68 protein-coding genes (2 of these 68 cut by a window edge) are annotated in these 53,184 nt (G+C 65.5%); 20 read left to right on the top strand and 48 right to left on the bottom strand.

Annotation, left to right across the window (positions count from 1 at the left end):
- On the top strand, positions 1-1,277 hold the 3' portion of the coding sequence (locus tag FFS49_RS09085) for an MFS transporter (RefSeq protein WP_105815875.1). The gene continues 10 nt to the left of window position 1, outside the view; the window shows 1,277 of its 1,287 coding nt (coding positions 11-1,287); its start codon lies off the left edge, out of view; the stop codon is at positions 1,275-1,277.
- A gap of 77 nt (positions 1,278-1,354) precedes the next feature.
- Here the strand turns inward: FFS49_RS09085 and FFS49_RS09080 are convergent, their stop codons facing one another.
- Entirely contained in the window at positions 1,355-2,407 is a 1,053-nt protein-coding gene (locus tag FFS49_RS09080; protein WP_105815876.1) for an NADP(H)-dependent aldo-keto reductase, read from the bottom strand.
- A 147-nt stretch (positions 2,408-2,554) separates the two neighbouring features.
- Positions 2,555-2,992 carry a PaaI family thioesterase gene (locus tag FFS49_RS09075; protein ID WP_039358790.1) on the bottom strand — a complete coding sequence of 146 codons (438 nt, stop codon included), beginning with the start codon at positions 2,990-2,992 and terminating at the stop codon, positions 2,555-2,557.
- A 178-nt stretch (positions 2,993-3,170) separates the two neighbouring features.
- Here FFS49_RS09075 and FFS49_RS09070 point away from each other — a divergent pair, with 178 nt between their 5' ends.
- Positions 3,171-3,659: a helix-turn-helix domain-containing protein gene (locus tag FFS49_RS09070; RefSeq protein ID WP_105815877.1), complete on the top strand. Its 489-nt coding sequence runs from the start codon at positions 3,171-3,173 to the stop codon at positions 3,657-3,659.
- Between the two features lie 340 nt (positions 3,660-3,999).
- A complete protein-coding gene (locus FFS49_RS09065; protein WP_105815878.1) occupies positions 4,000-4,623 on the top strand; it encodes a phospholipase D family protein in 624 nt (207 codons plus the stop codon).
- A 106-nt stretch (positions 4,624-4,729) separates the two neighbouring features.
- Here the strand turns inward: FFS49_RS09065 and FFS49_RS42555 are convergent, their stop codons facing one another.
- Complete coding sequence (locus FFS49_RS42555; protein WP_083417743.1) at positions 4,730-4,948, bottom strand: hypothetical protein; 219 nt, start codon at positions 4,946-4,948, stop codon at positions 4,730-4,732.
- Between the two features lie 273 nt (positions 4,949-5,221).
- Here FFS49_RS42555 and FFS49_RS09055 point away from each other — a divergent pair, with 273 nt between their 5' ends.
- Entirely contained in the window at positions 5,222-6,193 is a 972-nt protein-coding gene (locus FFS49_RS09055; protein WP_105815879.1) for a sensor domain-containing diguanylate cyclase, read from the top strand.
- Positions 6,194-6,259: 66 nt separating this feature from the next.
- On the opposite strand, the gene FFS49_RS09050 is transcribed toward FFS49_RS09055, so the two are convergent.
- From FFS49_RS09050 to FFS49_RS09030, 5 genes are all read right to left on the bottom strand, one after another.
- Positions 6,260-6,733: a VOC family protein gene (locus FFS49_RS09050; RefSeq protein WP_027787493.1), complete on the bottom strand. Its 474-nt coding sequence runs from the start codon at positions 6,731-6,733 to the stop codon at positions 6,260-6,262.
- A gap of 156 nt (positions 6,734-6,889) precedes the next feature.
- A complete protein-coding gene (locus tag FFS49_RS09045) occupies positions 6,890-7,432 on the bottom strand; it encodes an aspartyl-tRNA synthetase (protein WP_105815921.1) in 543 nt (180 codons plus the stop codon).
- A 178-nt stretch (positions 7,433-7,610) separates the two neighbouring features.
- Entirely contained in the window at positions 7,611-7,853 is a 243-nt protein-coding gene (locus FFS49_RS09040) for a hypothetical protein (protein ID WP_105815922.1), read from the bottom strand.
- 208 nt (positions 7,854-8,061) lie between these two features.
- Positions 8,062-8,370 carry a phosphatidylserine/phosphatidylglycerophosphate/cardiolipin synthase gene (locus tag FFS49_RS09035; RefSeq protein ID WP_039359025.1) on the bottom strand — a complete coding sequence of 103 codons (309 nt, stop codon included), beginning with the start codon at positions 8,368-8,370 and terminating at the stop codon, positions 8,062-8,064.
- A gap of 46 nt (positions 8,371-8,416) precedes the next feature.
- On the bottom strand, positions 8,417-8,800 hold the full coding sequence (locus FFS49_RS09030; protein ID WP_105815880.1) for a VOC family protein: 384 nt from the start codon (positions 8,798-8,800) through the stop codon (positions 8,417-8,419).
- 86 nt (positions 8,801-8,886) lie between these two features.
- On the opposite strand from FFS49_RS09030, the gene FFS49_RS09025 reads away from it, so the two are divergent.
- Positions 8,887-9,630: a DUF695 domain-containing protein gene (locus FFS49_RS09025; RefSeq protein ID WP_105815881.1), complete on the top strand. Its 744-nt coding sequence runs from the start codon at positions 8,887-8,889 to the stop codon at positions 9,628-9,630.
- 510 nt (positions 9,631-10,140) lie between these two features.
- On the opposite strand, the gene FFS49_RS09020 is transcribed toward FFS49_RS09025, so the two are convergent.
- Positions 10,141-10,380, bottom strand: coding sequence for a hypothetical protein (locus FFS49_RS09020; RefSeq protein WP_175918267.1), 240 nt, complete (start codon positions 10,378-10,380; stop codon positions 10,141-10,143).
- Between the two features lie 625 nt (positions 10,381-11,005).
- Here FFS49_RS09020 and FFS49_RS42550 point away from each other — a divergent pair.
- On the top strand, positions 11,006-11,806 hold the full coding sequence (locus FFS49_RS42550) for a VUT family protein (protein WP_224755839.1): 801 nt from the start codon (positions 11,006-11,008) through the stop codon (positions 11,804-11,806).
- Positions 11,807-12,296: 490 nt separating this feature from the next.
- Positions 12,297-12,548: a hypothetical protein gene (locus FFS49_RS09010; RefSeq protein ID WP_137910330.1), complete on the top strand. Its 252-nt coding sequence runs from the start codon at positions 12,297-12,299 to the stop codon at positions 12,546-12,548.
- On the opposite strand, the gene FFS49_RS09005 is transcribed toward FFS49_RS09010, so the two are convergent.
- The 39 genes from FFS49_RS09005 to FFS49_RS08830 all read right to left on the bottom strand — a co-directional run bounded on the left by FFS49_RS09005 (position 12,545) and on the right by FFS49_RS08830 (position 46,047).
- Positions 12,545-12,820 (bottom strand): hypothetical protein, encoded by a 276-nt coding sequence (locus FFS49_RS09005; RefSeq protein WP_137910331.1) that lies wholly within the window; start codon positions 12,818-12,820, stop codon positions 12,545-12,547. The two genes, FFS49_RS09010 and FFS49_RS09005, sit on opposite strands and share 4 nt — an antisense overlap.
- A gap of 10 nt (positions 12,821-12,830) precedes the next feature.
- Positions 12,831-12,992 carry a hypothetical protein gene (locus tag FFS49_RS41935; RefSeq protein ID WP_171026746.1) on the bottom strand — a complete coding sequence of 54 codons (162 nt, stop codon included), beginning with the start codon at positions 12,990-12,992 and terminating at the stop codon, positions 12,831-12,833.
- A complete protein-coding gene (locus FFS49_RS09000; protein WP_137910332.1) occupies positions 12,989-13,546 on the bottom strand; it encodes a hypothetical protein in 558 nt (185 codons plus the stop codon). Before FFS49_RS09000 ends, FFS49_RS41935 begins: the two co-directional genes overlap by 4 nt.
- Complete coding sequence (locus FFS49_RS08995; RefSeq protein ID WP_137910333.1) at positions 13,543-13,917, bottom strand: hypothetical protein; 375 nt, start codon at positions 13,915-13,917, stop codon at positions 13,543-13,545. The genes FFS49_RS09000 and FFS49_RS08995 overlap by 4 nt, the downstream gene beginning before the upstream one ends.
- A gap of 30 nt (positions 13,918-13,947) precedes the next feature.
- The gene (locus tag FFS49_RS08990; protein WP_137910334.1) at positions 13,948-14,535 is read right to left on the bottom strand and encodes a hypothetical protein; all 588 of its coding nucleotides are present in this window, start codon (positions 14,533-14,535) and stop codon (positions 13,948-13,950) included.
- On the bottom strand, positions 14,535-15,017 hold the full coding sequence (locus FFS49_RS08985; RefSeq protein ID WP_137910335.1) for a glycosyl hydrolase 108 family protein: 483 nt from the start codon (positions 15,015-15,017) through the stop codon (positions 14,535-14,537). The genes FFS49_RS08990 and FFS49_RS08985 overlap by 1 nt, the downstream gene beginning before the upstream one ends.
- Positions 15,017-15,211 (bottom strand): hypothetical protein, encoded by a 195-nt coding sequence (locus tag FFS49_RS08980; protein WP_137910336.1) that lies wholly within the window; start codon positions 15,209-15,211, stop codon positions 15,017-15,019. Before FFS49_RS08980 ends, FFS49_RS08985 begins: the two co-directional genes overlap by 1 nt.
- A 14-nt stretch (positions 15,212-15,225) precedes the next feature.
- On the bottom strand, positions 15,226-18,066 hold the full coding sequence (locus FFS49_RS08975) for a hypothetical protein (protein ID WP_137910337.1): 2,841 nt from the start codon (positions 18,064-18,066) through the stop codon (positions 15,226-15,228).
- Between the two features lies 1 nt (position 18,067).
- Positions 18,068-23,863 (bottom strand): hypothetical protein, encoded by a 5,796-nt coding sequence (locus FFS49_RS08970; RefSeq protein ID WP_137910338.1) that lies wholly within the window; start codon positions 23,861-23,863, stop codon positions 18,068-18,070.
- Positions 23,860-26,079, bottom strand: coding sequence for a transglycosylase SLT domain-containing protein (locus FFS49_RS08965; RefSeq protein ID WP_137910339.1), 2,220 nt, complete (start codon positions 26,077-26,079; stop codon positions 23,860-23,862). Before FFS49_RS08965 ends, FFS49_RS08970 begins: the two co-directional genes overlap by 4 nt.
- Positions 26,080-26,094: 15 nt before the next feature.
- Positions 26,095-26,643: a hypothetical protein gene (locus FFS49_RS08960; protein WP_137910340.1), complete on the bottom strand. Its 549-nt coding sequence runs from the start codon at positions 26,641-26,643 to the stop codon at positions 26,095-26,097.
- A 2-nt stretch (positions 26,644-26,645) separates the two neighbouring features.
- Positions 26,646-27,062, bottom strand: coding sequence for a hypothetical protein (locus tag FFS49_RS08955; RefSeq protein WP_137910341.1), 417 nt, complete (start codon positions 27,060-27,062; stop codon positions 26,646-26,648).
- A gap of 23 nt (positions 27,063-27,085) precedes the next feature.
- Positions 27,086-27,544, bottom strand: coding sequence for a hypothetical protein (locus tag FFS49_RS08950; RefSeq protein WP_137910342.1), 459 nt, complete (start codon positions 27,542-27,544; stop codon positions 27,086-27,088).
- A complete protein-coding gene (locus tag FFS49_RS08945) occupies positions 27,544-30,576 on the bottom strand; it encodes a hypothetical protein (protein ID WP_137910343.1) in 3,033 nt (1,010 codons plus the stop codon). The genes FFS49_RS08950 and FFS49_RS08945 overlap by 1 nt, the downstream gene beginning before the upstream one ends.
- Position 30,577: 1 nt before the next feature.
- Entirely contained in the window at positions 30,578-31,294 is a 717-nt protein-coding gene (locus FFS49_RS08940; protein WP_137910344.1) for a hypothetical protein, read from the bottom strand.
- Positions 31,295-31,297: 3 nt separating this feature from the next.
- Entirely contained in the window at positions 31,298-31,627 is a 330-nt protein-coding gene (gene gp10, locus FFS49_RS08935; protein WP_137910345.1) for a capsid staple protein, read from the bottom strand.
- A 30-nt stretch (positions 31,628-31,657) separates the two neighbouring features.
- Positions 31,658-31,912 (bottom strand): hypothetical protein, encoded by a 255-nt coding sequence (locus FFS49_RS08930; protein ID WP_137910346.1) that lies wholly within the window; start codon positions 31,910-31,912, stop codon positions 31,658-31,660.
- A gap of 68 nt (positions 31,913-31,980) precedes the next feature.
- Complete coding sequence (locus FFS49_RS08925; protein ID WP_137910347.1) at positions 31,981-32,415, bottom strand: Bbp16 family capsid cement protein; 435 nt, start codon at positions 32,413-32,415, stop codon at positions 31,981-31,983.
- A gap of 66 nt (positions 32,416-32,481) precedes the next feature.
- On the bottom strand, positions 32,482-33,522 hold the full coding sequence (locus tag FFS49_RS08920; RefSeq protein WP_137910348.1) for a major capsid protein: 1,041 nt from the start codon (positions 33,520-33,522) through the stop codon (positions 32,482-32,484).
- A gap of 99 nt (positions 33,523-33,621) precedes the next feature.
- A complete protein-coding gene (locus FFS49_RS08915) occupies positions 33,622-34,401 on the bottom strand; it encodes a hypothetical protein (RefSeq protein ID WP_137910349.1) in 780 nt (259 codons plus the stop codon).
- Positions 34,394-34,741, bottom strand: coding sequence for a hypothetical protein (locus FFS49_RS08910; RefSeq protein WP_137910350.1), 348 nt, complete (start codon positions 34,739-34,741; stop codon positions 34,394-34,396). Before FFS49_RS08910 ends, FFS49_RS08915 begins: the two co-directional genes overlap by 8 nt.
- A complete protein-coding gene (locus FFS49_RS08905; protein WP_137910351.1) occupies positions 34,710-35,399 on the bottom strand; it encodes a hypothetical protein in 690 nt (229 codons plus the stop codon). Before FFS49_RS08905 ends, FFS49_RS08910 begins: the two co-directional genes overlap by 32 nt.
- Before the next feature lie 2 nt (positions 35,400-35,401).
- A complete protein-coding gene (locus FFS49_RS08900) occupies positions 35,402-35,656 on the bottom strand; it encodes a hypothetical protein (protein WP_137910352.1) in 255 nt (84 codons plus the stop codon).
- A gap of 17 nt (positions 35,657-35,673) precedes the next feature.
- On the bottom strand, positions 35,674-35,847 hold the full coding sequence (locus FFS49_RS41930) for a hypothetical protein (RefSeq protein WP_171026745.1): 174 nt from the start codon (positions 35,845-35,847) through the stop codon (positions 35,674-35,676).
- Between the two features lie 217 nt (positions 35,848-36,064).
- Positions 36,065-37,774: a portal protein gene (locus tag FFS49_RS08895; RefSeq protein WP_137910353.1), complete on the bottom strand. Its 1,710-nt coding sequence runs from the start codon at positions 37,772-37,774 to the stop codon at positions 36,065-36,067.
- Positions 37,775-37,800: 26 nt separating this feature from the next.
- Entirely contained in the window at positions 37,801-38,289 is a 489-nt protein-coding gene (locus tag FFS49_RS08890; protein ID WP_137910354.1) for a hypothetical protein, read from the bottom strand.
- A gap of 91 nt (positions 38,290-38,380) precedes the next feature.
- On the bottom strand, positions 38,381-38,785 hold the full coding sequence (locus FFS49_RS08885; RefSeq protein ID WP_137910355.1) for a Gp49 family protein: 405 nt from the start codon (positions 38,783-38,785) through the stop codon (positions 38,381-38,383).
- Between the two features lie 224 nt (positions 38,786-39,009).
- Complete coding sequence (locus FFS49_RS08880; RefSeq protein WP_137910356.1) at positions 39,010-40,557, bottom strand: terminase; 1,548 nt, start codon at positions 40,555-40,557, stop codon at positions 39,010-39,012.
- A complete protein-coding gene (locus tag FFS49_RS08875) occupies positions 40,535-41,272 on the bottom strand; it encodes a terminase small subunit (protein ID WP_137910357.1) in 738 nt (245 codons plus the stop codon). The genes FFS49_RS08880 and FFS49_RS08875 overlap by 23 nt, the downstream gene beginning before the upstream one ends.
- Before the next feature lie 178 nt (positions 41,273-41,450).
- Positions 41,451-41,936: a hypothetical protein gene (locus FFS49_RS08870; protein ID WP_137910358.1), complete on the bottom strand. Its 486-nt coding sequence runs from the start codon at positions 41,934-41,936 to the stop codon at positions 41,451-41,453.
- 16 nt (positions 41,937-41,952) lie between these two features.
- Positions 41,953-42,258 carry a hypothetical protein gene (locus tag FFS49_RS08865; RefSeq protein ID WP_137910359.1) on the bottom strand — a complete coding sequence of 102 codons (306 nt, stop codon included), beginning with the start codon at positions 42,256-42,258 and terminating at the stop codon, positions 41,953-41,955.
- Positions 42,258-42,773, bottom strand: a complete 516-nt coding sequence (locus tag FFS49_RS42545) for a hypothetical protein (RefSeq protein WP_239170784.1) — start codon at positions 42,771-42,773, stop codon at positions 42,258-42,260. Before FFS49_RS42545 ends, FFS49_RS08865 begins: the two co-directional genes overlap by 1 nt.
- On the bottom strand, positions 42,770-43,852 hold the full coding sequence (locus FFS49_RS08855) for a helix-turn-helix domain-containing protein (RefSeq protein WP_171026744.1): 1,083 nt from the start codon (positions 43,850-43,852) through the stop codon (positions 42,770-42,772). The genes FFS49_RS42545 and FFS49_RS08855 overlap by 4 nt, the downstream gene beginning before the upstream one ends.
- A 37-nt stretch (positions 43,853-43,889) precedes the next feature.
- A complete protein-coding gene (locus FFS49_RS08850; protein ID WP_069264121.1) occupies positions 43,890-44,156 on the bottom strand; it encodes a hypothetical protein in 267 nt (88 codons plus the stop codon).
- 99 nt (positions 44,157-44,255) lie between these two features.
- On the bottom strand, positions 44,256-44,570 hold the full coding sequence (locus FFS49_RS08845; protein ID WP_137910361.1) for a DUF4406 domain-containing protein: 315 nt from the start codon (positions 44,568-44,570) through the stop codon (positions 44,256-44,258).
- 11 nt (positions 44,571-44,581) lie between these two features.
- A complete protein-coding gene (locus FFS49_RS08840; RefSeq protein WP_137910362.1) occupies positions 44,582-44,857 on the bottom strand; it encodes a hypothetical protein in 276 nt (91 codons plus the stop codon).
- The gene (locus FFS49_RS08835) at positions 44,854-45,123 is read right to left on the bottom strand and encodes a helix-turn-helix domain-containing protein (protein ID WP_137910363.1); all 270 of its coding nucleotides are present in this window, start codon (positions 45,121-45,123) and stop codon (positions 44,854-44,856) included. Before FFS49_RS08835 ends, FFS49_RS08840 begins: the two co-directional genes overlap by 4 nt.
- Before the next feature lie 76 nt (positions 45,124-45,199).
- Positions 45,200-45,340, bottom strand: a complete 141-nt coding sequence (locus FFS49_RS41925; RefSeq protein ID WP_171026743.1) for a hypothetical protein — start codon at positions 45,338-45,340, stop codon at positions 45,200-45,202.
- A 311-nt stretch (positions 45,341-45,651) separates the two neighbouring features.
- Entirely contained in the window at positions 45,652-46,047 is a 396-nt protein-coding gene (locus FFS49_RS08830; protein ID WP_137910364.1) for an XRE family transcriptional regulator, read from the bottom strand.
- A gap of 486 nt (positions 46,048-46,533) precedes the next feature.
- Between FFS49_RS08830 and FFS49_RS08820 the strand changes: the two genes are divergently transcribed.
- From FFS49_RS08820 to FFS49_RS08765, 13 genes are all read left to right on the top strand, one after another.
- Complete coding sequence (locus FFS49_RS08820; RefSeq protein WP_171031079.1) at positions 46,534-47,052, top strand: hypothetical protein; 519 nt, start codon at positions 46,534-46,536, stop codon at positions 47,050-47,052.
- A 224-nt stretch (positions 47,053-47,276) separates the two neighbouring features.
- On the top strand, positions 47,277-47,687 hold the full coding sequence (locus FFS49_RS08815) for a hypothetical protein (RefSeq protein WP_137910367.1): 411 nt from the start codon (positions 47,277-47,279) through the stop codon (positions 47,685-47,687).
- A gap of 145 nt (positions 47,688-47,832) precedes the next feature.
- A complete protein-coding gene (locus FFS49_RS08810; protein ID WP_137910368.1) occupies positions 47,833-48,192 on the top strand; it encodes a hypothetical protein in 360 nt (119 codons plus the stop codon).
- Positions 48,192-48,458 carry a hypothetical protein gene (locus FFS49_RS08805; protein ID WP_137910369.1) on the top strand — a complete coding sequence of 89 codons (267 nt, stop codon included), beginning with the start codon at positions 48,192-48,194 and terminating at the stop codon, positions 48,456-48,458. Before FFS49_RS08810 ends, FFS49_RS08805 begins: the two co-directional genes overlap by 1 nt.
- A gap of 100 nt (positions 48,459-48,558) precedes the next feature.
- Positions 48,559-48,696: a hypothetical protein gene (locus tag FFS49_RS41920; RefSeq protein ID WP_155626106.1), complete on the top strand. Its 138-nt coding sequence runs from the start codon at positions 48,559-48,561 to the stop codon at positions 48,694-48,696.
- Positions 48,697-48,698: 2 nt separating this feature from the next.
- Entirely contained in the window at positions 48,699-48,920 is a 222-nt protein-coding gene (locus tag FFS49_RS08800; RefSeq protein WP_137910370.1) for a hypothetical protein, read from the top strand.
- A gap of 7 nt (positions 48,921-48,927) precedes the next feature.
- Complete coding sequence (locus FFS49_RS08795) at positions 48,928-49,566, top strand: ribonuclease H-like domain-containing protein (protein ID WP_137910371.1); 639 nt, start codon at positions 48,928-48,930, stop codon at positions 49,564-49,566.
- A gap of 37 nt (positions 49,567-49,603) precedes the next feature.
- Complete coding sequence (locus FFS49_RS08790; protein ID WP_059568110.1) at positions 49,604-49,948, top strand: hypothetical protein; 345 nt, start codon at positions 49,604-49,606, stop codon at positions 49,946-49,948.
- Between the two features lie 33 nt (positions 49,949-49,981).
- Positions 49,982-50,839, top strand: coding sequence for a DUF2303 family protein (locus FFS49_RS08785; RefSeq protein ID WP_069264104.1), 858 nt, complete (start codon positions 49,982-49,984; stop codon positions 50,837-50,839).
- A 129-nt stretch (positions 50,840-50,968) separates the two neighbouring features.
- Complete coding sequence (locus tag FFS49_RS08780) at positions 50,969-51,595, top strand: hypothetical protein (protein ID WP_059568108.1); 627 nt, start codon at positions 50,969-50,971, stop codon at positions 51,593-51,595.
- A gap of 15 nt (positions 51,596-51,610) precedes the next feature.
- Positions 51,611-51,964, top strand: coding sequence for a hypothetical protein (locus FFS49_RS08775; protein ID WP_137910372.1), 354 nt, complete (start codon positions 51,611-51,613; stop codon positions 51,962-51,964).
- Positions 51,961-52,959 carry a hypothetical protein gene (locus FFS49_RS08770; RefSeq protein WP_137910373.1) on the top strand — a complete coding sequence of 333 codons (999 nt, stop codon included), beginning with the start codon at positions 51,961-51,963 and terminating at the stop codon, positions 52,957-52,959. Before FFS49_RS08775 ends, FFS49_RS08770 begins: the two co-directional genes overlap by 4 nt.
- Positions 52,956-53,184: the 5' portion of a hypothetical protein gene (locus FFS49_RS08765; RefSeq protein ID WP_124492312.1), read on the top strand. Its footprint extends 122 nt past the window's final position; 229 of the gene's 351 nt are visible here — the first part of the coding sequence; the start codon lies at positions 52,956-52,958; its stop codon lies off the right edge, out of view. Before FFS49_RS08770 ends, FFS49_RS08765 begins: the two co-directional genes overlap by 4 nt.

Genomic DNA, 53,184 nt, shown 5'->3' with positions numbered 1-53,184 from the left:
CCACCCTGACCTCGCAGGAAGCCGCCCGCCCCAGCGCCGCGAAGATCCGGCGCATCATCTTCGCGGCGTCGATCGGCAACGCACTCGAATGGTTCGACCTGATCGTCTACGGCTTCTTCGCGGTCACGATCGCCAAGCTGTTCTTCCCCGCCACCAGCGAAGCGACGTCGCTGATGCTTACGCTCGGCACGTTCGGGCTGTCCTACCTGATCCGGCCGATCGGCGGCTTCGTGCTCGGCGCGTACGCGGATCGCGCGGGCCGCAAGGCGTCGCTGCTGCTGTCGATCGCGATGATGATGGCCGGCACGCTGCTGATTGCGCTGATGCCGACCTACGCGTCGATCGGCATACTCGCGCCGCTCGGGATCATGCTGTCGCGGCTGATGCAGGGCTTTTCCGCGGGCGGCGAATTCGCGAGCTCGACCGCGTTTCTCGTCGAGCACGCACCGCAGCGGCGCGGTTTCATGTCCAGCTGGCAGTTCGCAAGCCAGGGCCTCGCGACGCTGCTCGCATCGGGCTTCGGCGCGTTGCTGACATCCACGCTGACGACCGCGCAACTCGAAAGCTGGGGCTGGCGGGTGCCTTTCCTGTTCGGGCTCGCGATCGGCCCGATCGGGCTGTACATCCGCCGCTACGTCGACGAAGGCGTCGAGTTCAAGACGCAGGCGCGCTCGGAAGCGCCCGTGCGCGAGCTGTTCGCGCAACAAAAGGTGCGGGTGCTGCTGTCGATCGGCGCGCTCGTCATCTCGACCGCGATCAACTACATGATCCTGTACATGCCGACTTACGCGATCAAGCAACTCGGGCTGCCCGCATCGACGGGCTTCGCGGCCACGCTCGCGACCGGTTTCGTGCTCACGCTCGTCACGCCGATCGTCGGCCATCTGTCGGATCGCACCGGGCGGATCCGAATGATGGCGGTCGCGGCGGTCATGATGCTCGTCACCGTGTACCCGACGTTCGCGTGGCTCACGCGTCACGCGTCGTTCGCGACGATGCTCGCCGCGCTGGTCTGGATCGGTGCGCTGAAGGCGATGTACTGCGGCGCGCTGCCGGCGCTGATGGCCGAGCTGTTCCCGTCGCAGACCCGCGCTACGGGGCTCGCGGTCAGCTACAACACGGGGGTCACGGTGTTCGGCGGCTTCGCGCCGTTCGTCATCACCTGGCTGATCAGCGCAACCGGCAACCGGCTGTCGCCGGCGCTCTATCTGATGGGCTGCGCGCTGCTGAGCCTCGCTGCGCTGTTCGTCGCGCGCACCCGGCTCAAGATGCGATAACGGAAGAAACGGCGGCGCAGGGCTGTGCCGCCGGTGCGGCCCGTCGCGGCATCGCTGCCGCGCGGGCCGGGCGCCATTTACGGCGCAGGGTTCGGCTGCAGTTCGTGCAGCGCGTCGATCTCGGCGAGGACCTCGTCGGACAGCTTCACGTCGACGCTGCCGATGTTCTCCTTCAACTGCTCGAGTGACGTCGCCCCGATCAGGTTGCTGCGCGTGAACGGCCGGCTGTTGACGAACGCAAGCGCGAGTTGCGCAGGCGACAGCCCGTGACGCCGCGCGAGCGCGACATAGCGCGACGTCGCCTCGACTGCCTGCGGCTTGCTGTAGCGCTGGAAGCGTTCGAACAACGTGATGCGTGCGCCGGCCGGACGCGCGCCGTTCTCGTACTTGCCGGACAGCCAGCCGAACGCGAGCGGCGAATACGCGAGCAGGCCGACGCCGTCGCGGTGCGTGAATTCCGACAGCCCGTTCTCGAACGTGCGGTTCAGCAGGCTGTACGGATTCTGGATGCTCGCGATGCGCGGCAGCCCGAGCTTCTCGGCCGCGCGCAGGAACTGCGCGACGCCCCAAGGCGTTTCATTCGACACGCCGATCGCGCGCACCTTGCCGGCCTTCACGAATTCCGCGAGCACGCCGAGCGTTTCCTCGATCGGCACCGTGTAGGCGTCGTCGACCCACGGATAGGCGGGACGGCCGAACGTCGTCGTGCTGCGATCGGGCCAGTGCAGCTGGTAGAGATCGACGTAGTCGGTCTGCAGGCGCTTGAGGCTGCCGTCGAGCGCTTCGGTCAGGTTCTTGCGGTCGAACTGGTTGCCTTCGCCGCGGATATGGCGCGGATTGTGCGGCTGCCGCGCCGGCCCGGCGATTTTCGTCGCGAGCACGATGCGCTCGCGCTGCGCGCGATGCTGCGCGAGCCAGGTGCCGATGTACGCCTCGGTGCGCCCCTGCGTATCGGGTTTCGGTGGCACCGGATACATCTCCGCGGCATCGATCAGCGTGACGCCCTGCCCGATCGCGTAGTCGATCTGCTCGTGCGCATCGCGCTCCGAATTCTGCTCGCCCCACGTCATCGTGCCCAGGCCGATCAGGCTGACCTCGATGCCCGAATCGCCAAGTGTGCGGTATTCCATGCTGTTCCTGTCGCGTCGGTGGAAAGCAGGAACGCTATCACATTGAAGCGACCGCTTCAGACAGGCCCCGCCTACGCTTACAGCCGGCCTTCGGCGCCGGGAAGGAGGTTCACGCGGCGGCCCGGGCGATGGCGTTGCCGCCCGCGGTTACTGCGGCCGCTGGATGAAGCAGGTTGCCGACGCATGCGCGACGATCTTGTCGTCCGCGGTCTTCAGCGTGCCCTCCGCGACGCCCAGCGAGCGCGACAGGTGAATCACGCGCCCTTCTGCGACCAGGTCGACATCGCGCGGCACGGGCCGCAGCATCTTCACATGCAGATCGACCGTGCCGTAGCCGACGCCCGCATCCAGCATCGAATGCACCGCACACCCGGTGACCGAGTCGAGCACCGTCGCGGCGAACCCGCCGTGCACGCCGCCGAGCGGATTCAAATGCCGGCCGTCCGCCCGCGCCGAAAATTTCACATAACCGAGCTCGACGTCGAGCGGACGCATCGGGATCGTCTCGGAAATCGATGCGAGCGGCGCATCGCCCGATACCGCCGCGCGCAGCAGATCGAGACCAGACAGGGAAAGCGGGTTCATCGGGTTGTCTCCGGGTTGAAAGCGCGTCGCCGCGCTAGTAAGTTCTAAATTGGAACTGATTATTGACAACGACCGCTGCCGTTGTCAACGTGGTCGGGCCCGTTGCAACCGAAGACGGGTTCTATAATCGAACCCACTGTTTCGCTGAACCGCAGCAAAGGATGCAAGAGACTCGACGATGAAATGGGATGACATCGGCACGCTGAACTGTTCGGTCGCGCGTACGCTCGCCGTGCTCGGCGACCGCTGGACCATGCTGATCCTCCGCAACGCGTTCCTCGGCTGCCGCCGCTTCGACGCGTTCCAGACCCAGCTGGGCCTCACGCGCCATGTGCTGGCCGAGCGGCTCGCGCGACTCGTTGACGAAGGCGTGCTGTTCAAGCGCGCGTATCAGGAGCGGCCGCCGCGGTTCGAATACCGGCTGACCGACAAGGGGCTCGATCTCTACCCGACCCTGCTCGCGCTGACGGCGTGGGGCGACCGCTGGAAAGACGACGGCCAGGGGCCGCCGGTGCTGCTGCGTCACCGCACTTGCGGCCAGTTGATGCATGCGGTCACCGTATGCTCCGCGTGCGGCGAACCGCTCGACGCACACGACGTGCAGCCGGAGCGTGGCCCCGGCTGGATCGCAGCCGAGGCAGCCGGGGCGCCCGCGGACGAGCATTGATGCAGCGTCGTGCAGCCGTGAATGAACGCGTAACGTCCACGGATCGTTAGTCGCACTCACGCTGCTGTTGCGTGCCGCGTCTAGCCCGCCCGGCTGCACTCGCGCAGGGCTCGTACTCTCCCACTCCGCCAGCAACGCACGCCCAATCGCGCGCTGCCATCGCCCGCATCCTCTGATCAACGCGATCACGCACGCGAATCCCGCACAACGCAACTTTGCGTCACCGCCTCTGCCATCGCGGTCATCGCGATGACGCATCCCGTCTCATCCATGCGTGACCGGGCCGCCACGTCTGCGTTACACTCACGGCCCGCTGTCTCGAAATTGTTCGCTGTCCAAGATGTTGTTGCGCAATCGCCTCGCCGCTGCCTGTCTCGCCGCCTCCCTGCTCGCCACTCCGTTCACCGCCTTCGGCAAGACGCAAAGTGAATCACTGCTCCAGCAGGCGATCGACCTCGTGTCGCGTTGGCTGCCGGCCCCCACCCACGAAGCACCCGCGAGACAGGTCGTCGAATCGGCGTTTTCGCCCGACGGCGGTGCCGAAGCGCTCGTGCTGAAAGCGATCGGCGCCGCGCGCAGCTCGATCCGCGTCGCCGCGTATTCGTTCACGTCGCCGCCTGTCACGCGCGCACTGCTCGCCGCCAAGCGACGCGGCGTGAATGTCGCGGTGGTCGTCGACGACAAGGGCAATCGCGCAAAGAGCAGCAAGCAGGCGTTGAACCTGCTCGTCAACGCCGGCATTCCGACGCGGACGATCGACGCCTATGCGATCCATCACGACAAGTACCTCGTGATCGACGCCGAGCACGTCGAAACGGGCTCGTTCAACTACAGCGCATCGGCGGCCAGCCGCAATTCCGAGAACGTCGTCGTGGTATGGAACAACCCGCAACTCGCGTCGCGTTATCTCACGCACTGGCAAAGCCGCTTCGACCAGGGTACGCCGTACCGCTCCAGCTACTGAGGCAGGCCGCGGGGCGCTCGCCCCGGGTTCGATCCGCCGTGCTGCTGATGATCGACGAGCGCGGCGCGAAGCTCAATTCAGCCGAATGGCCAGCGCGCCGCCACACTCAATGGATGTCGGGCGTCCGTCCGTTCGCCGCACCGGCGTGCGTCGTCGGTGCACAGCGATTCGTCTGTCCGCTCGTGCCGCTCGCCGAAGACGTCGGCGAGCCGCCGGGCAGCGCGCTGCTCACGCAAACGACGCCGAATGCCAGCGTGTTCTGAACCATCGGATAAAGAAGATACAGCGCAAACGCGAGATAGCCCGCGTACAGAAATCGAACCATGGTGCGATGGGTAGCGATGGGAAGCGATGAACGAATGGACTCGCCCTGTTTACGGCACTGCGCCGCGCACCTTGAGCTACCGCGCCTCCGATTTCGCGTTGGTGCGAAAGCCGGGTCCATGACGCCCGCTTCTCCCCCCATCTGCATCGATTCGTGCCGGGGCGAAACCACCGGCAGGCGGATGTGCAACGTGGCGATGTGCCGAACAATGCGCGATACTGTCCGACATACGCCCCCTAACCGGCCTCGCAGCCGGGAGAAAAGACCAGGCCCATGCAAATCGCACCGAAACCAGCCGACGAGGCGGCCCGGCTCGATACGCTTCATTCGCTCTCGATCCTCGACACGCCGCCCGAAGAGCGCTTCGATCGCCTGACGCGTCTCGCACGCAGGCTGTTCGACGTACCGATCGCCCTCGTCAGCCTCGTCGACGACGATCGCCAGTGGTTCAAGAGCCATGCCGGGCTCGACGTCGCGCAAACGTCGCGCGACGTGTCGTTCTGCGCCCATGCGCTGCTCGAGGGCAATACGATGGTGATTCAGGATGCGTTGAACGACAACCGCTTCCACGACAATCCGCTCGTCACCGGCGTGCCCGGCATCCGGTTCTACGCCGGTCGACCGCTCACGGCACCGAACGGCGCACCCATCGGCACGCTGTGCCTGATCGATACACGGCCGCGCTCGCTCGAACCCGACGAACTCGCGCTGCTCGGCGATCTCGCCCACATGACCGAGCGCGAGATCGCCGCGCTGCATTTCGCGACCACCGACGAACTCACGCAACTGACCAACCGGCGCGGCTTCGAGATTCTCGCCCGCCACGTGCTGAGCCTGTGCGATCGCCTCGACCGTCACGCGGTGCTGCTGTTTTTCGACCTGAACGATTTCAAGTCGATCAACGACCGCTTCGGCCACGCGGAAGGCGACCGCGCGCTCAAGGCATTCGCCGATACGCTGACGGGCGCACTGCGCGACAGCGACGTGATCGCCCGGCTTGGCGGCGACGAATTCGTCGTGCTGCTGAGCGCCACCGATCCGGCCGACGTCGCCGAGCCGGTCGAACGCGTGACACGTGCGCTCGCGCTGCGCAACGCGACCGACGCACGCGGCTATGACATCCGGTTCAGCGTCGGGCATGTCGACTACGATCCCGCACACCATCACGACGTGGCCGACCTGCTCGCCTCGGCCGATCAACGGATGTACGAGGACAAGCAGCGCGGCAAGACGGCAGGCACGTAAGCGCGGACGGACCGGGCGCAAGCGCCTGCCGCCGCCCTGCCGCTCAACTGCGGTTGCGTGGTTGCGTCAGCTTCCGCACGGCGGCGCGCTGGCCATGGCCTCCGCGATCTGCTCGGGCGTCAGGTCGCGCTGATGCGTCGCGAGCGACCAGCGATGGCCGAACGGATCCTCGACCTGTCCGTAGCGATCGCCCCAGAACATGTCGGCAGCCGGAATCGTGACCGTCGCGCCGGCCGCGACCGCCTTCGCAATCGCCGCGTCGGTGTCCGGCACGTACAGGTGCAGGCAGACCGGCGTGCCTTTCAGTGCCTTCGGCCCGAGCGCGCCATGCTCGGGCATTTCATCCACCAGCATCAGTGTCGAATCGCCAATCACGAGGCACGCGTGCGCGAGCCGGCCGTCGGGCATCGCCAGGCGAAACTGTTCGCTTGCATTGAACGCGCGCTTGTAGAAGTCGATGGCCGCTGCTGCGCCGGCGCAGATCAGGTGCGGCGTCAGTGTGCGCATTCCTTCCGGGATCGGTTTGACGGACGTGGACATGGGTGTCGCTCCTTCGGTCGGTTGTCGTATCGGAATCGGGACGGACGCGCGATGCGCACGCCCCCGATGCTACGACGGTCGAACCTGGCGGAAATCGACACCGCACCCGACATTTTTTTCTCGGATATCGGCACACGCGGGCTCCCGCGTCGGACGTCATCGACCTGGTCGGTCGGCCTCGTTGTCCGGTACGCCGAACTGCCGGCGGCATGCCTCCAGCAATCCGGCCACTGCATCGAGCGGCAGATCGGCAAACCGGGCGATCGGCAGCATCACGCCACCGGGTACCTTGTTGCGCGATGAAAGCGCCGAGAACTGGTAGCCGATATAGCGATTTCCGGCCACGCTGATGATCCGGAATTCGGTGACGTCGCGCCACGGCGTGACGGGTTGCTCGCGCAAAGCCCCGATCAGCCTGAAGCCCGTCTCGTCGACATGCAGCGCCATCCTGCGCCGCGACGACACGAAGAAGGCAGCCCCCGCCAGCGCCAGCAACACGGCCAGTGCCGCCACCGGCCATAGCGCCGGAGCAGCCGCATAACCGCACAGGGTCGCCACGGCCAGCATCGCGCACACGATCGCCCTTCGTCTCAGGCTCCGGCCGTCGACCGCCAGCGTCACCGGCAACTGACCGACGACAGTTCCCGCGTCGGGATCCACACGCCAGCCGGAATCGGAGGTTTCGCTTTCGTCGTTCATCGCGCAATCGCTCACATCGACGACAACCGGCTCATTGAGGTCGGACACCCGATCGATGCGCCGAGACAGGCGGCATGTCGACAGGAAATGATCGGAATCGACGAAGGTAAGCAACGACGCACGACAACGCGCCTTCGTCCGCGCGGAACGGGCCACGCTCCGTCGGCATCGATCATGTTCAGTTGCACACCTTGACGGTGCCGTTCGTCGTGCATTGACCAATGGCCCAGTGACTCTGCCCTGCCAGATGAGGTGCCTGGCCGACGCCACGGATCGGCTCGGACGTCGACGATGCCGGAACGGCCGCGGCAGCCGACGCGGTGTCGGGCGATGGCAGCGGAGGCAGCTCGGGCGCGGTCTGGCAAGCCGACAGCGCGAGACAAAGAGCGGATGCCAACAGGGCGATGAGCGGTCTGGACATGATCTCGTACGCGTTTGCGATATTCGCTTCCGGTAAAACGGGCTCGCTCAATATCACGTGCCCCGTCAGACCGTTCGGCGCAACCGCCGTTGCAGCATGACGGTCATCCAATGCTACTCCTCGCGATCGACGTCGCGCGAGCGGCCATTCGGCCAGCTGCCGCCATTCATGCGGCGGCACGCGCTCTCGCTGGCGCATGCCGGGCCGGTCAGATTTGCGGCAGGTCGCGCAAAGTGCGCGACTCGTTCGTTGCATCGATGTCGAGCTCGATACCTTCCGATGCATCGCGATACAACACGCGTTTCAGCCTGGGCCCGATCGCGGTGGCGTCCGATGCCGAGAAGATTGCGCGGACATCGTTTCCGGACGCGAGTGCACGCGCCACGTCCGCCACCGGCGCTTCGCTTGGCGTCGCCGCCCACGACCGGTCAGCCGGATTCACGGCCGCCCAGCGCACGTGCGTCACGCGCGCGCTGAGCGGATCGATTCGCACGCCATTCACCGCAAACGTCGACATCGGCATCTCCTTCGAATTTTTTGCGGTCAGCCGTACCGATGCGCGGTCACGGACTGCCCCAGATCTCGCAGACGTTTCCCGCCGGATCCGCCACGGAAATCGCGATCGTGCCGTCACCGTAGCCCCATTCGTTCAGGATACTGACGCGACTCGATTCGAGTCGCGCGACGGCTTCCGAGACATGCGCCACTTCGATGGCCAGCGCAATGCCATGGCCGGTCGGACGAAACTCAGGGTACGGAAACTTGCCACCGCTCCCCGTATGGATGGTCAGCGTCGCTCCATCCACGACAACGCGATACCACGGATTCCCCGCAGCCGACACGCCTTCGGCAAGCACGGGCAGCGCGAGCACCAACCGATAGAAATCCACCACCGCCCGGAAGCGGTCGTCTTCGACCGGCGCCAGGATGCCCAGACTCGCGATCATGTGCGCTTCTCCGGCCCACGCGATTTTCGATGATACATTGGGACGCTTTACAACCGTCAACAGACAATCGTGCACGGGAGAAACACATGACTGACGCCTGGGGAACCTTCCCTGCCAGAATGGGCGACCATCAGGCTTTCATCAGCTTCAATCACAGCTTTGCGGAAATCGCCGAAGGCGATCCGCGCACATCGCTGCTCAGCGTGCGCGTCCCCTTTGCGCATCCGACGCAGGAAGGCCTGCCGACCGGCGACGAATTCGCCGGTCTCGCGCAGATCGAGGATCTGCTCGACGCCACGATCACCGCGAAAGGGGGCGTGCAGGTTGGCCGCATCACCGTCGAAGGCCATCGCGATTTCCTTTTCTACGTGCCGTTCGACGCAGAGGCAGCAACGGAGATCGTCGACGCGCTGGCCGATCAGACGACGTACGCACTGCAGTACGCGCACCAGGACGATCCGGACAAGGAAGCGTACTGGCAGACGCTCTACCCGACCGATGACGACTGGCTGATCATGCGCGACATGCGCGTGCTGGATGAATTGCGGAAGAAAGGCGACGCCAGCGACATAAGCCGGCGCGTGATGCACTGGGCGTACTTCCCCGACCCGAGCGACGCGCATCAGTTCGCGGACTGGGCAGAATCGAAAGGCTATCCGGTCGAATCGGTTGCGCCCACCGAGGACGGCAAGTCGGCCGTACGGTTTTCACATGAAGGCACCACGGCGCTCGCCGACATCACGCGCCATACGATCGCGATCAACCACGAAGTGCGTGCACTCGGAGGGGATTACGACGGATGGGAAACCAGCGTCGAACAGGCTGGCTGAGCGGAGCGGCCTGCCCGCCGTGCGGCATGTGATGCAACGCATCCGGCGCAAAAAATATCCCGGCGGCATGCTTGCGCGCCGCCGGGACCAAGGCATCACCGGCCGAAACCGGCGATGGGCCTGAGGGTTCGCTCAGGCACGAGGAAAGCGATTCGTGCGGATCAGGCGAACGGATGCCGGGGCGCGCAATCGATGCGATCACGCCGCCCGCCGGACGCCTGTCCGGTTCCGTCGACGCAGCCTTCCCGCGTCGGACGGGCAAAAAGCCCCCGCTCCTGCGCGAGCGAGCGGGGAAATGGTTGACCGGGCCGGGGAAGAACGGTCAACCGGCCAAATTGTGAGCGTGGGCTGCGCAACGATCTGTGCGGCAACTCACCATTTGGTGACAATGCCGCAGCAATTGGTTCGCCCGCATGCCGCTCGGATCGCGTCACTGCCCGAGCGCAACGCCCCCAACCGGTGCGAGCTTCATCACGATGATCGGCGACAGCACCACGGCCCCGTTCGTCATCACGCCCTCGGCTGCGAGCGCACAGGCGTCGCGAGCACGTGCACTGCGTTGCCCGCCGTCGTGATGCGGTCGGTGGCCCGGATCTTGTACGGACGCGTAAACGACGACCACGTCTTGCCCTGAGCAAAGCCATCAGCGAGATAGCGCGATCCGGCCAGTTCCCCCTTCATCCCCAGATCCCGGTTTCCGAGCTTCGTGAAGCCGTCCGCCAGCGCGCGATCCCAATCCTCGTCGGTCATGTCATTGCAGTGGCGCCGCGGTGAGAAGTCGCCCGAGATCCTGCTCACGCAGCGCGCCGGGGTTTCCGGCTTCGGTGGCCCCACTCAGCTTGCCCTCTTGATCGGGACGTCTCGCCGCAAAAATATTCCGCACGTTGGCGCATGCCCCCCAACGACGCTGCGCTCGAACGATACCGTGTCGGCCCGTCACTGGACGACGAAATCAAGGCGTCGTACTCCGCACGTTATCGTCGCGTACCCTGCATGCGCCGTCGCCACCCAGTGGCTCGTGACGTTCGCCAGCGCGCGTCTTCTTCACGTCTGACGCGATCATGTCGGCGCCGGCCGCCGGCCGCCGGCCGCCGGGCATCGTCGCAACTCGTTGCCAGTGCAACGGGATGCAGGCAAAAAAAATCCCGACTCCGTCATTGGTCGTCGGGATCGAACGGCCCTGCAAAGCATGAGGGCACGAGGAAGCTGACACATTACACCAATGTAAGATTGTTGAGCACCGTCGGTTGACGCCAAATCCCTGTCCCGTTCCGCCATTCATGCGCAAAGCGCGGCCAAAAACGAAAAAAGCCTGCTCACGCGAAACGCGAGCAGGCAAGAAAACGGATCAGCATTCGAGGCACGAGGGCTGTCCATGGAAGATAACGGCACGGGGCGCAAGAACCTTAGCCGGGACAGGAAACTTCGCAACATCACGTCGACGGGATACGGCCATCCAGTCTCGCGTCGGATATCCATTGATGAAAACCGGCGACACAGTGACGATATCCTGTCGCTCGCCACCCTGGCCGTCCGCCAACCGTGCGAAGCTCCATCCGGCTTGCTCGTAGCGAAGCACCCGTCCGTCGAGTCAGCCACGTATGGCAAACTTCGGCTCCGAATCGACGCAGCGCGCACTCTTCATTGCAGGGGAATCATGTACGTCTTGATCTATATCGCAGCAGTCGCTGTCGCGAACCTGATGGTCGCTCATTTCGGACCGGCTGCTACACCGATCATCGCGTTCTTTCTGATCGGACTCGATCTCGCGATTCGAGACCGGCTCCACCTGGACTGGCGCGGCCGCGCGCTTTGGTCGAGGATGCTTGCGTTGATCGCGGCCGCGGGCGTAGTCAGTTACGCGCTCAATCCCGCTGCCAAGGAAATCGCCCTCGCGTCTCTCGTAGCGTTCGGTTCGGCAGCCATGGCAAGTGCAATCGTGTTTCAACTCGCACGTCGCTTTCCGATACTGGCGCGCGCCAACGGTGCGAACGTCGCGGGCGCGGCTGTCGACTCCATCGTCTTTCCGCTTATTGCGTTTGGGGCAGTGTTTCCGACGATCGCCGCATTGCAGTTCGTCGCAAAGGTGGCGGGTGGCGCTTTGTGGTCGTGGGTGGTTTTTCGAAACACCCGAACGGTTCAGGCGGGGATTGCGAGCAATGTGGTCGATCGTTAAGCGCGGGTTGTGCGTATAGCGGCATTGTTCGTTGCCGAGGTCGTCGTCGTTTCTGTTCGTCCAGGCGTTTCTCGATTCGACCAAGCTCACGATCACGGAACAAAGACCAGAGTGTCGTGTTGTTGGTCGGTTACGCGGACGGCACAACGATCGAATGAAGATCGTAAAGCGACGAGGCCTGTAATTCCCGATTTTGGAATTCCAAAACAAAAACGGCACTGTCTTTTGGGACAGTGCCGTTTTTAACAACTTGATACCGCTTGGAATTCTTTGGGGTGGCTGATGGGACTCGAACCCACGACGACAGGAATCACAATCCTTACGTATTACATATAAAAATCAAAGACTTGCGCAAGAATATTGGAATATACCACAATCCCTCGGTCTTATCTGGCATGGGCCGATATCTTCATCTTCCAGAAATTTCCCGGGCTTGACGGGCTCCGCCCGGACCCCCGATACTGTACGCATATACAGTATCTGTCGTGCCATGCCCAAGCCACTCCCCTCCATCCAGTCGCCCACCGCGCGCCAGCTGCGCGAAATCTGGCGCCGGTATCCCGAAGGGCACGAAGTGCGCACGCTCATCATCGAGATCGTGCGCATGCGGCGGGTGTTGGACGAGGCAGAGCACTACCGCGAGATCGTTCAGCAGGTCTGGAAGGAGGACACGGGAGGGGCGCACCTCGTCGCGCTGTACAAGCTGCGGCGGCTCCTCCAGGACGAGGTGCGGCGGATCTAGCGGGACGACGACTGGGCCAGCTCGAGCAGCCAGATCGACGCCGGCCACACCGCGCCGACGATCGTCTTACCGACGCACATCCACACCGGCTCGCCTTCCTTGAAGAAGTCGACGACCTTCTTCGCCGCGCCGACGGCGAGCACCGCGGCGATCGCGTGCACGGGCGCGACGTGCGCAGCCATCAGGCCCGCGCCGATCGCGCCGCCGTAGACCACATGGTTCGCCCAGTCCTGCGGGATCTGGAGCTTGTCGATGGGGTTGGTCCAGGTCATCGCTCGGTCCTCACAAGGGGATCACGGGCACCGTATCGCCCGGCTGGTAGACCGTATACTTCGTGCCGTCACAGACGACCGCAAGCGCGTCGGCCGGCAGCGGCGACGCCGGCGCAAGAATGTCGCCGCCGCCGGCCGGATCCGGGACGGTAATGGCAGGGATCGTGATCACGGGTTCAGTACCTCCACGGTGTAACCCTCGAGCGTGGCCGTGTCGCCCGACACCCCGAGGGTTGCGAAGAACTGCAGGGTTTGCGCCTGGGAGAAGTCGACCGTCGACGTCGCCGGTGCGTTGCCAAGTGCGCCGAGGCCGTTGTTGATCGAGCTGTTCAGGAACAACTGCGACGTCTGGCTGTTCCGGTTGCGCACGATGATCTGGGTCTGCATACTCGCCTGCGAGGCGATGCTCGCCGACTGAAACAGCGTCGAGCCGATCTGCACGCCGACCGTCTTCGCGTCCGCGTTGTTCGTGGCCGACCAGATCGGCGTGATTCGCAACGCGCCGTTCGCCGACAGGGCGCCGGCCGGGATGCTGACCGAGGCGAGGACCGTCTTCGTCGTTGTGCCCGTCACCGACGACGGTGCCGCTGTCTGAGCCAGCACCGTGACGACGCCGCGCCCGTTCGACTTGGCGACCGTCGGGTTCGGGTAGCTGCCGGACAGGTCGCCGCCGGCGGTGCCCGAAGGCGTCGCCGGTCCGCCGGCCGTATTCTTCGTCGCCGTCATACGCCAAGGCCCGGCACAACGAGAACTGTGCCGGTCCCCGACAGCAACACGGCGGCCACCGTGTCGTAGACCGCCTCCTGCGAGCTGGCGTCTTTCGGTTCGTTCGGCGGTCGCACCGTCATTGCCGAGTTCGGAGCGAGCGGCACGCCGGGCTGCGGCTGGCCGCCAGTCGGAAACACCGCGGTCGCGTTGCCTCCCTGGCCGAACGAGATCCACGCCCACGACGACGACAGGTTCGCAACCAGCGATCCCTCGAGGCGCTCGCCCGCCAAGATCGTGACCTGCTGGCTCGCGGTCGTCGCGGCGATCGCTTGCCCCTTGCCGGTCGGCCGGAACGGCCACGACGGCGAGGTGTTCTGTGAGTCTTCCATGTGTGCACCCCTCCCTTCTCATGCGGCTAGTCAGCCGCGGTTATCAGTTTGGATTCCCGGATTGGCTTGCATCTTCCCGCGGAAGTAGCTCGCGATGCCGAGCACCGGCGCCATCGTGGCCATGACTGCAGCCTCGGCACCGAGCATTCCCGGAATGTCCGTGAGCACCTTCGGATCGGCATGGAACGCCATCACGCCGACATACGCGCCGCCGACCGTGAGGCCGCTGAGCAGCCCGAGCAGGCCAAAGCAGAAACCGACAAACGGACGCCACGAATACGTCGGCCAGTGGTCCGAGCGCGCCTCGACCTGCATCGTCTGATTGACGTTCAGCGTGTTGGCACTGTCCGCGGCCAGCGCGGCTTTCGTCACGTCCGCGTCGATCTGCGCGAGCTCGACCTGCTTGTCCATCACTGCCTTCTGGAATTGCATCGCGAGGTTCGGATCGGCCTGAATCGCCGCGAGCGCGGTGTCTCCGGTCGGCTGCCCGGTCACGACCTTGGCGACGTCGACGACCTTCGTCGCGACGTCTTCGGCCTTCGGGCCGCCGAGCCATCCGGCGATCGTCGGTGCGAGGTTGCCGGCCAGCTCGGCCAGCGCGAGAGCGATGGGGATCATCAGGCAGCTCCTTTCATGAGGTTGTTCGCGATCCGGTTGACCCAGCCTTTGCCGAAGCTGATCCAGGTCTTGAGCGAGGTGAAATAGCGGATGCGCAGCGCGTTCCAGCGCATCACGAAGCGCAGAGGATCGGTAGCCTGCACCGTGGCGATCGTCTGCGGGCCGAGCACGCCGTCGACGTGCGCGCCGGCGGCGCCCTGCATCCAGATCACGCAGTGGCCGCCGTTATAGTTCGCGTCGAAGATCTGGAAGGCGACGCGCGGGTCGAACAGGTCGAGCTTGAGCGGATCCCAGTAGAAGCGCTTGGCGATCGCCTTCGCAGTGTCGCGCGGCATGTCGCGCATCGAGCCGGTGTAGCCTGCCGCGCGCGCGACGCGCGCCGTGACGCCCCACATCGTTTCGCCGCCCGGATCTTTCGGATTGTTCGAGTAGCCGCCTTCGTTGCCGGCCAGCGCATCGAACGCGTCGTCAAAGCTGCTCATTACGCACCCCATTTTTTGAAACCACCGCCTGCCCCGTACGCGGCCAATACGAGCATCAGCTGTATCGCCCAGCGCCATAACACCGCGAGCACCCCCTTCCCTACGTTCTGTTGAAACCGCGACACGATGCTGCGCTCGAGCGCATCAGCGATCGCCTGCACATCCGCCTCGGTGAGGATTCGTTTTTCTTCCATGCAATAGCCCTCGGTTACGGAATGAAATCGAAAACGAAACTGCCGACAGGCGGTGCGTCGGACAGGTCGTTGTTGGTCTGGATGTTGATCTGCCGGAACGTTGAGAGCGTGGTCAGCGCGGTCAGCGTGTCGCCGCTCTGCGCGCCGTAGGCGCCCGAGCAGTCGATCACACGGACGCCGGCCACCTTCATGTTGATGGTCTGCGACGCGGGCGCCGGGTTGACCGGCGTGGTCTCGGCCGAGGGCCGCGAGATAATCGCGGTCGCCGCGGACTGCGCGCCGCCATACGCCACCTTGACGTCGACCGTGATACGCAGGAGCTTCGCCTGAAGCATCGACAGGTAGCCCGGCAGCCCCGTGAAGTCCCGAAGGAACAGGAACGGGATCTCGAGGCGAGTCGGCTTGCGGTACTTGCTGTCGATCGTCACGTCGTCCGCGTAGATCATCCCGCAGATATCGAGCGCGCCGCCGTCGCCGTTCTGGCTGCGGTTGTTGTAGATCGGCTGCGTTCCCTTGATGCGCGGATTGCGCAGGCCGACGTGACGCACGATGTTCGCCGTGAAGACCTCGCCGACGGTCGGCACGCCCGAGCCGCTCAACGGCGTGCCGGACGGCGACCACTCGCCGGCGATCACCGTGCGGCCAGTCGCCGGGTTGTAGTAAATGTCGGACACGCGAATGACCGTGTTGGTCGTGGTGCTCGAGAGCAGCGAGCCGACGTCGAGCCCGCGGATGATCGAGTCGTTCAGACCGGAGTTCGACAGCGGCACCTCGACCGTCATGTTCGCGGGATTGACTGCGGAGATCGTGATCGACAGCTGGCCGCCGCCGGCGAGGAACGGCAGGATCCGTTCGACCTTGTAGACGCTGGTCGTGTCCGGCTGCGTCGCCCAGGCGTTCGTCAGCGCTGCCGTGCGCGTCGCGCCGACGTAGCTGCCTACCGAGGTCGCGATCTGACGATACTGGCCTGCGCCCGTGCCTTTCAGGATCCGTACCGCGTAGCCGAGCAGCGCGTTATCGGTTGCCGAAGCGGTCGACGCGAGGATGATCTGGTTCGTCGCGGCGCCGGCCTGCGACGGGGCCGTATTGAGATCCTCGTTCGGGTCCGTCGTATCGATGATCGGATTTTCGATATCGATCGAGTCCACCGCCGTCGAGATCCCGATGTTGATGTACTGCGACGTGCGCGGCGAGGCGCTGATATCGCCGACCAGCCACTTGTCGTCGCGCGACACGAAGCGCCGCGGGCCGAGCGTCGTGATGGGACGACGGAACGTGTTGCCGTAACTCTCGATCAGGTTGCAGCCCGGCGCGTTATCCATCTGGCCGATCTCGCACCCTTCGAACACGACGTGGTCGATCAGCTTGTCGACCTCGGAGTACTCGATGTAGCTGTCCTGCACCCGCACGTGCTGACAGGCGGTCGGATAGAAGTAGCCAGGGACGCGGCAGTTGCGAATCGCGACGCGCAGGCAGCCGGACGTGTACAACGAGCCGGACAGCGACGACACCGTACCGACCACCGCCCCGCTGCTCGGCGCGAAGATGATGTTCTCGAGCTCGGCCGACTCGCACAGGTTGAAGCCCGGGCGGGCGAGCGGTAGCAGCCGCGCGGCGCCGATCGCTGCCTGCGGAGCATTGTTCTGGACGTCGAGCCAGTCCTGCCGGTACTTGTTCAGGAGCGGACGCTCAAACGTCACCACGCCCGTATTAACGTTGACGCTCGAGATGCGCACATACTCGAAGTACCGAATCGACGCCGGATAGCCTCCCGACCCTTGGTTGTAGCCGTGGATCAGCGCCCACGTGTTCGGCGCGAAGTTCGTGGCATCGCCGGCCGACAGCAGCATTACGCTGCTCGAGAAGCGCGAGACGGTCGCGATCAGGTAGCCCGGATTGAACGTGCCGCCGATGCCGCCGGACGCGTTGTCGAGCATCAGGTCCTGGTTGATCACGAGCGGGATGTTCTGCGTCGAGATCGGGTTCGTGCTCTTGTTGAAGAGGATCGTCCCGGCCCCCTTCAGCGCAAAATTGGGAACGCCCTGCATCCAGTCCGGCCGATTGAACGTGACCATGCCAGCGGGCAGCGTGAGCTCGAACTTCCGGTTCGGATACGAGCGCGCCGCCGCGTTGAACGACATCAGCGCCGCCGTATTGTCGGCAGCCGGATCGGCCACGAGGCCGAAGTCGGACCAGTCGACCGCGATCGACCGCATCTTGTCTTGGAACGTGCGCGCGACAGCGCCCGCGCCGAGTGCGAGGAACGTGCCGGTGCCGGCGCCTGGCGCGACGCCCGCCACGATCTGCTCGGCGGTCACCTGCGCGCTATTCAGGACATCCTGAGGTTCGCGATACGCCTGCTGCCCTGTCACCACATTGCCGGATGCGTCGAAGATCAGCGGCTTCGTCGCGCGCGCGGCCGCCGCCGGTAGCACTGGGCTGATCGCCGTCTGATCGTCCACGACCGGGAAAGCGATGCTCCGCGTTTGCTGCTCGGCGAGCTGCTGCTGCGTCATCGTCTGGTAGTCCATCGCGGACTCGAGCACGTCCGGATAGAACCCGCTCTGGTTGACGATGTCGGTCTGCTGCACGATCGGGAGCACCCGCAGGCGCGTGATCGACCAGCCAACGGGGAGCGGAGCGCCTGACAGCGGATATGTCACCGTCCCGCCGTTTCGGTTGCCGATCCCAGATACCGCATACTGCGACGGCGAAAGCGTGGTCTGGTTGCCGCTCGGATCGGTCAGGATGACCGTGAGCTGATTGGCGTTCGGGATCAGGAATTTGTGCGGCCAGTTGGTCGCGACGCCGTTGCCGTACCCGATCGCCTTGTTGGCGGTGCTCGAAATAGTCATGTCACTCCTTCACTTTGCCGTAGACGATCCCGTGCAGCCAGTCCGCAACGTCCTGCGGATTCTGGTCGCCATGCATCACGTCCCACAGAAACTGCACACTGCCCGACACCTGGCCGGTCGGCAGGCCGAACACGTACCCGGCGTTCTGCATCGCATGCTTGACCCACTTGTCGGACACCTCGTGATCGGATAGGCCGGTCGCGGCCGCGATGTCCTTCCCCGACTTGAGCATGCTGTTGACCATCTGCGCGGCCGGCGTGGCCTCGTAGTCGCGACCGCTCATCGCGGCGCTAGCGATATCGCGAAACACGGGAATCCCGGATAGCAGGCCGAGACCGATTTCCTCGGCGGCCCACGCCGGCCACGACTGATCCTCGTGCTGTTGCTGGCCCGGCGCCGGCTTGAGCGCCGCGTGAATCAGCTGGGGAATGACGAAGTAGAACCAGCTGCGCGCCGCCACCATCGCGAAGTCGCGCGCCGCCTGGCCGTAGTCGCCCTCGCGTGCGGTACCGTAGGCCTGCACCGCACGGCGGCCGATGTCGCGCTGCCGGTTATAGAAGTGGTTCCAGAAGCTGTAGAACATCGTGAACAGCTTCTGGAATTCGGGCCCGCGCTGGATCGCCGCGAGGTCCTTCGAGCCGCCGCCGCCGTGCGCGTTGCGGACCGCCTTGTCGGCCGCATAGACCGCGTCCTGCTCGGACATGCCCTCGTGCAACGACTTGTTGTAGGCGCCGACCCACGTCGGCATCGCCGAACCCATGTCGAGCATCGAGATCCCGTAGTACGCGAACCGACGCGCGCCGTCGTATGCCTTCTGTGCCGGGTTGCGATTGCTGTGCTGCTCCATCTCGCGCAGCGCGTCGCGCACGTCGCGGTCGACCTCGTTCATGCGGTTGCGCATCTCGCCGGACCGCTCGAACACGAAGTCGCGGGTCGCGGCCCACTTCGCCGGCGTGTCGAATGCGTGGATCCCCGAAAGCATCCAGCGAGCGCCGATCTCGCCGACGGAGTTCGACGCCGCCGTCGCACCGTGGATCATCATCGTCGTGAAGCGGAAGCCGAGCCCGACCATCGTCGCGCTCGTACGCGCCCAGTGCGCAGCGCGATCCCACCACGCCAGCCCGCGCTGGTCGTACACCTTGTCGTTCGCGATCGCCTGCAGCCAGGGCCGGAACTGCTTGTAGATTTCGCGGCCCATCACCTTCTCGATCGACTCGCGCACGCGCTCGTCGCCGAGGAAGCGATCGGCGTCGATGATCGCCTCGCGATACGCCAGGTCGTGGATCACGCCGGTCAAGTGCCGCGGCAGCACGTCGAGGTTCAGATACAGTGGCCGCGCGTAGTCCTGAATTCGCTCGATCGTGTGGCCCTTGTCGGTCGTCGCGCGCGTGTAGTTGTTCTCGAACAGCTTGTCGCCCGAGCGCTGCCGGTTGAGCTCGACGTCGTACGCACGCAGCGGGTCGTAGATCGCCGGGTAGTAGCCACCGCGGTACCGGCCGAATGGCGTGCTGACCTCGGTCGGACGGACCTTGTCCGGCGCCACGCCCGACAGCCGCTTCTCCATCCCCTCGATGTGCGGCCAGAGCGATTCGATCAGGTCCCACGCGCCCTGCACGAAGTCCCAATCCGCTTTCGTCATGTGCCGATTCAGCACCGTCCAGATCGCACCGCGCGACCAGCCCTCGCCGCGCATCAGCTTCTCGAAGTTGCTTTCGTTGCCGACGTTGAGGGCCATCGCGATGATGTCCTTCTTCAGCATCCGCGAGGCCTCGCCGGTGCGCGAGTCCTTCAGCTCCGGCAGCTCGTAGCGGTTCAGCCAGTCGCGCGTCGCCTCGACGGGCAGCTTGTCGTGCAGCTCGCGCAGTTGCTTCACGACGTAGCTGCGCAGATCGTTCTCCCGCACGCCGGCGTCGGCCAGCCGGCGGAACACCACGCGGTTGAACACGCCGTTCGAATCGTGCTGGTCGAGCCAGTCGAAAACCTGCTCCATCTTCAGCATCGAGGCGTCGAGCGACCGCAGGCTCGACTTCGCGTTGAGCCACTTCGCATTGATCCGGTCGAGGCCGCGGCCGCCCTCGCCTGGGTTGCGCTCGAGCGGCGTGCGCTTCTCGGGCAGCTGGCCGGCCGCTGCCACCGCCTCGTTGACGACCGAATCGAAGTCGCGCTCGTCGGCGCCGTCGAGCAGCGTCTGCTTCAGCTTGCCCTGGTGCGCAATCTGGTCGACCGTGTCCTTCAGTCCGCGGAACTGCTCGACCGTCAGCTCAGAGAAGTGCTTGCGGAACGCCTCGTTCAGCAGCTCGGCCGGTACCGAGATCTCGGCGCCCTTGTCGTACTGCCGCTGCGCCCAATCGCGCAGGGACGCGCGCCGCTGCACCTCGCGCTGCGACGCGTCACCGAAGTCGAACCGGTCGAGCAGCGCGTGGATCTGGTCGAGGTATTCCTGATTCAGGCCCTTGATCGTGCGCTTGTTCGCGTACCGGTTGAGCTCCTTCGAGCCGGACTGGATCTCTTCGGCCGCCTCACGCGCGGCGAGGAACAGATGATGGTTGAGGATCTGCTGACGCTTCGCCGCGTACGCGCCGGCGTGGTCGCCGTCGAGAAGCGCCTGCTCGACGCGTCGCGCGGCGATCGCCTCGGCGCGCGAGTACTTCCCGGTCAGCTGCACGTCGCGCACCGTCTTGCCGGCGACCTGCTCCTTCGCCCACTGACGCACGTCGTCGAGCGAGAACGCCTCCTGGTGGATGCGCCGGCCGAGCGCGCGCAGCTCGATCTGCAGCGCCTTTTGCGCCTCCTGGTTGTGGATCGCCTGGATCGCCTCGTCGCGGATCGAACCGTCGGACAGGATGTCGGGGCGTTCCTCCGACATGCGGAAGTCGGTGCGGCGGTCGATGATGTACTGGCGCGCGGTGCGCTTCTCGCCGGGCGTCTGGCGGATGTCACGCTCCTGCTGCTCGAGCGCGATCAGCGCCTTCACCAGCTCGTCGCCCGAACCGAAGCCGAACACGTCGGCCGCGTTGTCCGGATGGACGCCGCCGCGCTTCACGGTCGTGCCCTTCGGCAGCTTCTCGGCCGTGCCGGCGCCGTACGCTGCATCGATGTCCTTCGCCGACAGCTTGTCGAGCTTCACGCCCTCGGCCTCATCGCCGGCCAGCTTGCCGGTGCGCAGCGCCTCGAGCGCCTGGAACTCGGGTCGCGCGTCGACGTCGCGCGTCACCTCCTCCTTCACCTTCGCGCGATAAGCGTCATAGTCGCTGCCGCGCTTCTTCCGCACGTGCTCCATGACCTTCGGCAGCAGCGCGCTCTCGGCGGCCGCGTTCGCGCCGTTCACGGTCTTCGCGTATTCCGCGAACTCCTTCTCGGTCATGCCGGCCGCCGTCGGATCGCGGAACGTCGCGCGCAGGTGCGCCGCGCGCCGCGCGCTGTCGATCTCGGCGTCGGTCGCGATCAGGCGGTCGAACACGCCGCGGATGTCGTCGTTGATCGGCGTGTTCAGGCTCGCGATGGAACGGTAGATCGTCGTCAGCCATGCCTTGAACTTCGCGAACGCTGACGCGAGCGCGCCGCTCGGGGCCTTCCCCTCCATGAAGTAGGCTTCCGCGGCGCGCGCGAACTGCTCGTGGTGCTCGACCTCGATCTTCGAGCCGTCGTCGACACCCATCCATTTCGTGACCGCCGCGAAGTCGTCGCGCAGCTGCTGCGGTGCGTCCGGCCGCTCCGCGTCGGCGCGCAGCTCCTCGAGCCAGAGATGGCCCGACTCGTGGAGCAGCGTCGACATGTCGTGGCCCTTGAACAGCTCGATCAGCGCCTTCCCGTTGCCGATCGTGATCGCGCCTCGGGCGTTCTCCTCGTCCTGTGACAGACGGCCTGCGGACGTGCCGGTATCTTCGCCAGAGCGGATCTCGACGCCGGACTGTCGATACAGATCCATCGGATCGACACCGAGGCGCGCCGCGCGCGCGGCGTAACGGGCAGCGTACAGCGTGCCGTACTGCTGAGCCGCGCCCATCGCATACCCGGCTTCTTGCGCTTGCTGTGAGATGTCATCGAAGATCTGCCGCGTGGGGTCCTCGAGGCCGGCCACGGTCTGCGCGTCGCGCTCGAGGTCGCCCTTTGCCGACTGCGCGAACGTGCGCGCCTCGTTCATCGACATGCCGTCCTGCCGCACCCGGATGTCGGGCAGCAGCTCGCGCGAGACGTCGGTACCGGCCATATGCGCGATGTAGTCCGCCGTCGGCAGCACGACGTCGCCGCCGAGCGGCAGCGCCTCCTCGAGCTGCTTGCGCATGTCGCCCATCCAGCCGAACAGCGGATCGGCGCCGGCCGTCGGATCGATGCCCTTCGACTGATAGAGCTGCATGATCCGCTCGGCGGGCACGAACAGGTTCTCGACCGGCGAGCCGTCCGTCTGCGACTGCAGGAACGAGGCGAACGCGTCCGGCGCGCGCGCGCGCGTCGCGCTGTCGGCCGCGCCGTCCTGCAGCTGCTGAAACATCGCGACGTCGGCCTGCGCCTGGCGCACGCGCATCATGTCGCCGACGAAGTGCACGCCGGCACCGACACCGTGCATGCCGCCGAACAGCAGCGCGCCCGACTCGGCCGCGTCGGCGAGGCGCGTGATCGCCTGCTGACGCGTCGCATCGTCGTTGAAGACCGTGTTGAACTGCCCGGCGCTGATCTGCTTGGCGGCCTCCTCGCCGATGATCTGCGCCCCGTCCATCGCGGCATTCAGCGCGGCGCCCGTCACGCCGCCTTTCGCCGCGGCCACCGCCGCCGTGCGCAGCGCTGCGGCCACGGTCGGGCGCGTCATCGCCTCCGTCACCGCCTCGGACACGAACGGCGCGATCGCCTCCTGGCCGACCTTGCTCGCCGCGCCGCCGCCGATCCCCGCCACGCCATACGTGATCGCGCCGGACAGCAGCGCGCCGACCTGCTTCGCTGCCTCGTCGACCTGGTTGCCGCCGGCGTCGCGCGTGTTCGACAGCGTCCGGTACGTCAGGCCGGCCGCGACGCGCGCCATGTCCAGCTTCATGCCGGTGAAGCCGCCAGCGATCGCGCCCGGGATTGCGCCCGCACCGAGCGCTTCGGGCGTCGCGGCCGCGCCGAGCAGCGCGCCGCCGACGGCCTCGGGCGCACCGGAAATGATGTTGTCGAGCATCCCGGCCGCGAAGCCGCTGAACTGCTGCACGCCGCCATACAGGCCGTGCAGCTGCGGCTGCTTCGCGAGAATGCCCTCGGCGTGCTGGATCTGTTGGTCGGTATCAGGCGTCGCCGCGCCCGTCAGCGCCGCGCCCTGCTTCGTGTTGTAGAGGCGGCCGAGCTGGTTCTGCACGATCGCGGAAGTGCCGCCGCTTTTCCATGCAGTCAGCAGCTTCGACAGGACATCGAGCCTGTCGAAGTCGTCTTGTGCGACGCGCGCCGCCGGCGGGTTGGCCGCGACCCACTGCGCGAGCACCGGATTGCCGCCGAGGATCTGCCGGTTCTGCTGCAGCTGCGCCTGCTTCTCGTAGCTCGGCACGTCCTGCTCGATCGCCGGCGCCGGCACGCCGACCTTCGGCGCGAGCGCGAGCGACCGCGCCGCGGCGTCCGGATTGCTGTCCTGCGCGGCGACCAGGTTGCCGACCGCCTGCTGCTCGGTCGACGTGCGCATGGCCTGCGCGAAATCTGCATACGGGTTCGCCTGCTCCGCCGGATTTGCACCAGCCTGCGCGGCGGCCGCCGGTACCGCGCTCGTGTTCGGCGCGCCGGGATCGTACCCGCTCTGCTTCAGCTGCTTGGCGAAGTCGTCGAGCTCCATCATTTACCCTTCGAGTTGGCGATCGTGTACTTGGTGTAGAAGTCCTGCGCTTCGCTGTCGGTTGGCGCGCGGCCGAACGCCTGCTGGAACGCGGCTTGAATCTTCGGCTTCTCGGCAGCCGGCACCGGAACGTAGAACGCCGACGGATCGGTCTGGAATGCCCGCACTTTCTTGTCGCTCGACCACGGGAACATCCCGGCCGTGTTCGACTGCGCGCCCTGCACGAGCAGCGAGTTCGAGATGTCGCGAAGCTCCTTGTCATTCGGGCCGCGCTTGTTCGCCGTATAGAACTGGTCGAGCGCCTGCGACATCCGGCCCGTGAACGCGTTGTAGTCAGCCGCCTTGTCGGGGGACGAGCTCGCGTTGGGGATGTGCACACCGGAAGCAAGCAGCATCGGGCGTGCAACAGCCATCGCATGCTCGAGGTTCATCGCCTTCGTCTGATCGCGAGCCTGCCGCCCATCGGTCGTCGCCTGCAGGTTCATCAGCTCGAGCAGCAGGTGGTGCGGCAGGATCTTGGTCTGCGCCATCAGATCCTCGTTCGCGAACTTCACGGGATCGTTGGCGGCCTCGCCTTTCAGCCGGTAGTAGGTCGACAGCGACGTGTCGTTCAGCTGCGGATCGGACGCCTTCGCGTTGTGCTCGATCAGGTCCATCACCCCGATCTGTTGCTCCGGCCGCAGCGTCGCCCATGCCTGCTTCATCTCGGGCGACGAAAGGAGGTCCGTCAACGTCGTCGGCTTCTCACCGCCCTGCGATCCAATCGCGGCCGCGACGAGCGTATCGCGCGCCGCCTTCTGCTGCCCCTCCTGACCCGCGACGATCTTGTTTGTCTCGTTGAACAGGTTTCCGACGGCCGCATCGCGAAACTGCGGATCGTTCGGATAGAGCTGGGTTGCGAGCGTGCTGACCTGCTGTTGCCAGTCGGTCAGGTGCGCGCGCGGGTCGCCCGACGTCGGCGCAGCCGCCACCTTCGGCGGCACCTTGGCGTTGATCGTCGAGACGTACTTCTGCGTCTCCGCCGGCATCTTCGCGACGAGTGCCGCGTCATTGACCGGCGCGCCACCCGACTGCGCGGCTTGCAGGAGGCGGTCGACGTTGCCAGGTCCCCAGTTGTACGCGGCGAGCGCGAGCGTCTGGTCGCCACCATAGCGAGCGATCATCGCGTTCAGGTAGTCGTGACCAACGCGCGTACGCTCCGCCACGCTGTTGTCGGCCGCCGGCCGTACACCGAACCCCGGATTCAGGTTCGTGGCGTCCATAACCTGCATATCGCCCTTCGCGGTCCCCTGGCCGGCCACGTACGGGCCCACCGCCGCAGTATTGCCGCGCGACTCGGCTTGGCGCACGGCAGCATGCAGATCGTCGAGGCGATCGCCGTCGACGACCGGGTTGCCGCTCATCACGTTCTGCACGATGTTGCGCGCAAGCACCGGCTGGACGTTGGCCTTCAGGTAGTGCTCCAGATTCGGGCGGTCAGCCGCTTGGATCTGCTCGACGTTCTGCGAGTACATGCCTTGCGCCGCGACCGGATCCTGCTGCGCGTACCGCATGATCCGCTGCGTCCACGCCTTGCTGACATAGTCGGCCTGCTTCGCCGCAACCTGTTCGGGCGACCACCCCTGCAGCTCGCCCATCGACACCGCTTCATCCTTGATCGTCGCGATTGCTTGGCTGAACCGGTTATCGTCGTTGTAATAGTTCGCCGCGGTATTCATTTCCAGCTGCGCGCGTGCCTCCGACGTGCCGACCTGCCAGATCTTGTTTTGCTGGGCCGCGTGCTGCGCGCCGCTCGCGAGCGAGTACTGCGTGCGGCGTACGGCCGCGCTATCGAACATGCGCTGCGCCTCGGGATTCGAAAGCGAAGCGCGAGCGTCCTGATACGCTTGCTGAACCGCATCCTGGAACCCTTGATACCCATCGACGGCATCCTTGCCGAGCTTTCCTTGGTAGCCGTTTTTGGGATCGAACTGCAGCGCCGTCAGCTTCGCGGCAAGCTGGATATCAGCGTTCTTCGCGTCGGTTTCGTTCTGCAAACCCTGGAACGCGATCGCGCCTTTCGAAGCGACGTCGGACGCCTGTTCGACAGCGGCGCCGGCGCGCTGCGTAGCCGCGCCGATCTGCGCACCGAACGCGTCCGGCGAAGCCGTCGCGGAGTCGTACGACGGGCGGACTTGGCCGAAATCCTGTTGCGTCGTCTGCGTTGGAACCATCGGCATGCTGTCAGACCCCCATCACGAGAAGACGCCAGTCTTCGTGTAGTCGATCCATTTCGAGCCAATGCTCGACGCGCCGCCGATGATCGACGAGAAGGCATTCAGATTTCCGGCCGTGACGGCATTCGAGGCGCCAGCTTCATCGAGCTGCGCTTGCTGCCCGTAACTGAGCCCCTGCACCTGGTAGCCGTACGCTTCACGCGCCGCATTGTTCCGAATCGTCAACGCGTCCACGTTGCCGAGCTTCGCCGTATCCTGCTGCAGTCGCAGCGGCGAACCGCTGTCGAGGTCGATGCCATTCGCCGCCATCGCGGCCCGCTGCGCGCCGATCATCTGTGCAGTCTGCTGTTGCTTCGCGGCGACCTTGTTCTCGCCGTCGGCGATCGCCTGTTGCGCGTACTGGTTGGCGATCTTCTGGTTGTTCGCCGCGACTTGCGCCTGGTATTGCAGAGCGGCGCTTTGTGCTTGGCCCTGCTTGATCGCCCCGTAAGCGGCGACGCCGGCGCTAACTGCCGTCATCGCGATCGAGATCTCGGCGAGCGCTGCAGCTGAAATTCCGAACGACATCGCTACGCCTCCTCAGCGTTGATGAGGAGCTGACGGTTTTCATCGCCCCCCAGCAGTTGTTGATTCGTCGACTCGGTCAGCTCGACAACCAACATGTCGAGATCCGTCTCGTCCGTCGCATGCACCGTAGTCCAAAACGTATCGGCATGCGTGAAGCCTGCGCGCTTCGCGCCAGGCGCCGACTTGATGACCAGCTGCTGCGCGGTGATGCGACGGACGCCGTCGTCCGTCGTCACGTCGATATCGCCGGACACGATGCAAAGGTGCTCGGTCTTGTGCACGGCTCCGGTCAGCACTGTGCCCGCCGGAATGAACATCTGGCGCGCATAGAGGCCCGGCGCGAAGTGATGCCATACCGGGCACGCCGCCTGCGGCAACTTGCTTACTTCAGCTTCGAGCCGATTCACGTAATCGAGCATGCTGTTATCGACTGCACCCATCTCTACCCTCGCATTTCAAACCGGTGAAAAAGTTCGCCGGCGGGCCCCATCGGCTCGGCGTCGTGCACCACGAAGCCAAGGTGGCGCAGCCAACGCACGCAGCTGACGTACCGAGCGTCGACGACGTTGTGCAGGTAGGGAAACGCGCCACGCATCTGCGCGAGGAACGGCCGGTAGCCACGGAGGAACGTGACGCGGTGCTGCGCGACCAGTTCAGTCGACAGCAGCCACGGCACGCCCTCGGCGCCGATCAAGCTCCGCGTGCCAACGCCGAACATGCACGCCGGCTGCCCGTCGACCAGCCACGTCCACGCGTAGACCGCGGTGTCGAGCGAGACACGCAGCGCCTCGAGCGGCGACAGGCGTGCGAGCGCCCAGCATTCGGCCGCGTCGGCCGCGCGCATGCGCGGCGCCATCGCGATCGCGTGGTCGAGTGTTGCCGTGACGACGCGGGATTCCATCAGCTGTCCCCCACCGTGACTTCGGGAATGACACCGAGCACCGTGCACGGCAGCGGGTCGTCCTGCTGCACGCAGACCTGGCCGGTCAGGTCGTAGAGCGGGTCAAGCGTGATCCGCTCGTCGCCGGTGATCAGCTGGATCGGCTGGCCCATCGGCTGAGTATTTCGTTCCTTGAACTCGTGGAGGTTGCCGAAGGTCTGCCCGATCTTCATGCCGCGGCTGTTGAGCATGCGCACCGTCACCGCGCTGATCTTTTTCCGCTTGCTCTGGATCGTCGCGCCACCCTGCACATCGAGATACAGCGTCTTGAGCTGCGCCTGATACGGCAAGCCGACGACGATCGACGTCGCGGGCCGGGCCAGCGTCACCGCGCCGCCGACGACGGTCTGCTGAGGCTGCACGTTGCCGTCGGCGAGAATCGCGACCGTCTGCCCTTCGAGATGATCCAGACCTCGGACGGTCGAGACGGGAACCGTCAGCGACCACGCGCCGGCGGCGGCCGGCCAGCTCGTCTGCAGGGGCGTCGTCACGTTCACGATGATCTGTGTCGCAGAAGGCACGGCGACGACCGTACCCATGCCGCTCGACGCGCGGAGCACTGCACCAACATGCTGCGCGCCGAAGACGGCCGCGCTCGCGTTCATCGTGACCTGCGACTGCACGATCGCCGTCGCTGCGGCGCCGGTGCCGGTAGGATCGGATATCACGAGGTTCGGTCGCATTGACACGACACCGGGCGCCGTGGCGGTGATCACGGTGATGACGCCGTCAACGACGGTCGGAGTGAACGTCGCGCCGCTGCCGCTGGTGTCGACGACCGTCGGGTTCGTGTAGCCCTGGCCGCCGTTGATGACGTTGACCCCATAGATACCCGGCGTGCCGCCGACGGCCTGCGGATAGAGCGTCGCGGCCGGATATCCGAGCGGGTACTGGCGCCCGCTGTCGACGAACCATGCCTTCGTCAGGTCGGCCGGGATCCCGACCGACGGATCACCGCCGAGGATCCGGCTCGCCATCCGTTCGACGTACTGCACGAGCTGGCCGTTGACCATGCGTTCGACGACGAAGTAGACCGCGTTCTCATTGCCTTCGGAGATGGAGCAAACGGACTTGAACAGCCCGTTCGTATCATGGCGCGCCCACGCGTAGACGTCCTGCTCTTTGATGTACGTGAACGAAAGCAGCACGCCATCCTCGCGCACAGCCCAGATGACTTTGTACGGTTCCTCAGCGAACGCCCATTCGAGGATCTCGTGCCCGTCGAACAGGTGCTTCGACAGGACCGTCATGTCCGTGCCGGTGTAGATGTTGACGTAGAAGTTGTACGACAGGTCGCGCACCGTAGCGCCCTTCGCCTGCACGTACAGGATGTCGTAGTTGATCACGATCGGCGGCACGTCCGAGCAGCCGTTGTACGCCTGCGGCACGGCGTCAAACTGGGACGGCGTGATCACGCTCGACTGGCTGCCGCCGTCGATGCGCCACGCGCCGCTCTCCGTAAGCGCAATCAGCGAGGACATGGGCAGCAGGTGCTTGATCGCGTTGACCTGCTGCGACGCAATCGTGACCTGAATCGAGTCGTCTGCCTTCGACGGACTCGAATAGTCCATGTTCAGGAAGTCGCCCGACTTCGACAGCGCGAGGCCATCCGGCTGCTTCGCCAAACCCCCGAATACTTGTCGCTGCTGGAAGTACGTGCTGCACGCCGGGTTGTTGCCACTCGCGAACGGGTTGTTGCCCGTCGGCGGGCAGTTTGTGAAATCGGGCGTGATGTTGTTGTCGACGAACGTCATGTCCGTGGACTGCGCCGTGATCGAGCCGACGAAGCCGAGCAGCGCGCCCGCCGGCGGCACACCGTCGGCGTTTTCGGCAGTGCGGTAGATGTTGTACATCGTCGGCCCGGACTGTGCGGGAATCGCGATCACGTTGCGCGCGCCGCTCACGCGCGACAGCGTCGCGCCGCTGCAGACGGCGACGGCCGACGGCAGGCTTTCCGTCGTTCCGTTGCTCCCGACGGCTGTCGCGACGTAGTGATACTCGGTCGCGCAGTGCCCGATCGTGCCAGTGGGCGAGCCGGCGTACAGGCTGCCATTCACCTGCGTGCCGTCGTCCCACTCGAGCGCGAATGTGCCGTCGGTCTTCGCAAGCACGACAGTGAAGGTCTTGCCGTTGAGGGCCGTGCCCCATGCGCCGGTCAGGTCTGGGATGACGCGATCACCGTTCGCGAAATCGTTGCTATACGACGTGAAGCGGGCTGGATTGTCGTTCGTCGCGCTGTTCACGGCGAACGTCGTCGGTGCGATCTTCGACGTCGCCGTGACGCCCGCCGGTGCCGCGGTCTTCGATTGAAACGTGATCGCCGAAAACGTCCAGACCCAATGCTGAGTGCGCGTGAGCTGGTACGGCGGATAGCTCGGATGCGTCAACGTCATGACGTCGGCGCTCTGGACATACTTCAACGTCGCGAGATCGGCGGCCGCGTACGGCGTCGTCTGCGTGAACACGCGCGCCACCGAGCCGCCGGCGAACGCGCCGGCCTGCGTCGCGTCGACTGGGTTGCCGAACGTATCGTTCAGCGAGAACGTGTTCCCTACCACGTTCTGCACGATGCAGAGGCGCTGGTCGATCAGCATTCCCGGCAGATTCAGGTCGACCAGGTCGCCGTTGGCGAAATTGTGGCCGTCAGCCTCGATGACGCAAGGATCGGCGTTCGAGGCGCCCTGGACAGTGAACGCCGGCTCGAGCACGAAGCCGCCGTTCATCACGACGCGCATCGAGTGGTCGCCGAACAGCAGCGCGTACGTCTGCAGCGTCGAGAACGTGAAGGGAATGAGACGACTCCGGGACAACGCGGATACGCACGGGCCGACGAACGCAGTGCCGGCACGGTTTGACGTGCCGCCGCGGAAGTCCACGAAGAAGTTGCGCATCAGCGCGGCGCCGATGTGGTACTTCTCGAGGTCGACGCGCGACCAGAGCGCCGGGCTCAGTTCGCCGGCGGCAAAGGATGGTTGAATGGTCGGGCTGCCCATGTCAGTCGTATGGGGTAAGCGCGATCGGCGCGTTGAACCAGACCGCGCCATCGGGAATCCAGTCGCCGGCGAACCCGCGCACGCGCATCCAGTCCGGCTGGTGATCGATGACCGTCAGACCTTCGTTGCCGTTGGATACCTGCGCCGAGATCAACAGCGCCTGCGCGATCGTCAGCTGATCGCGCCGCTTCCCCTGCTCGCCAGTCAAAGGGATCGCCAGCTTCGACCCGAGCACAGGCACGAAGGCGTCGACGAACGACGGGTCGAAGATCGCCGGGTTCGTGATGCGTCCGGTGTACACCAGCTGCGCGAACGGCTCGTTCGTCAGCAGCGCCGTGATGTCGTTGCCGTTCGCATCCTCGGTTGATCCGATGATGAAGGGCACGGGACGCTGTTGCGCGACCGGCACCGGCATACCGAGCGCGGTCGTCTGCGGAAGCACGAAGCGCGCGAGCACGCAGTTCGCCGGGAGCGCGTACATGTACGTCCATGGTTGCGGCACGGCCTGCCCTTGGGTCGCGTCTGCGAGCAGCGCAAGATCGGTCTGCTTGCGGGCGAAGTTCCAGTGCGCGCCGCGCAGCGTCGCGTCGAGAGCCGCGTCGTAATGCAGCGCGCACTGGTTCGCCTCCGCGCTGCCCTCATCGAGCGAGGCGATCGTCGAGCGCGTGCCGATCGACGACAGCGCTAAATTGCAGATCTGTACCTGGCTGACTGCCACGCGTTACCCCTTCTTCCCGTACAGCTTCTGCGCCGCCGACTCGCCATTGCCGTCGTCGAGCGCCATCTCGGTGATCTGAAGGCTGATCGACTTGCTGCCGCCGCCGCCATCCGTCTCATAGCTGCTGACGCTCGTGACCTTGACCTTGGCCGTCAGGCTCATCTCGCCGCCGACGGCCGGCAGATCCTTGATACCGAGCTTCTCCATCTCGTCGCCGCCGAGATTCAGGCAGAGACCGTACGGATAGTCGGGGCCACGCTCGGCCTCAGCGTCCCATCGCTCCTCGGCCGCTTTCCGCTCGGCCTCGGTGCGCTCCATGTTCACGAGCTTCATGTCGGCAGCTCCTGCGTATGCTGAGCGCGATCAGGCCGCAGCCTGAAGCGGCGCCAGCTTGTTGAAGTCGAAGCGGGCCGGCTTGTGCTTCTCGACCATGCGCTTCGCCGCAGCGTTGAGCGGCTCCATGTGGTAGCCCGGCACGCCGCGGTACTCGACTTCTTCGCCTTCCTCGTGCAAGGCTTCGAAGTGGTCGCCGTCAGCCTTCAGATACGCGCGCTCGGTCAGCTTGTACTTCGGAGCCTGGCCGCCGGCCGGGGATTCGTTGTCGTTCAAGTCGCTCATCTCACTTCCTTGTCAGTGCTGCCGTGGTGGCCGGGGCGGCCCGGCAGCTACGCCGCCCCGGACGCGGCTTAGTTCACCGCGTTGTAGTTCGCCGGGTACTGCGGACCGTCGTCCCGGCTGAGCACGATCGCCGCCGTCACCGCGCCGGCGCTGAACACGCCAGTGCCGACTACGTAGTTCAGGCGGTGATAGCGGTTCAGGTCGACGCGCGGCACGTCCATCGCAGCGATCTTCTTGCCCGCTACGAGAGACGCGGCCGGCAGGTCGTCGCTCTGCGCGTACGTGGTCCACGTCACGCTGTCCGTACTCGCCTGGTACTGCACGCGCAGCGTTGCGGCGTTCGTCGTCGCAAAGCCCGTCGTCGGGATTACGAGCAGCTTCAGCGCCGGCGTGTCGCCGACGCCGATGTCACGATTCGCGCCCATGTCGAGCACGTTCGTCGACGCGCGCGAGCTCGTAATCGCGCTCTGCGTATCGAACAGGAGGTTTCCGTCGAGGAGCATGTTTTTCTCCGGTTGCAGGCCGTCCTCGGCCCACGTGTTCATTGGATGGTCGTCAGGCGTTCACCGTCAGACGACGCGGGCCTCCGTCGACAGGAGCGCGTCGCACGTGCGGATCGGGATGCCGCGGAACGTCAGCACCGGCCGGCCGTCCCACTCGTCCTGCTTGAGCAGCACGTTCTGCTTGTTGACGGCCTGGATGTCGAGGTACGTGCTGATCGTGCGGTTGCAGTAGAAGGCCGCACGCGTCTGCGGCATGCCGTTCTTTGCATCCGACGTCTGCACCGGGCCGGCGCTACGCGGCTGCACCGGCAGGCGGTGCACCGCGCGGATCAGCGCGTTGATCAGGTTCGGCGCGTTGCCGGCGATCAGCTGGACGACGTCGATGTTGCAGATGCGGACCACGTAGCGCCAGTCGCGAACCGACAGGCCCATGTCCCACTTGTAGTGGGTACGGTAGCCTTGGTACTGGTTGCCGTTCGGGTCGAGCAGCGTCCACTCGCCGAGATCGCGATGCTGCAGGCCGGTCGGCTTACCCTTCGGGAACGTGCCGTGGACCGTGTTCGCACCCCAGCACACGAGCCAGATCGACGCATTGGTCGAGCCCGTGCCACCGCAGTCGATGATGTTCTGCGCGCTCGCCGCATTCGCCGCGTTGAGCGTGTTGAACCGCGGCGACAGGCCGAGGATCTGTTCCGGCGTGCCGGCGCTGTTGCTGTAGAAGATCGCCGACGCCATCTGCTGCGTCATGCCTTCCATGAACGGCTGGTCTTCCGACATGCGGAATTCCGCGCTGTTGCCATTCAAGTCCGCGAGGTCTTTGTCGATCTCGCTGTACGTTTCCAGCATGCCGATGTTGTCGACCACCTGCGCGGTCGTGCTTTTCGACTTCGGCACGCCGTAGTTCAGCATGCGCCACGTGGCCTTCGGCAAGCCCGTACGCACCGTGGTTTTGTGACCCGTGGCCTGATTCGCCTCCATCACGAGCATGTCGTCCATGATCTCGTTGGTCTGCGAAAGCATTTCCACGACGACGGCGATCTTGCCGTCCGGGTCGGTTCGTTTTGCCCAATCCGCATAGGTAAGGGCGAGCGCTCCAATCGTTGCCATCTATGGCTCCTAGATCGTCATAAGCGTTCTCCTTTCCGGTCTGTCTGGTCGCGGTGTAGGCAGTGTTAAGTGTGTGCCCGGGTCAGCGATCGAACAGGATTACTGGTTGGTTTGAGACTGCGACGGATACAGCTTCTCGGCGGCGGACTTCGGCGCTTCGACAGCGGTTGGTGCACCGCCGGCGACTGCGCCGCCCTCGCCGATTGCCTTGCCGAGGCGGTACAGGAAACGGATGACGTCGGGGTGGTTTCCCGCCCCCGTGTAGTTGAAGGCCTCGCGGATCTTCGCGGCGTCTTCGCCGCCGACGGCATCGATCGCCTTGGCGACCGTGGCCTTCATGGGCTCGAAGTTGTTGCCGCCGATTTCCGGATCCTTCAGCACATCCGCCTGCCACTGCTTCTGCGTGTCGTACCAGAGCTGCGTGCTTGCGTCAGTTGCAGCCTTGACCGCGTTCGAGTACAGGTCGACGAGCTTTTGCGCCTGATCTTGCGAAAGACCGGCTTCGCTGGCAGTCGCCTTGAAGTCGGTCATCTTTTGCTCGTCGACCTGAACCCCCTCAGGCAACTTGAAATCCGTGTACTCGACGGGCTCATTCGCACCGCCTTTGCTGGCGTCGTCGCCTGTCTTGCTGGCCGCGTCCTCACCCGGTTTCGCGGCGGCCGCGGCGGCAGCTTCTCCGGCAGCCGCGCCCGCGTCGCCCGCGGATGCGTCCGCGACGAGGTTACCCGGTGGCGTCGGCGATGCCGGCGCCGCGCTAGCCGCGGCGGTCGCAGCACCCGTGTCAGCGATGCCACCGGCTGCCGCTGCGCCGCCGGCCGGCACATCGCCCGCCACCTCACCCTCGAGAAGCACGAAGCGTTGCATCAGTCGCTTAAACATTCTGTTTGGCCTCCTTCGCCATCAACAGGTACTGCTCGGGAAACTGCTCGGTGACCTGGTGAAACACCGGCAGGCCGACCGCACGCTTCCCTTCGTTGAAGAACGTCGTGGAGTTGCCCGTGAAGCACGGGCTGAAGATCTCGCACGACGACAGCAGGCCCCAAAGCCACGCGCGGCCGTCGGGCGACGCCATGATCTGGCGCAGCCCGTTCGCCTGCCGCTCCTCGAGGCGCTTCGACTTGCTCTTGCGATCTGCCACGCTCGCTGCGTCGCCGGCGTTGAATTCCGGCTCGGCCGCGTCGGCGCCGTCAGTGCGCGAGCTGGACTCGTCCTTCCGCATCTGCGATGACTTCCTCATGAGTGGGGATTGCGAAGATCTGCTGACCGATGTGTCCGGTCTGCATCGTGAGATCCACATCGAGCCAGACGCTGAACCCTGCCTCGCGCGCGACACGGCAGAAGTAGTAGTCCTCGCCCTCGATGTGCGCCGGCATGCCCTCGACGTCACCGTCCTCGTGCGCCGGCGTGCGAAAGTACGGGCGGCGCAGCGCGTCGAACACTGATCGCCGCACGAGCAAGCAGCCGGTCGGCAGGCCCGCTACCTCGACCAAGCCGGACGCTGCCTCGAGCCGCTCGCCGGAGAGCGTGCGCCCGAGCACCTCGTGCGGCGGCACGCGCTTGCAGTAGGTCGCGCCGACGATGTCCTTCCCGTGCGCAAGGAGGCGCGCGATCGTGTCGCGCGGGAACAGCAGATCCGAGTCGAGGAACAGCAGCCACTCGCAACCGAGCTCGGCCGCCTGCTCGACGAGCGTGTTCCGGTTCGTGACCACGAGCGATCCCTTCGTGTTCAGCAGCGCGATCGGATTGCGCGTGGAGAATGCGAGCGCCGCGAGGCACATCGCAAAGTCCGCGTGCACCATGTCGTTCGACGGTACGCAGATGGCGACGCGCGCCGGCTTTTGCTCGGCAAAGGATCCGTCGTATGGGAGGTGGATCATACTCATTCACCACCTCGCGCAAACGGAACCACGGTCAGGGTCGGTGCTTCCACACGCAGGAAGGACCGCACGAACTCATCGGCGTCCAGTCGGCGCGCGAACCGGACCGCGAGCTCGCGGTCCGGCGACCACGCTCCGTTCGGGCGGCCGAGCGCTCGACCCTCGCTCAGCGAGAGATACGTGCGCGCTCCCGCGTCGTTCATTTCGATCAGCCACCCGCTCTGGTAGGTGTGGGCGGCTGCTGCTTGATCCGGCATGCGTTTCCTCCGTTGCGTCAAAGATTGCTGCCGACGTCCTGGCCGGACGGCAGCTGCGGGTAAAGCACCTGCGCGGCGGATTTAGCCGCCGCGCCCTTCTTCTTTTTGCCGGCGGCCTGCTTTGCCGCGTCGGCGAGATTGGGCTGCGCCTGCTGAGCTGCGGCCTGCGCCACGGCGGGCGGCAACGTCATCGGTATGTCCGGCATCCCTATCTCCTGTCTCGCATGCGTCCAGCGCGCGGCGACCCGCGTCTGTCAGTTCCCAATCGACCAACGCGCCCGGCGCTGCGCGCAGCGCGAATCCGCGGCCGACCAGCTCGAGCGCCGTGCGGCCGTCGACGAACAGCGTCCTGCCGATCGCGATGCGCCGAAGCGCGCGGAGCTGCCGCCCGACCAGGACCACCGTCGGTCAGCCATTTCCGACCAGCTTCGACAGCGCGTTGACGCCGCCGCCGACGTCGGTGTTCGAAAGCACCTGCGCACCCTGCACTGCCGCCATCGCGTTTTGCGCCTGCTGCGCGGCCTGCTGCTGCTTCGCGCGCTGCGCGCGGATCTGCATGACCTTCGCGAGCGGCACGACGACCTTGGGTGAGACGCCGAGCATCTCGGCGTACTCGTCGATCATCTCGTCCCAGTCGACGTTGTCGAGAGCGCCCGGCACCGCGCCGGCGATGTTCCCCACGAACTGCGCGAAGCGCTCGACGCTGGCGGTCGCAGCAGCCTTCTGCGCCTCGCTCAGCATCGAGATGTACTCCGCGTGAATGTGCTGGCCGCGCAGCGCGTCGGGGATTGGCGGCAGCAGGCCGCGGCGCAGCATGATGGAGAACGTGCGGTCGACGGCCGGGTCGAGCGCCTCGTTGTCGAAGCGCTCGATCACCGGGCCGAGCTGGATCAGCTTTTCCTCACGGCGCGCGTCGATCTCGGTCGCGGTGCGCACGGTGTCGAGCTGGCTGATCATCAGGAACAGGTCGGCGAAGAACGTGTCGCCGATGCGCTTGCGGACGTCCTCGATGTCGGCAAGCATGTGCTGCAGCTGCGGGTTGATCTCGTACGCCGGCTTGAAGCCGACGTTGTTGCCGTTCATGTTCACGTACGTGACGCCGCCCGGCAGCAGCGACGCGGGCTGGTTCTTCAGCTGCACGTCGCCGACCATCGGCGGGTTGACCAGCTTGTCGATGGCCTGCGCCTTGCGCTTCTGCTCGACCTGCAGCTGCTTGATGTCGCCGAGCGCATCCATCGCCGGCGAGCGGCCGTACGCATCGTTGCCGGACACGTCCCACCGCGGTGCGATGAACGGACATTCGGGGAAACCGCGCACGCGCAGCAGGTCCTTCTCCGACGAGCCGATCTCCCAGTAGATCTCGCGAAACGCCGCGCCGCGCACGCCGAGCGCACCGGGCACGAGATCCTCGTTCGGCTCGATCGCGTGGCCGATCACCAGCTCCTTCGTCAGCGCGGCGCCCCCGGTCTTGATCGCCTGCTGCACGGTCGGCGAGCAGTTCTCGACGCCGAATTCCTTCGCACACTGGTACGTCGTGTAGACGAACTCGCGATAGAACGTGTCGACGTTGCCGCGCGGGCCGATCGCAAGGTAGTACTCGCCGGCGCACGGGTTGTACGCGCGGATGACTTCCTGGAAGTCTTCGTACAGGATCATCGGCGCGGTACCGAACGCGCCGATGTCGCCGTGCAGCGTCGCCATGCCGTTGTAGAAGTTCGACGACGCGAACACCCGTTCCATGCGCTTCGTGCACTGGTCGAGCCAGAGCTTCACGCCTGAGGCTTCGGCGAGGTCCTGGTCCTCGAGCGTCAGGCGAAACCACGGGCGGCCCGGCGACGTCATGCCGGACATCATGCCGGCAGACAGCGTGCGCCAAGCCTTCGTCGCGGTGCTGTCGATGATGCGCTGGTTGATCGGGCTGCCGCGGTTAGTCTTGTTCGGCGTGACCAGCCAGTTGTAGCGACGCGGGAGCAGGTATTCCGCGATCTCGCGCCAATGCTGCCACCACGAATAGCGATCCACGCGCAGGCCGACGAGGCGCTGATCGACGTGCTGGCGCAGCCGGACGATCTCGGCCGGCGTCAGCATGAAGGACAGGATTCGCGGCGTCGCACCCATGCGCGTGGCTCCTCGTTTCGGTTGCGTTACGCGGCCGGCGCGTTAGCGCCCGACGAATCGGTTCCGGAGACCGATGAAGTGAGTTGGGAGCTCGAATCCGTCGGGTTCGCGCCACCACTCGAAGCGGCCGAAGTCGTCGACTCCCCCGTCTGCGCGACCGCCGGCGCGTCACCCGAAGGGCCAGTCGCAGAGGTCGACGAGCCAGCGGACAGCTCCCCCGCAGCACCATCGCCGTTCGCGGCGCCTGCGGTCGCGGGCTGCTCCTGCGCAACACCCACGTTCGCATCCACGAGCGTGGCGGCGGTCGTGGTTTGCTCAGCGCTCGGGATCTGCGCCAGCGTGTCTGCGAGCTTCTGCTCGAGCACCTCGACGCGCTCCTGGAGCGCATGCACCGTATCGACCAGCGACTCGATCAGCGCCTGCGTCGCCTTCTCGATCAGCGCGGTCGGGTCCGCATAGTGCAGTGCGTTGCCGACCACGTGCTTCAGTTCCGCGAACTTCTCTTTCAAGGACATCTCACTCTCCTAGTTGGTCCGGGCGGCAACCCGTACTGACGGTGTGTCGCAGCGTTCATCGGCCGTGGCCGCAGTCTCCGCCCGGATTCGGTTAGCCGCGCTCGCTCAGGCGCTGGCGCAGCAGATAGCCCTCGAGCGGCCAGATCTTCTCGATCGCTTTCGCGCGCGCGACCTTGCGACCGATCTCGGCATCGAAGTTCTCGGGCGATACGCACGCGCTCTCACCGGTCACCGTGAAGCCGTTGCGCAGCACGAGGACGCAGAAGGTCAGCAGCCTGAGCGACGAGCGGTCGGGCTCGATCTCGCCGACCTCGGTATCGACCTCGTTGAAGACCTGGTGCAGTTGCAGCGCAGCCATCGCGCCTTCAATGCCATGCTCGGCCGTGAAGTAGTGCTCGCTGAAGATCGCCGCTTGGATGTCCGCCGGCGTGAGGCGCGGCGCCGACTTGCCCTTAGCGCACAGCTCGCGCTCGATCTCGTTGTCCGTTTCGCTCATGTCAGCTCCCAAGCAGCGGTTTGTTCGTGGTGCTCGCCGGCTGCGTGAGGCCTGCCGGGCCAGTGATGATCGTGCTTGCCGCGCCGGCCGCTGATTCCGCGCGCTGCGCGGCCGACTTCGCCGCCTGCGCGCCGCTCGGCGACTGAGCCGTCGGCGCCGGCGGGGGTGCCAGCGGGGCCGAGGGCGTCGGAATGTCGGGTCCACCAAAGCCCATTGCTTCCTCCTCAGTTGTACGGGTCGTAATCCGTCTGCGCGACGCCGGTTGCATGCGCCTCCGCGTACGGGTCGTAATCGGTCGCAACCTCACCGCGCCGCACCGCAGACGGATGGCCGCCGCGGCCAGCGTCGGCGCGCTGCATCACCGGATACGCGAACGTCAGCGCGAGCCCGTCGGCGATGTCCGGCGACGCGAGCCCGCGCTTCTTCATGTCTTCCTTCGACTCGAGCAGGATCGCGTCGCGACCGTCGCGCAGCCGGAACGTGTATTCCGGCCCCGTGAGTTCCTGCTCGAGCTCGATGTCGTTCGGGATGGCGCCACCCTTCAGCCACTCGCGCATCTCCCCCCACATCTCCGCGCGCTTGTTGAAGTACGCGTTCTGGTCGCTGCCAGGCATCGCTCGGTCGGGCTTCGCGCCGAAGTGCACGCCGATCACCGGATAACCGAGCTGGCGCAGCCGGTCGACCACGCCCGCGCCGATGCCCGTCTCGTCGACAAACAGGCCGTCCGCGCGGAACTTGTCGTACTCGAGCGCGACGCGCGCGGCGAGCGCCATTGTGTCCAGGCCGCGCAGCGGGATCGGCGCGTGCGTGCGACCGTCGCGGCCCTTGCGGAAGTAGATGACGGACTGGTCATCGCCGAAGCGCGCGACGTCGACGCCCATCACGAGCGGATCGTGCAGATGCGCGACGGCCTCGCGCTTCATCGCTTCCTGCACCGCTTCGCTCGAGATGAACTGCATCGATCCCGCCCTCGGAAACTTGCCTCTGACACGCACACGGACGAAGTCGCTGTCTTCGCCGTGGTCCGCTACCCACTTCGCGATTTGCCGCTTGTTCGTCATGCGGCAGGTCCGCGAATCAATCTGCTTGTGAATCCACCGGTGCTTGAACCGCCCGAAGCACTCGCGGAACCGCCCGGTGTTCCGCGTCGGGTTGCCGGCGACGAACCAGATGATCTCGGTGTCCTCGTCGGTCAGCGCGCCCTCGGCCACTTCCCAAATCTTGTCGGCGATCGCCGAGCCCTCGTCGAACACGAGCAAGATCCGGTTGCCCTGGTTGTGCAGGCCGGCGAACGCTTCGGTGTTCGTCTCCGACCAGGGCACGGCGTCGATGCGCCACGTCTTTTCGTGCTGCGGCTGCTTCGAGAAGATCGCGGTCGCCGTGACCTCGAACCAGTGCCCGCAGATGCAGAGCCGGTGCCACTTCATCAGCTCCGGCCAGGTCTTCGTGCGCAGCTGCGTGTCGGTGTTCGCCGTCACGACGCCGCGCGTGTCCTCGCGCGTGCAGATCGCCCACAAGATCAGCCAGGCCACGAACGCCGATTTGCCGATCCCGTGGCCGGATGCGATCGCGATCTGAATCGCTTCCTGCAGCGTGATCAGCCCATCGCCGAGCTGCGTGAGGATCTCGATCTGCCACTCGTCCGGCCCATCGAACTTCACGAGCTCGCCGGTGCCCCACGGAAACGCGAACAGCACAAACCCGAGCGGGTCGTGCACAAAGCTCGCGATCTCTTCGAGCAGCTCGCATTCAGGATCCGCCCGCTTGACCATTGGCTCGACGCTTACGTGCAGCCGCGAGCCGCGCGGCCAGATCGTCCGTCACCGTGACGCGCACTTCCTCCTTCAGCAGGCCGAGGTGGCGCATCAGCAGCTCGCGCGCACGGTCCTGCGGATGCAAGATCACTTCCATGCCGTCCTTCGTGCGCTTCACCCCGCCGTACAACGCTTTCAGCTCGGGCGGCAAATTGCGCGTGTCGCCGAAGAACTCGCGGCCGAATCCTTCCCCGCCGCACTCGGGGCAGTTCGGATGCGGTTTGCGGGAGTGTTTGAAGCCGAGGCCGCCGCTCGCGTCGAAAACCGGATGCGCGGCCTTCGGGATCTTCGATTTTTTCGCCGCCGACAGCTCACGCTCGAAGCGTCGACGAGCCTCGTCCAGTTCGCGCTGCGTCTTGAACTGGTACGCGTGGCCGATGCCCCAGCAATACCGGCAGCACTCGCGCCGCAACGACACGATGCCGTTCGTGTCTGCGAACGCGACCGCGTGGACCTTCGCGAGCACCTCGTCTGCGTCGATCTGGACGCGTTCCGCGCGCGACCGCTTGCGCTCGGTGACCGCCGCAGCCACGTCAACATTTGTCAACAGGCGCGCGCCCTGCTGTTTCGCCGTGCGCGCGCTGTAGCCAGCCCGAATGGCCGCCTGCGTGGCATTCAGATCGACGAGATACTCGTCGACGAAGCGCAGCTGGTTGGCGGTCAATTTCGGCATGGCGTGCGTTTTCGATTCGGAAAAAAGAAACGCCCGCGCCGGCAAGCCGGAACGGGCGTTCGAAGTTCAAGGCCACTCGCTGAGACCCTGAAGGAGACACGGGAAAAACAAAAAGCCCGCTGGGGTCAGCGGGCTTTGCGATTGATGAAGGCGCACGTCGCCCTCACGGAAACCGATTCTAGGCGGGGTTTTTCGATCGAGCAAGATTTTTTTCAATGAGGCCCTTCGCGGAAAGCATCGGCACGAGCACTGCGATCGCGGCATCAAAGTCGCTGCGGCTCACATCAGCGAAGCGCGGATTGCGAAAGACAGTCGCGCCGACCGTCACGTTGCGGAAACGGACATCGGCATCACCGCTGCGATTGCGCATCTCCGCGTAGATCGCAGTGCGCAGCCGCGGCTCCAAGCGTGCGATGCACTCAGCGACGGTACGTGCACGAGCAGCGAGCAGCTCGTCGTCGATGGCGTAGTCCAGATCGGCTTCATCCCACTGACAGCTGGCGCGGTAGCGGGACCTGCCTTCGATGCCGAGCTTCGGCCTGTAGGCGCTCTCGTACTCGAACCATTCAGCCAGCACCTCGCCGACGCGATCGCGCCCTTCCGGTGTCGGATTTCGCATCTTCGTCTGCACGCTCTCACGCACCCACATCGCCAACACGCCCATGTCCTTTTCCTTTTTGTCAGATCAGCGCACGCGCGCCGGACCGCGCAACCAGCAACGCGACAACGCGCTCGATCGTTTCGTTCAATACCGACAGCTCGGTTTTCTTCAGCACCGCCCAAATGCGCCGCTGCCCGTGGATCCCGTTGTGGCCGCCGCGATGACAGTCGGGACACAGCGGAATCGACGTGAACCACTGGCCCTGGTCGATCTCGTGCGCTTCGCTCGGGCCGGTCTGCCCGCAGCACCCGCAGTCCATCGACTTGATCAGCGCGATGTACGCGCGCTCGGCCACGGTCGGCGCGCGCTTGTTCTTCGACTGCATCAGAACGTCTCCCGAACCCACTCACCTTTCACGCGGCGGATGGCGATGAAGCGGTAGTACGGGTACAGCTCGGCCGCGACCTTGATCTTCACGCGGGCGTCGTCGGTCCAGCGGCCCTTCACCTCGTGGATCTCGCGCGCGCCGTCCGGCAGCACGATCGCGAAGTCGGGCGTGTACCAGGTGCGGTCGGCAAGCCGTAGCTTCAGCGACTCGAACTTGAATTCGAGGATCTCGCCGACGTGCACGTGCGCCGCGAGCAGCTCGGCATATGCGACCTCGGTCTTGTTCATGCGGCCGGACGGCAGCCGGCCGAGCGCCTGCATGCGCTGCAGCGGCGTCGCCGCGACCGCGGCCGGCGTGGCGCTGATCAGTCGCGCGATGGTCGGCTCGAGCGGGACGGCAGCGGGAGACGCCAGGCGCGCCGCCGTGTCGGCGACCACGCCGCGCACGCGCGCCGTACCGAACACGCCGCCGGCGATCGCGCTCTCGGGATAGCGAAGTGCGTTCTTGCTCATGATGCGAAGTCGTCCACGGGCATCAGCGCGTCGCCGAACGTGGCGCGCGCGAACTGGTAGAGGTCGATGGCGTTGAAGCGCTGAGCGTCGGCCAGCACGTGCTCGATGGCGCGCGGCTCGCGCGATGCCCGCACGACGAGGACGCGGTAGTACCGCCAATCCTCGTCCTGCTTGCGCTCGCGCATGCCGAGCTCGGCGCCGCGTGCTTCCGTACCGGCCTGCGTCAGGTGCCATTCCATGGGATCGGCGGGGCCGACGGCGGCCGGCGCCATCGCTTCGTCGACGAACGTGGAGACGAAGCCGGCATACGTCGGCCGCTCGTCGCTGTCGCGCTTGCGCGCCGCCACGGCAAGCGCATGCGCCGCTCGCAGCTGGTCGGGCGTCACGCCCTTCCCGACCCAGGCAACGATGTGCGTTCGACCGCGGCCACGGTCGATGACCAGCTCGTGACCGCGTTCTCGCTCCAGGGCGATCAGCAGCTCACCGAGTTCCCGCTCGGCGTCGGTTTTGACGTTGCCTATTTTTTGAGCAGCAGCAGCAGCCGGTTTCTCGCACGCGTGTGCTGCTGCTTTCTTTGCAGGGTTAACTGCAGTATTAGACTGAACGTCGTTCAGTGCCTTTCTGTCGTTAGGTTCAGTGCCTTCTGGAACGACGTTCAGTGCCTTTTCTTGAGGCACTGAACCTGCTTCAGTGCCTTTATCCACAGGCTGCTGAACGTCGTTCAGTGCCTTAGTTTTGTGCCCTGTTTTTTGAGGCACTGAACCTGCTTCAGTGCGTTTCACATCGCGCTCAACGAGCTCGAATCCGTCAGGCAAGCGCGGGTAGTACTGATTGCGCGCCCACCGTTGGCCTCCGTAACCATGCTTCTCGACGGTGAGCCAGCCGAGCCCAGCGGCATCGCGCAGATGCGTAACGACCGCGCGCTCGGATAGGCCTGTTTCGGCAGCCAGAAGCGCCGTCGACGGGTATGCGGGCTCGCCGGCGTCGTTCACGTGGCAGGACAACGTCAGCAGCACGTGCCGGGTCGTGGGCGGCAGCTCCGAATTGATGATGGCGTGACGCCATGTCCACGGCTTCACAAGCGCCCTCCATCGATGAAGGGCGCGCACCTACCAATTACAGTGTGTGCCCGCTGCGATCTTCCCAGCCATCCCGAGAGCCGAGAAAGAAGTACAGCCGCTCGTCCTCGACCTTGATAAGCCCCTCCATGAACAGCCAGTTGAGCGCGTCGCCAAAGTCCCAGCCCGGCTCTGCCTGGTTGTAGTGAAGAGCGATCTTCAGCGAATCGGGCGCTACACCGTCGGCAAGGGCGAGCAACACGAGCTTTTGGATCGGCTCGTTGACGGGCACGCGGATCGCCCACGACAGAATCTTGACACTCATTCGAACGGTCTCCCACGCAAAATGCGTCACGTGACGCGGAACGGCAATCGTACCAGCGGACAGCGAGCGCCCCGCTCCCGAGCATGACATGTACGATCTTCATGCCGCCATCCTTTCGACGATATCGACCGCGCGGAACACGGCATGCCCGAGCGTCAGCGCGATGACGTATTCAAGCCATGCCCCGCGCGAGCTATGCCAGCCCTCCAGCATCGCGATCGCATCGCAATCGACCAGGTGCTTGATGTCGACGCGCATGCAGCCAAGCCAGTCGCGGCCGCAGCCTTCGGGGTTCAACTCGTCGGGACTCACGACCTCGTAACCGAGCGCGCGCAGACGCGCCGCCGTGACACGGAACGCAGGTCGGTTATGGTCGATGCACCCTGTCATAGGACCGGAAATGTAGACGCGCATAGCGACCTCCGTCAGTGTCCGCAGGGCTGGCCGCCGACGCGCACGCATGCGCCGCACGACAAGCAGGTCAGATCGGGCAACAGCGCAGGCAGGAGGTGCCGCGCCGCAAACTCGTCGATCCCGACGAATAGGTCGGCATCGTGGAACGGGATCTCGACAGTGCGATCGGTCATGATCACCTTCACGCGGCCCGCGCCGCCCGGTTCGTTCTCGAACTCGCACTGGTAGGCGTTGTCGACGATCTCCGACACGCGGTCGAAGATCTGGAAGGAACGCAGCCGCCTCATGCCGGTTGCTCCACGCCGAGCATCACGCGGTAGATGCGCCCCTTCCCCGGCACCTTCATCACCTCGAGCAGGCCCAGCTCGACGAGCGCCTCGATGCCGCTGCGCACGGCGCTTTCGCTCAGCCCGCATTTGAAGGCCAGGTGCTGCACGCTCGGGCAGCACTCTCGGTTGTTCAGGTTCGCCGCACGCGCGATCGCGAGCAGCACGATCTTCTTCACGCTCGGGAGCTCGATCTCCCAGGCGAGGTTTTCGTGGTGGAGACTCATCGGGGATTCCTAAGGCAGAAGATGACGGACAAGACGACGCACGCCGTCATGCCGAACGTCAGGATGTCGGCGTCCATCAGGCCACCTCGCGCGGCTCGAAGTAGCGCGCCGCGGCGCCGCAGGCGTGAAATTCGATGGCACGCTCGACGACGACAAACGGATGGCGGTGGATTACGACTTCGGGCATGCTGCCCGGATGGAGCGGCTCGGGGTGCATCGTGCGGCCGCACCGCGCGAAGGCCCACTTCGAAGGCAGCAGCCCAAAGAGTGACGAAAGGCCCCTGTGCGGGCGCACGTGCTTACAACCGCGGCACTCGCGTGCGCGATTCCCCGATGCAATCATGATGTCCGTCCCGTTTGCTGATTGGCGCCCTCGCGGGCGCGTGTGTTCTTCCCCGGACTTACCGGGGGGCAGCGGCTCAGCACATTTCCCTGCCGCGCGGGCTATCCGGGGGCTTAACCCGGTCCCAGCTTCCCCGCTTTCGCGGACCGCATGTGCAATACGGCAACTGCCACATCAGCCACCTTTCACGCCGCGACCATCCGGTCCGCAATCGCCTTCACCTCGTCCCAGATCCGGAAGCCCTTCTTCCGGTTCAGGTACTGGCTGATCGCGTTGTTACCGAGCTCGGCCTCGACGGCGTCGATCTTGTCGGCGGGCAGCTCGCGCCGGCGGCGCCCCTTCCGATCCTTCGCCTCCTCGTTGAAGTAATCCGTCACGAAGCAGGCCCGGAGGTCGCAGTGCTCGGCAAGCGTCAGCTTCGTCATGCCCTTCACGCGCCGCCACTCCCATGCCAGCCGGCACGCGTCGCGGTAGGTCTTGCACCCGTCGATAAGCTCCGGCGGCAGGAACACCAACTCCGGCTTGGGCTGCGCCGCGGCCGGTGGCCGCGTCATCGTCTGGAACAACCGAATCACGTTCATAGCGAGGCTCCCATATCGCGAAAATCAATCGCTTTTGTTCTTGAATTTGCACTTCGACTGCACACAAAATTTTTTTACCGCCCGGCGTCTTACGCGCGACCTCCGCTGCGCCCGCTCGCGGCAACACACATACAAAGGACAGACATGAACCTCGCTAACCAATCCCCGTCGTCCGCGTAGCGGCGACCGCGCCACTCGGTTCAGGCTGCCCCCAAACGTCAGGGCGCAACTCCGCGAGCGACAACCGCCTGTCCGCCTCGACGAGTTTCTTCGCCAGATCGGTGCTGGGCCGGCGGTGACCGCCAGCGATCAGCCTGAGATAGCCGACTGAGGAATCCACCTTGGCTGCCAGTGCCTGGCGCTCGGGCTCCCTCATCGACCGTAGCAATGTGCGCATGTCCATGCAGGCGACTTTATCAAACGGATAAGGTCAACTCAAGCATTTTGATAATTTATCAACCTGATACGCCCGCGTATTCTGCTGTCATGAAAAGACCGGATTTGAGGCTAAAGAAGGCGCGCGCCCTTGCCGATATGGTGGGAGGGGTCGCGGAGTTCGCGCGGCGAATGAATATGTCCGACTCGCAGGCCAGCCAGTTGATCGGTCAGAATCCGACTCGACGCATCGGCGACAAGATCGCTGAGCGAATCGAGCGCGTTTTTGAACTGAAGCTCGGCGAACTCGACGCCCCGCCTGAAGAAACCACACAACTAACCGTGACCGGTGCCGTCACGGACGGGGTAGCGAGCTTGATCGCCGAAATTCAGCGGGCAGCTGAGGGGGGCGTGTTCACGCACGACCTGTTGCATGCGTTTCACACGATTTTGCGACTCGCGCAGCACGAGAAGCGGCCCACGATTGAAGACGGCGGTACGAGCATCAAAGGACGGGGTTCCGTCGAAAGTGCTCAAGATGCGGTAGCGCAGCTTGAGCACGTACTAGATGCTGAGGCAGACCGTGGATCACAATCGCAGCACCGGGCACCACGCACCAAACGTGGTTGATTTAACGCGGTTTCGCGGAAACCGCATTGCGCCTGAAGCACCACCCCCACCACCATCCCCAAGTCCTCGAGTCCGCGTCGAGCGCGCCGCCGACGGGCGCCTGACATACGAATACGATGTCGCGCCGGCCGACGCTCCATCGGTCATGTCGATCTGCCTGCTGATACTGGCGAAGCTCGTCTCGAAGCTGCCGACCGCAGCCTAACCGTTACAAGGGGCACCCAATGAAGAAGGCAATCCTGATCGCCCTCGTGCCGCTTGTCGCGTGTACGGGCATGCAATCGATTCGAACCAGCTGGGAGCAAATGCGCGGCAAGCCCGTCGATGTCGCGATTGAGAAGCTCGGCGTCCCGCAGTCGGAACGCACAATCGCTGGGCACCACGTGTACACCTGGACGACCTCGCACACGGTCCCGCTGTACGACCAGACCATCGGCGTCACGACTGGATCCGCGAACCTCCCATCCGGACAGGCCACCTACTCCTCGCTCGCGACGACTGGCGGTTTCACGCCAACGAACCTGAGCTGCAAGATCGAAATCGAGGTCGACCGCGACAACCTCATGCGCAAGTTGTATTACGACGGGTCCGTCGGCGGATGCGCTCCTTTCGCAGACCGCCTGCGCACCAACTAACGCAGCCACCGCAGCGCACCAACCCGCAGCGCACCAACCCGCAGAAGCGGGTTTTTTTGCGCCCCTCACTTTATCATTTTGCTTGACTTCATTTATCCGTTTGATAAAGTGCGTCGTGTAGCACCCCTGACACGCGGAGACCACCATGTTCAAGAACCGTATCGCCATCGCAGCCGGCAGCGCCGCCGCTGCGTTGCTCGCGCAGATCCTGCCGTCGCGCGGTGATCTCGTTGATTTGCTTCCCGCACGACGCACGACGCTCAAGCAGCGGGCGACGCGCATCGTCGCGGGCCGGCCGCCGAAGTCGGCCGCACCGCGCCTGAAGCGCCCGCGCACGCCCGCCGACTTCGAGGCGATCGTGCGCGCCGAGCAGAAGCGGGAGCGCAAAGCGCGCAAGCTCCGCTGGGACAACGCCGTGCACCTCGCGACGTATTACTTCACCCGCGACGCCGTGATCGCGGCCGAAGCGCTCGACGTCTATCACGCGATCGAGGCGGTGGCGTAATGGCTGAATTCACCACCCATCACACTCCCGAGCAGTTGGGCGAACTCGTGGAGCAACTCGACCATGTCGAGTTGCTCGGGTCGTACATCGCTTCCAAAGCCAGCCTCGATGTCCTGCGCGAGCTGCGCGTTCGCGGTATCAGTGCCGAGGCCGTATCCGCGCTCGAAAGCGATATCGCCGTCGGCATCAAGGCGTTGCTTAAGCGCGCCTCACACGAAGGCTGGACGCTTCCCGATATCGGTTTTGCCCGCCGGGAGACGCATTGATGAAGCGCATCGACTGGCTCCCGCTCGCTGTGCTCGCGGCCCTCTACATGCTCGCCGGCGCCATCGCGCCGCCGCTCGAGCGACTGATGGGGGTGTGGGCATGAAGGGCTTCCTTCTCTACATCGCCAGCTCCGTCGTCGCGCTCGGCGCCGCCGTCCTGTTGCTCGCCACCGTGCAGCAGTGGGACGAAGACACGATGCCGGCCGCCCGCGCCGCGACTGCCGCCCGGAGCATCTGACCGTGCCCGGCCCGCTTCCCGTCACCGACGCCATGATCGCGCGCGAATTCCGCCTGCAGCGCGTTCGCGGCTCGGCCGTCGACGCGATCACGAACCCGCTGATCCGCCGATGCCTCGCACTCGGCGCGGAAGCGCGCGCCGCGCGCGAGGCGCGTGAAGCGGCCGCCGCCCCCTCCCATCCCACCCGCGACGCGAAGTCCCGCGCCGCCAACGACAACGACTGAGGTATTCATGACCGAATACGGCAACTCCCTGATCTACGACATCGAGATCGCCAAGGCGATCTTGGGCCGCGGCGAAACGCGTATCGATGGCGTCCAATACTGCGACGGCTGGCACGACCATGCCGGCATGGGGATCAGCGTCATCGGCGCGTACGACTACGCCGAATCGCGCTATCGCGTGTTCTGCGAGGACAACCTCGACGCGTTTGTCGAGCTGTGCGCAGAGCGCGCGCCGCTCGTGTCGTTCAACGGTATCGGGTTCGACGACAAGGTGATCAACGCCACGCTCGATCCGTACAGCGCGATGCCGCGCGAGCCGTTCCGTTACGACCTGCTCGCGGAGATCTGGCGCGCCGCCGGCCTCGACCCGACGTTCGGCGGCAACTCACACGCCGGCTACGGCCTGGACGCGACGTGCGAAGCGAACTTCGGCATCCGCAAAACCGGTAACGGCGCGCACGCGCCGATCGCGTGGCAGCAGGGCCGCGTCGGCGAGGTCATCGACTACTGCCTCAACGACATCCGCCTCACGAAACGCCTGTTCGACCACGCGGTCGTGCTCGGCGAGCCGATCGTGCTCGCGAAGACCGGCGCGTCGGTCCGCCTGCGCACGATCGACCAGGTCGAGCGCACCTACTTCGCCTGATCCCGCCACCCTCACCCCCTGAACGGAGACGACAGACATGAGCGTCAGACCCATTACCGACACGCTGCGCCACATCGGCGGCGGCATCTTCATCGACCAGGCCAGCGACAAGCTCGCCGAACTCGTCAACGCCGTCGACGCCAGCGGCAAGGCCGGCACGATGACCATCACGATCGCCGTCAAGAAAGCAACGCGCGGCGGCGCCATGCATATCGGCGCCAAGGTCACGTTGAAGAAGCCGGCCGAGGAACCTATGGAGGCAATGCTGTTCGCGACGCCCGAGGGCAACCTCATCGCGGACGATCCCCGCCAACAGAAGCTGGACCTGAAGCGCGTCGACGGCGCTTCGGATGCGCCGCCGTCCGCGCTCAAGACGGCATAACCCCCTCCCTCCACCAAGGACTCTGCTGAAACCATGGACGACCTCAATCAGAACCTCGCCGAGACGCTCGCGCGCGAAATGAAGCAGCCGATCGAAATCGGCTCGAACACCTCGGCCGCGGTGCGCCGCCTCGCACTGCCGCCGGACTGGCAGTTCGTCGAGAAGGATGAATCGAAGCTGCTGCCGAAGCCGCTGCGCAAGATCGCCCAGGTGCGCGTGCGCGACGTCGACAGCTTCATCGAATACGTGAAGCGTCACGGCTCGCTGACCGACTGCACGATCTGGTGCCTCGCCAACTACGTGGAGGGCAAGATCTCGTTCACGGGGATCATCAACGACCACGGCGCGGACGAGAATGCGCCGGCCTGGCGCGATCACCGTGCGCTGTTCTCGCCGGAGTTCAGCGAGGAGTGGCGCCGCTGGACGGGCGTCAATCGGAAGCAGATGAGCCAGACGGAATTCGCTGCGTTCATCGAGGACAACCTGAAGGACATCGCTAGCCCGGACGGTGCCGGGCTGCCGAGCGGCTCGGCGATGCTCGAAATGGCCCTGTCGTTCGAAGCGACACAGGACATGCGGTTCAAGAGCGCGGTCCGTCTGTCGAACGGCGGCGTCAATCTGTCGTTCGTCCAGGACGACGACGCGCAGACGCTGCAGAAGATGTCCGTATTCGAGCGCTTCGCGATCGGCGTGCCGGTGTTCTGGAACGGCGACGCCTACCAGATCGACGCGCGCCTGCGCTACCGCGTGCGCGACGGCAAGCTCGCGTTCTGGTTCGAGCTGATCCGCGCCGACAAGGTGCTCGAGGCGGCCGCCACGACCATCGTCAACACGATCAAGGAAAAGACCGGGAATCCGTTCTTCTTCGGCACGCCGTTCGCCGGCGAGTAAGCCTCCCTACGCGGCGGCCGCGCGCCGCCGCGCCACCGGCTTCAACGGTGGATGCTCGGTGTGACGGGTGGGCGCCGTCACACCGAGCATCCACCCTTGAGGCCATACCTCGAACGCGTGAGGACGCGCATGACGGAAGACATCGAAACCTTCCTCGGCACTGTGGCCGAGGCGACAGCGAAGGCGGTCGCGACCGGTATCGGTCTGCCGCATTTTGACGTCGTGAGGGCAATCAACAAGATGCACGCGGCCGGCCAGGTCGAGCGCGAGAAGCGCGCGGGCGGCGGCAACGAATACGTGTACTGGCTCTCGCGCGGCGCGCCGGTGGCGCAACAGGCAACCGATGCCGCGCCCACGCCGCCTGCGGCCCCCGTGCAGTCGCACGCTGCAGCGAGCGCGAGCCTTCCGGCCGCCGCGGTCGGCGTGATCGACACCGCGCACGTCATCGCCGAGCTGCGCGCAGATGTCGAACGACTCACCGCCGAGCGCGACGCCGCGCAGCTGAAGGCGGACACGTGGCGCGCGAACGCCGCGGCGCTCGAGGCGCGCATCGACGAACTGACGCTCGGCCCGGTCGGCGCCCGCGCGCCGCTGTTCGTCACCGTCGGCCGCAACTGCAAGCCGCAGCGCCACGAATCGCTCGATAAGGCCCAGCGCCGCGGCCGCGCTCTCGTGCGCAGCGAAAAGGAAACCGAGGTGCTCGTGCTCGAACCGGTCGGCCGGATCGTGCGCGGCACGGAGTGGATGCCCCGATAACTACAGGACCACACCATGACCACCATCGACATCACCACGCTCACGAAGGTCGAGCGCAGCATCATCCTCTACGCGGAATCGTGCAGCGTGGACTACGGCGGCCTGCTCGAAGGCCGGCGCATGAACAACGACGATCTGGTCGCCATCCGGAAGTTCACGGAGGCCGGCCTGCTGACTTTCGGCCGCATTCCCTCGGAGCTGCTCGCCCCGTTGTCGGACTATGGCCGCGCGCCGACGCACTGGATCACGTTCACAGATGCCGCGTGGCAGCTCGCGCATGCCCTGCGCCGCGAGCGCGCTGCACGCGGATCGGCGTCGCGCACGAAAGTCGATGCGGCGCTCGCCGCGCGCGCGACGGAGGCAGCATGAACACCGACAATAGCCGCGCTGATGCGCTGACGGACGAGCAGTTCGAGGACCGGCTTCTGCCGCTGCTGATCAAGCACCTCGACTCGAAGGCGCGTCATTACCTGACCCGCGAGTACGTGCGGGATGGCATCGAGGTCACGCGGGTGACGACGTACGCGATGAACCTCGCGCGCGCCATCCTCGCCGCATTCCCTGTCGAGCAGCCAGAAAAAAGCCTCGCGCCCGAGGGAGGGAGCGAGGCAAGAGGCCGGTGGATACAAGCGAATTGCCCCACCGGCGACATTATTAAATCCCCATCTCCATCGAACAATAGGGAATTCCCGACTTCAATGTCCGAGAGCGATTGCGAGCATCGGATTGCTCTTGCGCCTTCGCAGCCCGCAGCAGCAGCGATCGAGAATGCCGAACTCGCGGGCGTGACGCGCATGTTCCATGCGGCCTGCGCCGACCTCGGGCTCATCAACGAAGCGCTCGGGCTCGATCCCGAGGATGGCGGCGCAGCACCCATCCTCGAAGCCATCGAGGAGCTGAAAGCTCGCGCGGCCTCTGCCAATGAGACGGGGGCGAAAGAGGCTGACGCGCTCGCGCACGAAGTATGGTCGGCGGCGCAGCGTGCGCCCGGCGAAGGCATCGAGGACGCAGTGCAGCGAGTCGCTGCGATCCTCTCCCGCTCGCCCGCTATGGCGGCGGAAGCGGTGGCGATCGTAGATGAATCTGACGATGGTTTGTTCGTCGAAATTCTGTATGGCGCAAACGGCAGTCCGCTGAAGTGCGGCGACAAGCTCTACGCCGCCCCGCAGCCCGCGCAGGCAGACGCTCGGGTCGGGCTGACGGACGAGCAGCGCGACGTACTCACGTGGGCGATCGGCCGTGCCAACTCGCAAGGCGAGGATGCTTGCGCCGACGTTCTCCGCTCGATACTCGCCTCCCAACCGGGCCGGCCGGTGCCGCGCGCCGAGGTGACGGACGCAGCGCGCGCAGGAGAGGCATCATGACGCGCGCCGCCCGCAGCCCCGAAGCTCACCAGGTTCTCGCCGCAATGACCCATGGCGAGGTCTACTCGCCGTCTGACCTTGCCAAGCGCTTCGGCACGGTGGCCGCCACACTGCGGCCCGTGCTCGAGCAGATGGCCGACGACGGCACGGTCGCGCGCGTGCGCTCGCTACGTGTGCGCGATTGCAACTATCGCATCGCCGGCGAAGCACCGGCAGGCTCGCAGC

It is taken from the genome of Burkholderia sp. 4NA327C6 (genome assembly GCF_005502655.1).
Taxonomy (GTDB): Bacteria; Pseudomonadota; Gammaproteobacteria; order Burkholderiales; family Burkholderiaceae; genus Burkholderia; species Burkholderia contaminans.
This window is presented reverse-complemented; position numbering and strand designations above follow the sequence as displayed.

Bases quoted from the DNA above. Each gene is read 5' to 3' on its own strand.
- FFS49_RS42545 (WP_239170784.1), bottom strand. From the start codon at position 42,773: ATGAGCAAGAACGCACTTCGCTATCCCGAGAGCGCGATCGCCGGCGGC.
- FFS49_RS08915 (WP_137910349.1), bottom strand. From the start codon at position 34,401: ATGTTTAAGCGACTGATGCAACGCTTCGTGCTTCTCGAGGGTGAGGTG.
- FFS49_RS08880 (WP_137910356.1), bottom strand. From the start codon at position 40,557: ATGGTCAAGCGGGCGGATCCTGAATGCGAGCTGCTCGAAGAGATCGCG.
- FFS49_RS08970 (WP_137910338.1), bottom strand. From the start codon at position 23,863: ATGATGGAGCTCGACGACTTCGCCAAGCAGCTGAAGCAGAGCGGGTAC.
- FFS49_RS41925 (WP_171026743.1), bottom strand. From the start codon at position 45,340: ATGCACCCCGAGCCGCTCCATCCGGGCAGCATGCCCGAAGTCGTAATC.
- FFS49_RS09030 (WP_105815880.1), bottom strand. From the start codon at position 8,800: ATGATCGCGAGTCTGGGCATCCTGGCGCCGGTCGAAGACGACCGCTTC.
- FFS49_RS08805 (WP_137910369.1), top strand. From the start codon at position 48,192: ATGGCTGAATTCACCACCCATCACACTCCCGAGCAGTTGGGCGAACTC.
- FFS49_RS42550 (WP_224755839.1), top strand. From the start codon at position 11,006: ATGGAAGATAACGGCACGGGGCGCAAGAACCTTAGCCGGGACAGGAAA.
- FFS49_RS08910 (WP_137910350.1), bottom strand. From the start codon at position 34,741: ATGCGGAAGGACGAGTCCAGCTCGCGCACTGACGGCGCCGACGCGGCC.
- FFS49_RS08780 (WP_059568108.1), top strand. From the start codon at position 50,969: ATGACGGAAGACATCGAAACCTTCCTCGGCACTGTGGCCGAGGCGACA.
- FFS49_RS09065 (WP_105815878.1), top strand. From the start codon at position 4,000: ATGTTGTTGCGCAATCGCCTCGCCGCTGCCTGTCTCGCCGCCTCCCTG.
- FFS49_RS08850 (WP_069264121.1), bottom strand. From the start codon at position 44,156: ATGAGTGTCAAGATTCTGTCGTGGGCGATCCGCGTGCCCGTCAACGAG.
- FFS49_RS08975 (WP_137910337.1), bottom strand. From the start codon at position 18,066: ATGACTATTTCGAGCACCGCCAACAAGGCGATCGGGTACGGCAACGGC.
- FFS49_RS08875 (WP_137910357.1), bottom strand. From the start codon at position 41,272: ATGCCGAAATTGACCGCCAACCAGCTGCGCTTCGTCGACGAGTATCTC.
- FFS49_RS08950 (WP_137910342.1), bottom strand. From the start codon at position 27,544: ATGGAATCCCGCGTCGTCACGGCAACACTCGACCACGCGATCGCGATG.
- FFS49_RS08920 (WP_137910348.1), bottom strand. From the start codon at position 33,522: ATGGCAACGATTGGAGCGCTCGCCCTTACCTATGCGGATTGGGCAAAA.
- FFS49_RS08790 (WP_059568110.1), top strand. From the start codon at position 49,604: ATGAGCGTCAGACCCATTACCGACACGCTGCGCCACATCGGCGGCGGC.
- FFS49_RS08840 (WP_137910362.1), bottom strand. From the start codon at position 44,857: ATGAGGCGGCTGCGTTCCTTCCAGATCTTCGACCGCGTGTCGGAGATC.
- FFS49_RS09035 (WP_039359025.1), bottom strand. From the start codon at position 8,370: ATGTCGACGTTTGCGGTGAATGGCGTGCGAATCGATCCGCTCAGCGCG.
- FFS49_RS08890 (WP_137910354.1), bottom strand. From the start codon at position 38,289: ATGTCCTTGAAAGAGAAGTTCGCGGAACTGAAGCACGTGGTCGGCAAC.
- FFS49_RS41920 (WP_155626106.1), top strand. From the start codon at position 48,559: ATGAAGGGCTTCCTTCTCTACATCGCCAGCTCCGTCGTCGCGCTCGGC.
- FFS49_RS08980 (WP_137910336.1), bottom strand. From the start codon at position 15,211: ATGGAAGAAAAACGAATCCTCACCGAGGCGGATGTGCAGGCGATCGCT.
- FFS49_RS08955 (WP_137910341.1), bottom strand. From the start codon at position 27,062: ATGCTCGATTACGTGAATCGGCTCGAAGCTGAAGTAAGCAAGTTGCCG.
- FFS49_RS09075 (WP_039358790.1), bottom strand. From the start codon at position 2,992: ATGAACCCGCTTTCCCTGTCTGGTCTCGATCTGCTGCGCGCGGCGGTA.
- FFS49_RS09005 (WP_137910331.1), bottom strand. From the start codon at position 12,820: ATGACCTGGACCAACCCCATCGACAAGCTCCAGATCCCGCAGGACTGG.
- FFS49_RS08845 (WP_137910361.1), bottom strand. From the start codon at position 44,570: ATGCGCGTCTACATTTCCGGTCCTATGACAGGGTGCATCGACCATAAC.
- FFS49_RS08830 (WP_137910364.1), bottom strand. From the start codon at position 46,047: ATGAACGTGATTCGGTTGTTCCAGACGATGACGCGGCCACCGGCCGCG.
- FFS49_RS08770 (WP_137910373.1), top strand. From the start codon at position 51,961: ATGAACACCGACAATAGCCGCGCTGATGCGCTGACGGACGAGCAGTTC.
- FFS49_RS08870 (WP_137910358.1), bottom strand. From the start codon at position 41,936: ATGGGCGTGTTGGCGATGTGGGTGCGTGAGAGCGTGCAGACGAAGATG.
- FFS49_RS09080 (WP_105815876.1), bottom strand. From the start codon at position 2,407: ATGGAATACCGCACACTTGGCGATTCGGGCATCGAGGTCAGCCTGATC.
- FFS49_RS08795 (WP_137910371.1), top strand. From the start codon at position 48,928: ATGACCGAATACGGCAACTCCCTGATCTACGACATCGAGATCGCCAAG.
- FFS49_RS08925 (WP_137910347.1), bottom strand. From the start codon at position 32,415: ATGCTCCTCGACGGAAACCTCCTGTTCGATACGCAGAGCGCGATTACG.
- FFS49_RS09020 (WP_175918267.1), bottom strand. From the start codon at position 10,380: ATGACCGACGAGGATTGGGATCGCGCGCTGGCGGACGGCTTCACGAAG.
- FFS49_RS08810 (WP_137910368.1), top strand. From the start codon at position 47,833: ATGTTCAAGAACCGTATCGCCATCGCAGCCGGCAGCGCCGCCGCTGCG.
- FFS49_RS08960 (WP_137910340.1), bottom strand. From the start codon at position 26,643: ATGTCGTTCGGAATTTCAGCTGCAGCGCTCGCCGAGATCTCGATCGCG.
- FFS49_RS08900 (WP_137910352.1), bottom strand. From the start codon at position 35,656: ATGCCGGATCAAGCAGCAGCCGCCCACACCTACCAGAGCGGGTGGCTG.
- FFS49_RS09040 (WP_105815922.1), bottom strand. From the start codon at position 7,853: ATGTCCAGACCGCTCATCGCCCTGTTGGCATCCGCTCTTTGTCTCGCG.
- FFS49_RS08905 (WP_137910351.1), bottom strand. From the start codon at position 35,399: ATGATCCACCTCCCATACGACGGATCCTTTGCCGAGCAAAAGCCGGCG.
- FFS49_RS08835 (WP_137910363.1), bottom strand. From the start codon at position 45,123: ATGAGTCTCCACCACGAAAACCTCGCCTGGGAGATCGAGCTCCCGAGC.
- FFS49_RS08865 (WP_137910359.1), bottom strand. From the start codon at position 42,258: ATGCAGTCGAAGAACAAGCGCGCGCCGACCGTGGCCGAGCGCGCGTAC.
- FFS49_RS08985 (WP_137910335.1), bottom strand. From the start codon at position 15,017: ATGAGCAGCTTTGACGACGCGTTCGATGCGCTGGCCGGCAACGAAGGC.
- FFS49_RS08785 (WP_069264104.1), top strand. From the start codon at position 49,982: ATGGACGACCTCAATCAGAACCTCGCCGAGACGCTCGCGCGCGAAATG.
- FFS49_RS08995 (WP_137910333.1), bottom strand. From the start codon at position 13,917: ATGGAAGACTCACAGAACACCTCGCCGTCGTGGCCGTTCCGGCCGACC.
- FFS49_RS08945 (WP_137910343.1), bottom strand. From the start codon at position 30,576: ATGGGCAGCCCGACCATTCAACCATCCTTTGCCGCCGGCGAACTGAGC.
- FFS49_RS09010 (WP_137910330.1), top strand. From the start codon at position 12,297: ATGCCCAAGCCACTCCCCTCCATCCAGTCGCCCACCGCGCGCCAGCTG.
- FFS49_RS08930 (WP_137910346.1), bottom strand. From the start codon at position 31,912: ATGAGCGACTTGAACGACAACGAATCCCCGGCCGGCGGCCAGGCTCCG.
- FFS49_RS08895 (WP_137910353.1), bottom strand. From the start codon at position 37,774: ATGGGTGCGACGCCGCGAATCCTGTCCTTCATGCTGACGCCGGCCGAG.
- FFS49_RS09055 (WP_105815879.1), top strand. From the start codon at position 5,222: ATGCAAATCGCACCGAAACCAGCCGACGAGGCGGCCCGGCTCGATACG.
- FFS49_RS08775 (WP_137910372.1), top strand. From the start codon at position 51,611: ATGACCACCATCGACATCACCACGCTCACGAAGGTCGAGCGCAGCATC.
- FFS49_RS08965 (WP_137910339.1), bottom strand. From the start codon at position 26,079: ATGCCGATGGTTCCAACGCAGACGACGCAACAGGATTTCGGCCAAGTC.
- gp10 (WP_137910345.1), bottom strand. From the start codon at position 31,627: ATGAAGCTCGTGAACATGGAGCGCACCGAGGCCGAGCGGAAAGCGGCC.
- FFS49_RS08815 (WP_137910367.1), top strand. From the start codon at position 47,277: ATGAAGAAGGCAATCCTGATCGCCCTCGTGCCGCTTGTCGCGTGTACG.
- FFS49_RS09045 (WP_105815921.1), bottom strand. From the start codon at position 7,432: ATGAACGACGAAAGCGAAACCTCCGATTCCGGCTGGCGTGTGGATCCC.
- FFS49_RS09070 (WP_105815877.1), top strand. From the start codon at position 3,171: ATGAAATGGGATGACATCGGCACGCTGAACTGTTCGGTCGCGCGTACG.
- FFS49_RS08885 (WP_137910355.1), bottom strand. From the start codon at position 38,785: ATGAGCGAAACGGACAACGAGATCGAGCGCGAGCTGTGCGCTAAGGGC.
- FFS49_RS08990 (WP_137910334.1), bottom strand. From the start codon at position 14,535: ATGATCCCCATCGCTCTCGCGCTGGCCGAGCTGGCCGGCAACCTCGCA.
- FFS49_RS09025 (WP_105815881.1), top strand. From the start codon at position 8,887: ATGACTGACGCCTGGGGAACCTTCCCTGCCAGAATGGGCGACCATCAG.
- FFS49_RS09000 (WP_137910332.1), bottom strand. From the start codon at position 13,546: ATGACGGCGACGAAGAATACGGCCGGCGGACCGGCGACGCCTTCGGGC.
- FFS49_RS42555 (WP_083417743.1), bottom strand. From the start codon at position 4,948: ATGGTTCGATTTCTGTACGCGGGCTATCTCGCGTTTGCGCTGTATCTT.
- FFS49_RS41930 (WP_171026745.1), bottom strand. From the start codon at position 35,847: ATGACGTTGCCGCCCGCCGTGGCGCAGGCCGCAGCTCAGCAGGCGCAG.
- FFS49_RS08820 (WP_171031079.1), top strand. From the start codon at position 46,534: ATGAAAAGACCGGATTTGAGGCTAAAGAAGGCGCGCGCCCTTGCCGAT.
- FFS49_RS09050 (WP_027787493.1), bottom strand. From the start codon at position 6,733: ATGTCCACGTCCGTCAAACCGATCCCGGAAGGAATGCGCACACTGACG.